59 protein-coding genes (2 of these 59 running past the window's edge) are annotated in these 53,760 nt (G+C 69.9%); 33 read left to right on the top strand and 26 right to left on the bottom strand.

Annotation, left to right across the window (positions count from 1 at the left end):
- The 12 genes from GXW79_RS06435 to GXW79_RS06380 form a co-directional block, all read right to left on the bottom strand.
- On the bottom strand, positions 1-306 hold the start of the coding sequence (locus GXW79_RS06435; protein ID WP_211873529.1) for an ABC transporter permease. 534 nt of this gene lie to the left of the window's left edge; the window shows 306 of its 840 coding nt (coding positions 1-306); it begins with the start codon at positions 304-306; the stop codon falls past the left edge of the window.
- 149 nt (positions 307-455) lie between these two features.
- Positions 456-1,406, bottom strand: coding sequence for an ABC transporter substrate-binding protein (locus GXW79_RS06430; RefSeq protein WP_211873528.1), 951 nt, complete (start codon positions 1,404-1,406; stop codon positions 456-458).
- The gene (locus GXW79_RS06425; protein WP_211873527.1) at positions 1,403-1,807 is read right to left on the bottom strand and encodes an allophanate hydrolase-related protein; all 405 of its coding nucleotides are present in this window, start codon (positions 1,805-1,807) and stop codon (positions 1,403-1,405) included. The genes GXW79_RS06430 and GXW79_RS06425 overlap by 4 nt, the downstream gene beginning before the upstream one ends.
- Entirely contained in the window at positions 1,804-3,138 is a 1,335-nt protein-coding gene (gene atzF, locus GXW79_RS06420; RefSeq protein ID WP_211873526.1) for an allophanate hydrolase, read from the bottom strand. Before atzF ends, GXW79_RS06425 begins: the two co-directional genes overlap by 4 nt.
- Positions 3,139-3,281: 143 nt before the next feature.
- Complete coding sequence (locus GXW79_RS06415) at positions 3,282-3,959, bottom strand: GntR family transcriptional regulator (RefSeq protein ID WP_211873525.1); 678 nt, start codon at positions 3,957-3,959, stop codon at positions 3,282-3,284.
- Between the two features lie 34 nt (positions 3,960-3,993).
- Positions 3,994-4,806 carry an RNA methyltransferase gene (locus tag GXW79_RS06410; protein WP_211873524.1) on the bottom strand — a complete coding sequence of 271 codons (813 nt, stop codon included), beginning with the start codon at positions 4,804-4,806 and terminating at the stop codon, positions 3,994-3,996.
- 64 nt (positions 4,807-4,870) lie between these two features.
- On the bottom strand, positions 4,871-5,299 hold the full coding sequence (locus GXW79_RS06405) for a hypothetical protein (protein WP_211873523.1): 429 nt from the start codon (positions 5,297-5,299) through the stop codon (positions 4,871-4,873).
- Positions 5,300-5,309: 10 nt separating this feature from the next.
- Positions 5,310-6,722, bottom strand: a complete 1,413-nt coding sequence (cysS, locus tag GXW79_RS06400; RefSeq protein WP_211873522.1) for a cysteine--tRNA ligase — start codon at positions 6,720-6,722, stop codon at positions 5,310-5,312.
- Position 6,723: 1 nt separating this feature from the next.
- The gene (gltX, locus tag GXW79_RS06395) at positions 6,724-8,055 is read right to left on the bottom strand and encodes a glutamate--tRNA ligase (protein ID WP_211873521.1); all 1,332 of its coding nucleotides are present in this window, start codon (positions 8,053-8,055) and stop codon (positions 6,724-6,726) included.
- The gene (locus GXW79_RS06390) at positions 8,052-8,351 is read right to left on the bottom strand and encodes a hypothetical protein (RefSeq protein ID WP_211873520.1); all 300 of its coding nucleotides are present in this window, start codon (positions 8,349-8,351) and stop codon (positions 8,052-8,054) included. Before GXW79_RS06390 ends, gltX begins: the two co-directional genes overlap by 4 nt.
- Positions 8,348-8,734 carry a hypothetical protein gene (locus GXW79_RS06385; RefSeq protein WP_211873519.1) on the bottom strand — a complete coding sequence of 129 codons (387 nt, stop codon included), beginning with the start codon at positions 8,732-8,734 and terminating at the stop codon, positions 8,348-8,350. The genes GXW79_RS06390 and GXW79_RS06385 overlap by 4 nt, the downstream gene beginning before the upstream one ends.
- A complete protein-coding gene (locus tag GXW79_RS06380; protein WP_211873518.1) occupies positions 8,731-10,398 on the bottom strand; it encodes an NAD+ synthase in 1,668 nt (555 codons plus the stop codon). The genes GXW79_RS06385 and GXW79_RS06380 overlap by 4 nt, the downstream gene beginning before the upstream one ends.
- A gap of 179 nt (positions 10,399-10,577) precedes the next feature.
- On the opposite strand from GXW79_RS06380, the gene GXW79_RS06375 reads away from it, so the two are divergent.
- A complete protein-coding gene (locus tag GXW79_RS06375; RefSeq protein WP_211873517.1) occupies positions 10,578-11,504 on the top strand; it encodes an SDR family oxidoreductase in 927 nt (308 codons plus the stop codon).
- Positions 11,505-11,650: 146 nt separating this feature from the next.
- On the opposite strand, the gene GXW79_RS06370 is transcribed toward GXW79_RS06375, so the two are convergent.
- From GXW79_RS06370 to gorA, 5 genes are all read right to left on the bottom strand, one after another.
- Positions 11,651-12,652: an LLM class flavin-dependent oxidoreductase gene (locus GXW79_RS06370; RefSeq protein ID WP_211873516.1), complete on the bottom strand. Its 1,002-nt coding sequence runs from the start codon at positions 12,650-12,652 to the stop codon at positions 11,651-11,653.
- Positions 12,653-12,693: 41 nt separating this feature from the next.
- Complete coding sequence (locus GXW79_RS06365) at positions 12,694-13,854, bottom strand: beta/alpha barrel domain-containing protein (RefSeq protein WP_211873515.1); 1,161 nt, start codon at positions 13,852-13,854, stop codon at positions 12,694-12,696.
- Positions 13,851-15,221 (bottom strand): class II 3-deoxy-7-phosphoheptulonate synthase, encoded by a 1,371-nt coding sequence (locus tag GXW79_RS06360; protein ID WP_211873514.1) that lies wholly within the window; start codon positions 15,219-15,221, stop codon positions 13,851-13,853. Before GXW79_RS06360 ends, GXW79_RS06365 begins: the two co-directional genes overlap by 4 nt.
- Before the next feature lie 118 nt (positions 15,222-15,339).
- The gene (locus tag GXW79_RS06355; RefSeq protein ID WP_211873513.1) at positions 15,340-16,965 is read right to left on the bottom strand and encodes a peroxidase family protein; all 1,626 of its coding nucleotides are present in this window, start codon (positions 16,963-16,965) and stop codon (positions 15,340-15,342) included.
- A gap of 102 nt (positions 16,966-17,067) precedes the next feature.
- Entirely contained in the window at positions 17,068-18,432 is a 1,365-nt protein-coding gene (gene gorA, locus GXW79_RS06350) for a glutathione-disulfide reductase (RefSeq protein WP_211873512.1), read from the bottom strand.
- Positions 18,433-18,534: 102 nt separating this feature from the next.
- On the opposite strand from gorA, the gene GXW79_RS06345 reads away from it, so the two are divergent.
- Entirely contained in the window at positions 18,535-19,287 is a 753-nt protein-coding gene (locus GXW79_RS06345) for a tetratricopeptide repeat protein (protein ID WP_246503775.1), read from the top strand.
- 45 nt (positions 19,288-19,332) lie between these two features.
- Entirely contained in the window at positions 19,333-19,638 is a 306-nt protein-coding gene (locus GXW79_RS06340; protein ID WP_211873511.1) for a hypothetical protein, read from the top strand.
- A gap of 1 nt (position 19,639) precedes the next feature.
- Here the strand turns inward: GXW79_RS06340 and GXW79_RS06335 are convergent, their stop codons facing one another.
- Together GXW79_RS06335 and GXW79_RS06330 are read right to left on the bottom strand one after the other, a co-directional pair.
- Positions 19,640-20,089, bottom strand: a complete 450-nt coding sequence (locus GXW79_RS06335; protein ID WP_211873510.1) for a MaoC family dehydratase — start codon at positions 20,087-20,089, stop codon at positions 19,640-19,642.
- Positions 20,089-21,567, bottom strand: a complete 1,479-nt coding sequence (locus tag GXW79_RS06330; protein WP_211873509.1) for an NAD-dependent succinate-semialdehyde dehydrogenase — start codon at positions 21,565-21,567, stop codon at positions 20,089-20,091. The genes GXW79_RS06335 and GXW79_RS06330 overlap by 1 nt, the downstream gene beginning before the upstream one ends.
- A gap of 140 nt (positions 21,568-21,707) precedes the next feature.
- Here GXW79_RS06330 and GXW79_RS06325 point away from each other — a divergent pair, with 140 nt between their 5' ends.
- From GXW79_RS06325 to GXW79_RS06310, 4 genes are all read left to right on the top strand, one after another.
- Positions 21,708-21,866 (top strand): DUF3309 family protein, encoded by a 159-nt coding sequence (locus GXW79_RS06325; protein ID WP_211873508.1) that lies wholly within the window; start codon positions 21,708-21,710, stop codon positions 21,864-21,866.
- A 63-nt stretch (positions 21,867-21,929) separates the two neighbouring features.
- The gene (gene fahA / locus GXW79_RS06320) at positions 21,930-23,213 is read left to right on the top strand and encodes a fumarylacetoacetase (protein ID WP_211873507.1); all 1,284 of its coding nucleotides are present in this window, start codon (positions 21,930-21,932) and stop codon (positions 23,211-23,213) included.
- Between the two features lie 15 nt (positions 23,214-23,228).
- Positions 23,229-24,017 carry a cyclase family protein gene (locus GXW79_RS06315; RefSeq protein WP_211873506.1) on the top strand — a complete coding sequence of 263 codons (789 nt, stop codon included), beginning with the start codon at positions 23,229-23,231 and terminating at the stop codon, positions 24,015-24,017.
- Positions 24,014-24,955 carry a Bug family tripartite tricarboxylate transporter substrate binding protein gene (locus GXW79_RS06310; RefSeq protein ID WP_211873505.1) on the top strand — a complete coding sequence of 314 codons (942 nt, stop codon included), beginning with the start codon at positions 24,014-24,016 and terminating at the stop codon, positions 24,953-24,955. The genes GXW79_RS06315 and GXW79_RS06310 overlap by 4 nt, the downstream gene beginning before the upstream one ends.
- Here the strand turns inward: GXW79_RS06310 and GXW79_RS06305 are convergent, their stop codons facing one another.
- Entirely contained in the window at positions 24,956-25,342 is a 387-nt protein-coding gene (locus GXW79_RS06305; protein ID WP_211873504.1) for a RidA family protein, read from the bottom strand.
- Between the two features lie 106 nt (positions 25,343-25,448).
- Here GXW79_RS06305 and GXW79_RS06300 point away from each other — a divergent pair, with 106 nt between their 5' ends.
- The gene (locus tag GXW79_RS06300; RefSeq protein ID WP_211873503.1) at positions 25,449-26,234 is read left to right on the top strand and encodes an aminoglycoside N(3)-acetyltransferase; all 786 of its coding nucleotides are present in this window, start codon (positions 25,449-25,451) and stop codon (positions 26,232-26,234) included.
- A 33-nt stretch (positions 26,235-26,267) separates the two neighbouring features.
- Complete coding sequence (locus GXW79_RS06295) at positions 26,268-27,254, top strand: Bug family tripartite tricarboxylate transporter substrate binding protein (RefSeq protein WP_211873502.1); 987 nt, start codon at positions 26,268-26,270, stop codon at positions 27,252-27,254.
- A 3-nt stretch (positions 27,255-27,257) separates the two neighbouring features.
- Here GXW79_RS06295 and GXW79_RS06290 read toward each other — a convergent pair whose 3' ends face one another.
- Positions 27,258-27,827 carry a PadR family transcriptional regulator gene (locus GXW79_RS06290; protein WP_211873501.1) on the bottom strand — a complete coding sequence of 190 codons (570 nt, stop codon included), beginning with the start codon at positions 27,825-27,827 and terminating at the stop codon, positions 27,258-27,260.
- Between the two features lie 166 nt (positions 27,828-27,993).
- Between GXW79_RS06290 and lepA the strand changes: the two genes are divergently transcribed.
- From lepA to GXW79_RS06260, 6 genes are all read left to right on the top strand, one after another.
- Positions 27,994-29,799 carry a translation elongation factor 4 gene (gene lepA / locus GXW79_RS06285; RefSeq protein ID WP_211873500.1) on the top strand — a complete coding sequence of 602 codons (1,806 nt, stop codon included), beginning with the start codon at positions 27,994-27,996 and terminating at the stop codon, positions 29,797-29,799.
- A 97-nt stretch (positions 29,800-29,896) separates the two neighbouring features.
- On the top strand, positions 29,897-30,142 hold the full coding sequence (locus GXW79_RS06280; protein WP_211873499.1) for an antitoxin MazE family protein: 246 nt from the start codon (positions 29,897-29,899) through the stop codon (positions 30,140-30,142).
- Positions 30,129-30,461, top strand: coding sequence for a type II toxin-antitoxin system PemK/MazF family toxin (locus GXW79_RS06275; RefSeq protein WP_211873498.1), 333 nt, complete (start codon positions 30,129-30,131; stop codon positions 30,459-30,461). Before GXW79_RS06280 ends, GXW79_RS06275 begins: the two co-directional genes overlap by 14 nt.
- A 58-nt stretch (positions 30,462-30,519) precedes the next feature.
- On the top strand, positions 30,520-31,560 hold the full coding sequence (locus tag GXW79_RS06270) for an LLM class flavin-dependent oxidoreductase (protein ID WP_211873497.1): 1,041 nt from the start codon (positions 30,520-30,522) through the stop codon (positions 31,558-31,560).
- Positions 31,561-31,657: 97 nt separating this feature from the next.
- Complete coding sequence (locus GXW79_RS06265) at positions 31,658-32,527, top strand: hypothetical protein (protein WP_211873496.1); 870 nt, start codon at positions 31,658-31,660, stop codon at positions 32,525-32,527.
- A 75-nt stretch (positions 32,528-32,602) separates the two neighbouring features.
- Positions 32,603-33,196, top strand: coding sequence for a transposase (locus GXW79_RS06260; protein WP_211873495.1), 594 nt, complete (start codon positions 32,603-32,605; stop codon positions 33,194-33,196).
- 7 nt (positions 33,197-33,203) lie between these two features.
- Here the strand turns inward: GXW79_RS06260 and GXW79_RS06255 are convergent, their stop codons facing one another.
- From GXW79_RS06255 to GXW79_RS06245, 3 genes are read right to left on the bottom strand one after another with little or no spacing between them, the layout of a single operon-like run.
- Positions 33,204-34,055: a sulfite exporter TauE/SafE family protein gene (locus GXW79_RS06255; RefSeq protein ID WP_211873494.1), complete on the bottom strand. Its 852-nt coding sequence runs from the start codon at positions 34,053-34,055 to the stop codon at positions 33,204-33,206.
- A complete protein-coding gene (locus GXW79_RS06250) occupies positions 34,055-34,303 on the bottom strand; it encodes a hypothetical protein (protein WP_211873493.1) in 249 nt (82 codons plus the stop codon). Before GXW79_RS06250 ends, GXW79_RS06255 begins: the two co-directional genes overlap by 1 nt.
- Positions 34,300-34,602 (bottom strand): hypothetical protein, encoded by a 303-nt coding sequence (locus GXW79_RS06245; protein WP_211873492.1) that lies wholly within the window; start codon positions 34,600-34,602, stop codon positions 34,300-34,302. Before GXW79_RS06245 ends, GXW79_RS06250 begins: the two co-directional genes overlap by 4 nt.
- Positions 34,603-34,933: 331 nt before the next feature.
- On the opposite strand from GXW79_RS06245, the gene GXW79_RS06240 reads away from it, so the two are divergent.
- Genes GXW79_RS06240 through GXW79_RS06230 form a run of 3 tightly spaced genes read left to right on the top strand, consistent with a single transcriptional unit; the run spans position 34,934 to position 38,922 of the window.
- On the top strand, positions 34,934-36,994 hold the full coding sequence (locus GXW79_RS06240) for a BTAD domain-containing putative transcriptional regulator (RefSeq protein WP_211873491.1): 2,061 nt from the start codon (positions 34,934-34,936) through the stop codon (positions 36,992-36,994).
- A 33-nt stretch (positions 36,995-37,027) separates the two neighbouring features.
- On the top strand, positions 37,028-37,912 hold the full coding sequence (locus GXW79_RS06235) for a phosphatase PAP2 family protein (protein ID WP_211873490.1): 885 nt from the start codon (positions 37,028-37,030) through the stop codon (positions 37,910-37,912).
- Entirely contained in the window at positions 37,909-38,922 is a 1,014-nt protein-coding gene (locus tag GXW79_RS06230) for a G1 family glutamic endopeptidase (RefSeq protein ID WP_211873489.1), read from the top strand. Before GXW79_RS06235 ends, GXW79_RS06230 begins: the two co-directional genes overlap by 4 nt.
- 6 nt (positions 38,923-38,928) lie before the next feature.
- Here GXW79_RS06230 and GXW79_RS06225 read toward each other — a convergent pair whose 3' ends face one another.
- On the bottom strand, positions 38,929-40,077 hold the full coding sequence (locus tag GXW79_RS06225; protein WP_211873488.1) for an iron-containing alcohol dehydrogenase: 1,149 nt from the start codon (positions 40,075-40,077) through the stop codon (positions 38,929-38,931).
- Positions 40,078-40,152: 75 nt separating this feature from the next.
- Positions 40,153-40,935, bottom strand: coding sequence for an enoyl-CoA hydratase (locus GXW79_RS06220; protein WP_211873487.1), 783 nt, complete (start codon positions 40,933-40,935; stop codon positions 40,153-40,155).
- Between the two features lie 130 nt (positions 40,936-41,065).
- Between GXW79_RS06220 and GXW79_RS06215 the strand changes: the two genes are divergently transcribed.
- The 15 genes from GXW79_RS06215 to GXW79_RS06145 form a co-directional block, all read left to right on the top strand.
- Positions 41,066-42,013 carry an aldo/keto reductase gene (locus GXW79_RS06215; RefSeq protein ID WP_211873486.1) on the top strand — a complete coding sequence of 316 codons (948 nt, stop codon included), beginning with the start codon at positions 41,066-41,068 and terminating at the stop codon, positions 42,011-42,013.
- Position 42,014: 1 nt separating this feature from the next.
- The gene (locus GXW79_RS06210; protein ID WP_211873485.1) at positions 42,015-42,752 is read left to right on the top strand and encodes an alpha/beta fold hydrolase; all 738 of its coding nucleotides are present in this window, start codon (positions 42,015-42,017) and stop codon (positions 42,750-42,752) included.
- A gap of 69 nt (positions 42,753-42,821) precedes the next feature.
- On the top strand, positions 42,822-44,069 hold the full coding sequence (locus GXW79_RS06205; RefSeq protein ID WP_211873484.1) for a serine hydrolase domain-containing protein: 1,248 nt from the start codon (positions 42,822-42,824) through the stop codon (positions 44,067-44,069).
- 234 nt (positions 44,070-44,303) lie between these two features.
- Entirely contained in the window at positions 44,304-45,473 is a 1,170-nt protein-coding gene (locus GXW79_RS06200) for a zinc-dependent alcohol dehydrogenase (protein WP_211873483.1), read from the top strand.
- Positions 45,442-46,290 (top strand): SDR family NAD(P)-dependent oxidoreductase, encoded by an 849-nt coding sequence (locus GXW79_RS06195; RefSeq protein WP_246503773.1) that lies wholly within the window; start codon positions 45,442-45,444, stop codon positions 46,288-46,290. The genes GXW79_RS06200 and GXW79_RS06195 overlap by 32 nt, the downstream gene beginning before the upstream one ends.
- A gap of 279 nt (positions 46,291-46,569) precedes the next feature.
- Positions 46,570-47,034 carry a (2Fe-2S)-binding protein gene (locus GXW79_RS06190; protein WP_211873482.1) on the top strand — a complete coding sequence of 155 codons (465 nt, stop codon included), beginning with the start codon at positions 46,570-46,572 and terminating at the stop codon, positions 47,032-47,034.
- Between the two features lie 14 nt (positions 47,035-47,048).
- Positions 47,049-49,244: a xanthine dehydrogenase family protein molybdopterin-binding subunit gene (locus GXW79_RS06185; protein ID WP_211873481.1), complete on the top strand. Its 2,196-nt coding sequence runs from the start codon at positions 47,049-47,051 to the stop codon at positions 49,242-49,244.
- A complete protein-coding gene (locus GXW79_RS06180) occupies positions 49,244-49,513 on the top strand; it encodes a c-type cytochrome (RefSeq protein ID WP_211873480.1) in 270 nt (89 codons plus the stop codon). Before GXW79_RS06185 ends, GXW79_RS06180 begins: the two co-directional genes overlap by 1 nt.
- Positions 49,510-50,739 (top strand): NAD(P)/FAD-dependent oxidoreductase, encoded by a 1,230-nt coding sequence (locus GXW79_RS06175; RefSeq protein ID WP_211873479.1) that lies wholly within the window; start codon positions 49,510-49,512, stop codon positions 50,737-50,739. The genes GXW79_RS06180 and GXW79_RS06175 overlap by 4 nt, the downstream gene beginning before the upstream one ends.
- Positions 50,726-51,142 (top strand): sulfur oxidation c-type cytochrome SoxX, encoded by a 417-nt coding sequence (soxX, locus tag GXW79_RS06170; protein ID WP_211873478.1) that lies wholly within the window; start codon positions 50,726-50,728, stop codon positions 51,140-51,142. The genes GXW79_RS06175 and soxX overlap by 14 nt, the downstream gene beginning before the upstream one ends.
- Positions 51,139-51,579 (top strand): SoxY-related AACIE arm protein, encoded by a 441-nt coding sequence (locus GXW79_RS06165; RefSeq protein ID WP_211873477.1) that lies wholly within the window; start codon positions 51,139-51,141, stop codon positions 51,577-51,579. Before soxX ends, GXW79_RS06165 begins: the two co-directional genes overlap by 4 nt.
- 1 nt (position 51,580) lies before the next feature.
- Positions 51,581-51,901 (top strand): thiosulfate oxidation carrier complex protein SoxZ, encoded by a 321-nt coding sequence (gene soxZ, locus GXW79_RS06160; RefSeq protein ID WP_211873476.1) that lies wholly within the window; start codon positions 51,581-51,583, stop codon positions 51,899-51,901.
- On the top strand, positions 51,898-52,647 hold the full coding sequence (gene soxA, locus GXW79_RS06155) for a sulfur oxidation c-type cytochrome SoxA (RefSeq protein ID WP_246503772.1): 750 nt from the start codon (positions 51,898-51,900) through the stop codon (positions 52,645-52,647). Before soxZ ends, soxA begins: the two co-directional genes overlap by 4 nt.
- Positions 52,648-52,787: 140 nt before the next feature.
- Positions 52,788-53,543, top strand: coding sequence for a trehalose-phosphatase (gene otsB, locus GXW79_RS06150; RefSeq protein WP_211873475.1), 756 nt, complete (start codon positions 52,788-52,790; stop codon positions 53,541-53,543).
- Positions 53,540-53,760: the beginning of a glycoside hydrolase family 15 protein gene (locus GXW79_RS06145; RefSeq protein WP_211873474.1), read on the top strand. It continues 1,576 nt past the right edge of the window; the window shows 221 of its 1,797 coding nt (coding positions 1-221); it begins with the start codon at positions 53,540-53,542; its stop codon lies off the right edge, out of view. Before otsB ends, GXW79_RS06145 begins: the two co-directional genes overlap by 4 nt.

Raw genomic sequence — 53,760 nt, 5'->3', positions numbered from 1 at the left:
CACCGCCACCAGCGCGGCGAGGATGAAGCCGCCATAGACGCGGCTCGCGGAGGCCAGCAGATGCTGGTGCAGCGTGGCGGAAAAGGCGTCGTCCCAGATGCCGCCCCAGGCGAAATCCACCATGTATTCGGCGACGGCGTAGGGCGACGGGATGAGGCGGCTCATGCCGGCCTTCACCGCCAGGTGCCAGCCGAGCAGCAGCAGCGCGGGGACGATCAGGGCGAGCCCGAATTGTCGCAGGCGGCCAAGGGCCGCGCTGGGGCGGCGCACGGTGGGGATGGGGGCGGTGAGTGTCAGGTCGGACATGGGAACTCCCTTGACAGCGTGGGGGTATGAATTCCCCGAAACCCCCTTCTTTTATTTTTATCTATTGGTGCTGGTTGTTGGGTCAGCACCAATAAATCAAAAATAAAAGAATGGGGGTCTGGGGGAAATTCATTTCCCCCAGTCTTGCTTCACGCAGACGCCAGCGCATTCGAGAAACTCGGGTTCAGGAACTTCCCAAAGTCGGGAAGCTGCCGGATCTGGCGCATCTCCAGCATCTGCTGCCCGTAGGTGCGCGCCTGCGCCATCACCGTGTCATCCAGCCGCCAGATGTATTCCACGTTGTCCGCGCCCAGCGCCTGATCCACCGCGGCGCGCTGGGCGCCGAGGATGCGCACCGTCGCTTCCGCCACTTCCGCGCGGTTCGCCATCATGTGTTCGCTCGCGCGGCGATGGATGCCGAGCATGGTGCGCACCAGCGCCGGGTCGGCCGCGATCAGCGCCTCGGAGGTGGCGAAGATCATGTTCAGGCCGCCCATCGCCGTCGCATAGGGGTACTCGACCAGCTGGCCGACGCCGGAGGAGATGGACAGGCCCGGGCCCGGCTCGGCGCCGACATAGGCGTCGATGTCGCCGCGCGAGAGCATCGCGTGCATCTCGCCGAAGGGCACGCGCACGGCGGTGATGTCGCGTACGGTCATGCCGGACTGGCGCAGGCGTTCGAGGATGAAGACCTCCTGCGTCGACCCCGGCCAGATGCCCACGCGCTTGCCGCGCAGGTCGCCGATGGCGCGGATGGTGGAGCCGGCCTTGCTGACCACGCCCATGCCGCGGTTGCAGAAGGCGCCGACCACGACGACGGGCTCGCCGGCGGCCGCGCCGAGCATGCCGGCCGCGATGCCGAAGCCGCCGAAATCGACCGAGCGCGTGACGACGGCGTTCTTGCCGTCGGTCGGGCTGTCGAAGGTGGTGATCTCGATGGTGAGGCCCGGGGGGGCGAAGCGCTGGTAGAAATGCGGCGTCATCGAATGGATGAGGCGGAGCGAGCCCATCTTCACGGTGCGCGGCGCCTGGGCATTGGCGATGTGCGGCGCGGCGAGCGTGGCGGCACCGGCCGCGAGGAGGGTACGGCGATCGATCATGGTGTGCTCTCCAGGGTGAGGGATGTGAGATAGGCGCGCCAGCCACCGTGGTGGCTGATGTCGGTGGCGCCGTGCAGGCCTTCGGGTTCGACGAGGAACCCCTTGGGTCGGCTGCCATCGGCGAGCAGCAAGGTGCCGATGCCGAGCGGCGCGGGGATGCTCGCGACGAAGGACGCGAAGCCCTCCGGCGGCAGCGCCCAGACTTCGGTGGCGATGGCGGTGCCCGTGCCAGGTGCCACGCGGATCAGCCCCGGCCGGCGCGGCGGGCCGCCGGGCAGCGCGTAGAGGCGGTAGCAGTCCTCGGTGGCAACGGCGCGCAGCAGCCGCGCGTCGCGGCTGGTGAGTTCGTGGTTGAGCGCGAGGCCCGAGAGATGCGCGCCCACGACCGCGAGTTCGATCATGCCGCCTCTCCCAGATAGCGCGCGGCGAGCCGCGCGAGCCGCGCATCCGACCCGAAGGGTCCGATGAAGGTGACGCCCGCAGGCAGGCCATCTGGGCGGCGCGGCCCGGGCACGGCGATGGCGGCAAGGCCCAGCAGGTTAACGAAATTGGTGTAGGTGCCGAGCCGCGCATTGGGCCCGATGCGGTCCGCTTCGAGCGCCGCGAGCGTGGGGAATTGCGGCACGGAGGGCAGCACCAGCGCGTCGATGTGATCCCAGACCCTTTCGCTGGCCCGGCGCAGCGCCGCGAACTGGTGCTGGGCGCGGAAAACGTCGGTCGCGGTGAAGCGGTCGGCGTTGAGGGTGATCGCACGCACCGTGGGATCGACCGCGTCGAGATTGGCGCGCAGGAATTCGCCGAAGCTCGCATCGCGCTCGGCGACAAGGGCGCTCTCGTAGAGCATGCGCGCGATGGCGAGGAAGGGTGCGATGTCGGGTGCCGAGACATCCGGCGCGAGCGCCGCAAGGCCGGGCAGCGCGGACTCCCAGGCGGCCTCGGCCTCGGGCTCGTCGAAGATCAGCTCGGACAAGGCGGGGATGCCGAGACGCTCGACCGGTGTGGCGTCATCCGCCGGAAAGGGTTTTGCGAAGGGGTCGTCGCCATCATAGCCGCGCATGACGTCAAAGACCGCCCAGGCCTCGCCGGCGCCCTGCGCGAAAACCGAGACGCAATCCAGGCTGCGGCAGGCCGGCACCACGCCGCGCGAGGACACCGCCCCCGGCGAGGGCTTCAGCCCGACGATCCCGTTCAGCGCCGCCGGCACCCGCCCCGACCCCGCCGTATCCGTGCCCAGCGCAAACGGCACCAGCCCGCGAGCCACCGCGACGGCGCTGCCCGACGAGGAGCCACCCGGCACCCGCAGCGGATCGGCGCTGTTGCGCGGCACCGGATGCGGCGTGCGGACGCCGACCAGGCCTGTCGCAAACTGGTCGAGGTTCGTCTTGGCGACCGGGATGGCGCCGGCGGCGCAAAGCCGCGCGACGGCGGGGGCATCGGCGCCAGGCGTATAGGCGAAGGCCGGGCAGGCCGCGGTGGTCGGGCGCCCCGCCACATCGATATTGTCCTTCACCGCGAAGGGCACGCCCCAGAGCGGATAGGCGACGGGATCATAGGGCGGCAGGCGCCCGGCCTCCTCCATCAGCAGCGCCAGTGGGATGACGTCGAGGAAGATGCCGGGATCGTCGCAGGCGGTTATTGCCGCATGGGTCGCGGCCAGCAGTTCGGCCGGCCGCTCGCCGTCGGCATAGGCGTCCAGGTAGCCTGCGATGGTGCGAGGGGGCGGCGCGGTCATGCACCTCCCCATGCAATGCGTGCGCCAACAACCATGCGCCCAAATCATGCGCGTTCTCAGGGGCTTATGCGACAGGCGCCCGATTGCGAAGTGCAAGATGTATGCACGGATGCCCCAGGTGCTGATTTCTGCCTAATTATCACTCAACTTGCGCGCGCCATACTGATCCACGCCGCCTCGGTAAGACCCAGGTGTCGCCGCGCGGCACTCGCGGCGGTAACCCCGTCCGCACGGGCGATCGCCGTCAGGATCTCGCCATGCTCCGCATGGGATTTCTGCAGCCGCTCCGGCGCCTCCAGCTGCGAGGCCCGGAATGGCGCCAGGCGCTGCCGCGTCGCACCCGCCAGCTCCGCCAGGTAGTCATTGCCCGCCCCGGCGTAGAGCCGGCGATGGAACTCCACATTCGCCGCACGGTATTCGGCGAGGTGCGAGTGCCGCACCATCTCCGCCATGCCCGCATGCAGCTGGTCCAGCGCGCGCCGGTCGCGCGCCGACATCGAGCCGGCACACAGCGTGGCGGCCAGCGCCTCGAGCTCCGCCATCACACGGAACATCCCGTGCAGCCGCTCCACATCGGGGCGCGCCACCACAGCGCCGCGGCGGGGGCGATGCTCGACCAACCCGGTGGCACCCAGCTGGCGCAGCGCCTCGCGTACCGGGGTGCGGGAGACCGAGAATTCGGCCGCGAGCTGCACCTCCTCCAGCGCGGTGCCGGGCAGGCGCTCACCCGCCACGATCTGCTCGGCCAGCGTGGCCGCCAGCGTTTCGGCAAGCGTGGGGCGCGGAATGCGCGGCCGGCGCGGCATCAGGGTCACGGTCATGGCGCGAGCCTAGCGAATCCCGGGCCGCCCGGCCTCACTCATCCGCCCAGGGCGGCGTCGGGTCCGGCTTGCGGCCGCGCACCATCCGCCCGCGCGCGAGCTCCGTCACCACGCCGTGCAGCGTGCGCAGCTCCTGCTCCGTCACCTGGCCGCGCAGGAACCAGTGCCGCAGGTTGCGCACCATCAAGGGTCGCTTGTGCGCGGTCTCCAGGAAGCCGCAAGCATCGAGCTCGCTCACCAGCCGGTCGAGAAACGCCTCCAGCGAGCCCTTGGTCGCGACATGCGTCTCGTTGGTCACGAACACCCGCGCGGGCGTGGGCTCCTCAGCCGTCCACCATTCATAGGCGAGGATCATCACCGCCTGGGCCAGGTTGAGCGACATGTGCGCAGGGTTGAGCGGATAGCGGATCAGCGTGTCACAGCAGGCGAGGTCATCGGCGGTGAGCCCTGCCCGCTCCGGCCCGAACAGGATCGCCGCGCGCTGGCCCTCGGCGTTGATGGCGCGAAGATCACCGGCGGCGGCGCGCGCGGTCAGCGTCTCGATGATCACATGGCGTGGCCGCGGACAGGTGCCCATCACGCGGTGGCAATCGGCGACGGCAGAGGGGATGTCGGGGAAGACCTCGGCCGCGTCGAGGATACGATCGGCGCCCGAGGCCATGCGCCAGGCGACCGCTTGCGGCCAGCCATCGCGCGGTGCCACCAGGCGCAGGTGGAACAGCCCGCCATTGGCCATGGCCCGAGCCGCGGCGCCGATGTTCTCGGCCATCTGCGGGCGCACCAGCACCACCACCGGGCTTTCGCCCGGCGGAGCGGCAAGGTCGGCGCCGCCCTCGCGGCCGGTCAAGGAAGCAAGGCTGGGGAAAGGAATTTCCCCAGACCCCATTCTTTTACTTTTGGCTCCTGGGGACTCATGCGCGGAGGTCGTTGCGGCACGCTGTGGTGAAGTCGGTCAGGAAGTCGTTCTTTCGCGACTTGAAGTCGGGGCGCTGGGCGAAATCCTCGTTGGGGTCGTAGTAGGTCTCGATGATCCTCCGGATCACCGCCTCGGCGGCCTCGATCACCGACGGCGGCGCGAAGAGTCGGATCTTGCTGAACACGGCCGTGAGATGGACGATCTTCGTCGGATCCTCCATCGCATGCGTCATGGCATCGACGTAGAGCTTCGCAGCCTCGTCGATGAACTCGCCATACAGCCGCTCCTGCCGCGTCGCCTCCTGCGCACGCCGCTGCGCGCGGTCCTGGTGCCGCTGGGTGAGCCAAGTGGTGGCGAGCGACGCCAAGGCGCCGATCGCGGAGCCCAACAGCGCGGAAAGGGCAGACAGGTAGGCGGCGTTCATGCCTGCCGCTTCAGCTTCGCCGCCATGTCGTCCCCTGCGGGCCGTCTTCCAAGGTGATGCCCTGCGCGAGCAGCCCGGCGCGGATGCGATCCGCTTCGGCAAAGTCCCGCGCCTTCCGCGCCGCGAGCCGTGCCGCGATGGCGGCCTCGATGGCGCCGGCATCCACCCCACCCTGCAACCAATCCGACGGCGCCGCCTGGAACAGCCCCAGCGTGCCCGCCGCGATGCGGAAGGCCGCCGCCGCCTCGCCCGGCGCCGGCGCCCAGTTCTGGCCGATACGCGTGGTCACCGCGGTCGCGCTGCCGCCGATGGTCGCGGTGTTCTCCAGCGTGCGCAGGTCGCGCAGGCGCGTCAGCATGCCCGCGGTGTTGAGGTCGTCCTGCAAAGGCGCCATCGCCCATTCGGCCATTGTCTCGATCAGTGCGCCATCGGCAGCCGGTGCGCGCGCCAACATGGCGTAACCATCATCGAGCTCCGCCTTGGCTTCGTCCAACCCGCCCTGGGTGAAGTCCAACGCCTGGCGGTAGTGCGTCTTGAGCAGCAGCAGCCGAAAGGCCTCGCCGGCCCAGGGACCGCGCGCCAAAATGTCGCGCACGGTGAGGAAATTGCCCAGCGACTTCGACATCTTCTCGCCGTCCACGAGCAGCATGCCGTTGTGCATCCAGAAGCGCGCGAAGCGGCTGCCGGGAAAGGCGCAGGCCGACTGCGCCAGCTCGTTCTCGTGGTGCGGGAACAGCAGGTCGGCACCGCCGCCATGGATGTCGAACTCCTCGCCCAGATAGCGCCAGGACATCGCCGAGCATTCGATATGCCAGCCCGGTCGCCCACGCCCCCAGGGGCTGTCCCAGCCCGGCGTCTCCACATCGGAGGGCTTCCACAGCACGAAATCCCCCTGGTCGCGCTTGTAGGGCGCGGGGTCGATGCGCGCGCCGGCCAGCAGCTCATCGGGCGCGCGGCCGGACAGCGCGCCATAGGCGGCAAACGAGGGCACGGAGAACAGCACATGGCCTTCCGCCGCATAGGCGTGGCCGTTGGCGATCAGCTTCTCGATGATTGCGATCATCTGCGCGATGTTGTCGGTGGCGCGCGGTTCCTCATCAGGCGGCAGCGAACCGAGTGCGGCCATGTCGCGATGGAAATCCGCGGTCGTGCGCGCGGTGATCGCGGCGATCGGCTCGCCGGATTCACGCGCGCGGGCGTTGATCTTGTCCTCCACGTCGGTGATGTTCCGCACATAGGTCACGCGCGGATACAGCCGCCGCAGCAGCCGCACCAGCACGTCGAACACCACCACCGGGCGCGCATTGCCCAGATGTGCCAGGTCATAGACGGTGGGCCCGCAGACATAGAGGCGGACGTGATCGGGATCGATCGGGATGAAGTCCTGGCGCTCGCGCGCCGCGGAATTGTGAATCTGGAGCATCTCAATTCGCCGACAGGGTCAGCCGCCGCACGGCGCGTTCGCGGCCGATCAGGGGCAACAGGGTTTTCAGGTCCGGGCCGTGCTCCTCGCCGGTCAACGCGACGCGCAGCGGCAGGAACAGCGCCTTGCCCTTGCGGCCGGTGATGGGCTTCAGCGCCTCCACCCAGCCGGCCCAGGTGTATTCGTTCCACGGCTCGGCGGGCAGGTTGTCCAGCGCGGCGCGGAGGAATTCGCGCTCATTCTCCTGCACCGGCGGGATGATGGTGCCGCGTATGACGTCGATCCAGGCCGGCGCCTCGCGCATCAGGTCGAGGTTGCCGCGGATCGCGTCCCAGGCCTCGCCATCGGCGTTCTCGGGCAGGCGGTCGCGCACGCTCTCAAACGACGCCTCGTGCAGCACGCGCCGGTTCAGCGCGAGCAGCTGGCGCATATCGAAGCGCGCCGAGGAATGCGACACGCGCGACAGGTCGTAATCCTTGGCCAAGGCGCGCGGCGTGCCGGGGACCGGGTCCACGCTGGTCCCGAGTGCGGCGAGATAGCCCACCAGCGCGGCGGGCTCGATCCCGTCGCGCCGCAGATGTCGCAGCGAAATCGCACCGAGGCGCTTGGAGAGCGGGCCGCCATCCATGTCGGTCAGCAGCGGCAAGTGGCCGAAGGTGAGCCTGCTCGCATTGCCGCCCAGCGCCTCGTAGAGGTCGATCTGGATCCCCGTATTCGTCACATGGTCCTCGCCGCGCACCACATGCGTCACACCCGTCTCCAGGTCATCGACGACCGAGGTGAAGGTGTAGAGCGGCGAGCCATCGGCGCGGATCAGCACCGGGTCGGAGATCGCCTGCAGCTTCACCTGGCGCTTGCCAAGTACGGCGTCCTGCCACTGCACGGCGCGGGGGGAGAGCATGAAGCGCCAGTATGGCTGCTTGCCGTTCGCCAAAGCGCGCTCAAGCTGCTCCGGCGTCATGCGCAGCGCCTCGCGGTCATAGACCGGCGCCTTGCCTTCGCGGCGGCGGCGTTCGCGCTTCGCCGTCAGCTCCTCCTCGCTCTCGAAGCACGGGTAGAGGCGCTTGGACGCCTTCAGCCGATCGGCGGCGGAGGCATACAGGTCCAGCCGCGAGGACTGCGCGAAGCGTTCATCCCAATCCAGACCCAGCCAGCTCAGGTCCTCGTCGATGGCGGCGATGAATTCCGGCTTCGTCCGCTCGGTGTCGGTGTCGTCCAGGCGCAGCACGAAGGTGCCGCCATGCCGTCGCGCCAGCAGCCAGTTGGCCACCGCGAGGCGCGCATTCCCGGCATGCAGCAGGCCGGTGGGGGATGGGGCAAAGCGCAGTTTCATGGGGTAAGCGATTCATAATTCGTGTCGCGCGGCGAGGCTGCCGGGTGCGCGATGCAATGCGCGACCCAGGCCTGGGTGTCGAGGCCCTCCGTGGTCGCGTATTCCCCGAAGGTGAAATAGGCATCGCGCAGCGCCACCGGGTCCGGCGTGTCGGCGCGCAGATGCTCGACCTGGGCGCGGATGAAGCGGCGCGCATATTCCTGCGCGGCCTCGGCGGTCGCAAAGCCGGGCACGAGCCATTCCTCATCGGGGTCCTGGTAGGCGCCGAAATCGCCGCAGAGGACGGAATGGCTCATGCCTCGTCTTCTTCGTCTTCATCCTCGTCGTCATCATCATCGGCGCGCGGGTCGAGGATGCGCCAGTTGCGCTCCTCCGCATCGCGCGCCGGGTTCTGCGCGAAATCGGCGAGCTCGTTCGCGCTGCGCCAGGCCTGATCGGCGGCGGGGGTGATCTCCGCATCCTCGCCGAACATGTGCCAGGCGGCGAGCACCGCATCCGGCGCGGCACCGCCCGCGCGGCAGCGCTCGATGCTGTCGCGCACGTAGCGCCGCGCGAAGGCATTGGCGTGCTCCAGGGACGGGAAGCCGGTGATGGTCTCGACCGGCTCGGACCCGTTGGCGCCGGAGAGATCGAGGATGCGGACGGCGTACCCACCCTCGGGGGCGAACAGGTCGCTCACTTGATCAGCGCCGTGAAGCCGTTGGTGATGGGGTAGCGGCGGTCGCGGCCAAAGGCGCGGGGCGTGATCTTCACCCCCGGCGGCGCCTGGCGGCGCTTGTATTCGGCGCGGTCCAGCATGCGCCAGACGCGCAGGATGGTGTCGCGTGGAAAACCCTCGGCGACGAGCGCATCGACGGATTTCTCGCCCTCGATCAGCCCTTCGAGGATGGCGTCCAGCTCCTCATAGGGCGGCAGCGTGTCCTGGTCCTTCTGGTCGGGCTTGAGCTCGGCGCTCGGCGGCTTGGTGATCACCCGCTCCGGCATCACCGGCCCGCGCGGCCCCAGCACGCCGTCGGGGATGTTCGCATTGCGCCAGCGGCACAGCGAGAACACCGTGGTCTTGTAGATGTCCTTCAGCACGGAATAGCCACCGCACATGTCGCCGTACAGCGTCGCGTAGCCGGTGCTCATCTCCGACTTGTTGCCGGTGGTCAGCAGCATCGCGCCGAACTTGTTCGACAGCGCCATCAGCGTCACGCCGCGGATGCGCGACTGCAGGTTCTCCTCGGTGGTGTCGGGCGGCGAGTTGCCGAAGGCGGGCGCCAGCATGCCCGCGAAGGCCTCCATCGCCGGCCCGATCGGGATGGTCTCGTAGCGGATGCCGAGCAAATCCGCGCAGGACGCCGCATCCTCGAGGCTCTCGGGGCTGGTATAGGGCGAGGGCATCATCACCGCGTGCACCCGGTCCGCGCCCAGCGCATCCGCCGCGACAGCCGCCGAGATGGCGCTGTCGATGCCGCCGGAGAGCCCCAGCACGATGCCCGGAAACCGGTTCTTCTCCACATAATCGCGCAGGCCGAGGACCATCGCGCCGTAGATCTGCGCGTCGCGCGTCAACGGCGGCGCCAGCGCGCCCGGCGCGCAATCCAGCCGCGCCCCCGCCCGCTTCCAGGTCGTCAGGCGGATATCCTCGGCGAACATCGGCAGGATGTGGGTCAGCGCGCGGTCCGCGTTCATCACGAAGGACGCGCCCTCGAAGACCAGCTCGTCCTGGCCGCAGACCTGGTTGAGGAAGACGAAGGGCAGACCGGTCTCCACCACGCGGGCGACGGCGAGGTCCACGCGCGCCTCGTGCTTCTCCACCTCGAAGGGCGAGCCGTTGATCGAGAGCAGGATCTCCGCGCCCGATTCCGCCAGCGTCTCGGACACGGCCGGGAACCACCAATCCTCGCAGACCATCAGCCCGATGCGGAAGCCGCGGAACGGCACCGGGCCGGGCGCGGGCCCGGCATCGAAGACGCGCTTGTCGTCGAACACGCCGTAGTTCGGCAGCTCGTGCTTCGCCCGCCGCGCGACGATGCGGCCGGCATCGAGCACGAAGGCCGCGTTGTACAGCCGCTCCCCATCCTGCCACGGTCCGCCCACGATGAGACCCGGCCCGCCATCGGCCGTCTCGGCGGCGAGTTCCGCAATCGCCGCCTCACAGGCCGCGACGAAGGCGGGCTTGCGCACCAGGTCCTCGGGCGGATAGCCGGCGATGGAGAATTCCGGCGTGACCAGCAGGTCCGCGCCCAGGCGCGCGGCCTCGGCGCGCGCGGCGCGGATGCGCGCGGCGTTGGTGGCGATGGCACCCTCATGCGGATTGATCTGGGCGAGGGCGATGGCAAGCGTGTCGGTGGGCATCGCCCATAAATAGGAGGGATTGCGCGGTGCGTCACGCGCCGAGCGGGCGGAACCCGGGCCGGCATGCACCGCAATGTGAGGCAACGGCGCCGCGGCGGCGCGCTTTACCGACCATCACGGTGCGCCGAAGGCGCGCTGGCCCGCCGCCGGCCGCGGCGCGCGCAAACCCGGAGACCTCCATGCCCGACCATGACAGCCATTCGAACCCCGCGCCCACGCACGCCCACCCGCTCGAGAACCCGGCGGACAAGTACCCCAAGCCGCCCTTCGCGCGGCAGACCCAGCCCTGGCCCGGCCTCGCGGGCCGGATGGACCCGCGCCCGGACCATGGTGAGCACAGCTACAAGGGGTCGGGCCGGCTGCAGGGCCGCCGCGCGCTGATCACCGGCGGCGATTCCGGCATGGGCCGGGCGGCCGCCATCGCCTTCGCCCGCGAGGGTGCCGACGTCGCCATCAACTACCTGCCGGATGAGGAGGAGGATGCGCGCGAGGTGATCGACCTCATCCGCGCGGCCGGGCGCAACGGCGTCGCCATCCCCGGCGACCTGCGCGACGCGGCGTTCTGCCGGCAGATGGTGGACCAGGCGGTCGCGGCACTCGGCGGCCTCGACATCCTGGTCAACAATGCCGCGCGCCAGCAGACGCGCGCCTCGATCCTCGACGTCACCGACGAGGATTTCGACGCCACGATGAAGACCAACATCTACGCGCCGTTCTGGACCATCAAGGCGGCACTGCCGCACCTCAAACCGGGCTCGTCCATCATCGGGACGACGTCCGAGCAGGCCTACGACCCGTCGGCCGAGCTCTACGACTACGCGCAGACCAAGGCAGCGACGATGAACTACGTGAAGTCGCTGGCCAAGCAGCTGGCCGAGCGCGGCATCCGGGTGAACGGCGTGGCACCCGGTCCGATCTGGACGCCGATCCAGGTCTCCGGCGGGGCGACGATGGAGAAGCTCGAGAAATTCGGCAGCGCGACCCCGATGGGCCGCCCGGGGCAGCCGGCGGAGCTGGCCTCGATCAACGTCCAGCTCGCCGCGGCCGATGCGAGCTATGCAACGGGCCAGGTCTACGGCGCGGCGGGCGGCAGCGGGCAACCCTAGAGGGCTGGCGGCGCCAGCGGCGCGGCGCCGTCGATCTTCTGCAAGGTCATCAGGAGCCTGATGACACCTGGCTGCGGCCTCGGAGCCTTGGTCACACCAAAGGCGGAGGCCGGGACGGCGCCTGCCCCCTGAGCGGTGCGGCGAAGCTACGCGACCAACCGCGCGCCCACCTGCACCTCGGCCAGGATCTCGAAGGATCGGAGCCGTGCGGCGTGGTCATGGATCTGCGCCGTCACCATCAGCTCGTCCGCGCCGGTCCGCGCGACGAACTCCGCAAGGCCCCGGCGCACCGTCTCCGGCCCGCCCACGACCGAACAGGACAGCGCGTTGCGCAGCATCGCGCGCGCCTGCGGGTCGAGCCGGGCCTCGTAGCCCTCGACCGGCGGGGGCAGCTTGCCCGGCCGGCCGGAGCGGAGATTGACGAAGGCCTGCTGGAGCGAGCTGAACAGCAGCTGCGCCTCGGCATCGCTCGCTGCGGCGAAGACGTTCACGCCGAGCATGACATGGGGCCTGGCGAGCCGCGCCGAAGGGCGGAACAGCTCGCGGTACACCGCAGCGGCCTCCATCATCAGATCGGGGGCGAAATGCGAGGCGAAGGCATAGGGCAGCCCCAGCATCGCGGCGAGCTGGGCCCCATAGGTGCTGGAGCCGAGGATCCAGACATCCACGGCGAGGCCCGCGCCTGGCACGGCCTGCAGCGCCTGCCCGGGTTCGGCGGGTTCGAAATAGCCGAGCAACTCAACGACGTCGCGGGGGAAGGCGTCCACATCATTGGCGAGGGTCCGGCGCATGGCGCGCGCGGCCAGCTGATCGGACCCAGGCGCCCGGCCAAGCCCGAGGTCGATGCGCCCGGGGTGCAGCGCGGCCAGGGTGCCGAACTGCTCGGCCACCATCAGCGGCGCGTGGTTGGGCAGCATGATGCCGCCCGCACCGATGCGGATGGAGCGGGTGGCGGCGGCGGCATGGGCGAGGGCGACAGCGGTCGCGGCGCTGGCGATGCCGGGCATGTTGTGATGCTCCGCCATCCAGTAGCGGTGGAAGCCCAGCGCCTCGGCATGCCGCGCGAGATCGATGGAGTTGCGCAGCGCCTGCCCGGTATCGCTGCCTTCGGGGACGGGGGAGAGATCGAGGACGGAGAGTGGGGTCATGCACCCCATATGGGAACATGGAGGGGCCTTACGAAGGACCCCTACCCCTGCTTCTTCCGCGCCCCATTCCTGCGCAGCAGGAATTCGCGGCCGATCTTCACCCGCGGCGCGCCGTCATACTCCACGATATCAGCCGTCGCGTAGGTCTCGCTCCAGGCGTCTGGGATGAAGCTGCCGGTGCCGACCACGTCGATCGGTGCGCGGGCCTCGGCCATCACCCGGCACTTGCCCACCCCGAAGCCGGAAGAGGCGACGATGCGCACATGCGGGTAGCCGGCCTCGTCCAGCGCCTCGCGCATGCGCCAGACGGCGGCGGCCGAGACGCCGGTGCCGACCAGGTGGCGCAACTCGGTATCGCTGCGATAGCGGCGGATGGCCGAGGGTGCGTGGCGTTCCAGCACCGCATAGCTCTCCGCCGGATCGAGCCCCTCGAGAAAGCGGCCGCCATGCGTGTCCAGCCGCACGGCCATGCGGCCGGAGGCGGCGATCTCGGGGAAGCGCGCACAGACCGCGAGGCCATCGGTCACTTCGCGTCCGAAATAATCGACCAGCACGGTCAGCGCCTCGTCGGGGAAGGTCGCGTGGAACATCTCCGCCGCGCGCACGGTGGACCCGGCATAGCCGATCAGCGCATGCGGCATGGTGCCGCGCCCGGCCGGCTCGCCGAACCAGTGCGCGGTCGCGTCATTGGCGTTGCCCAGAAACCCCTTGGCCCCTTCCCGCTTCGCCGCGGCGGAGCCGACGGCCGCGGCATAGGCCATCATCTCCTGCATCTCGGCCCCGGCGCAGTGCCGCGCCTCCATGGCGAGGAAGGCGACGTTGGGGAGCTCGAGGCACATCTGGTAGGCGTTGTGCGCCGCGACGCAGGCCGGCCCCAGTTTCTGGAGCACGATGGTCTCGAGCTCACTCAGCAGCGCAAACGAACCGCCGATGTAGAGCAAGGGATCACCGGCACCCACCCAGGTGCCTTCCTCATGCGGCAATTCGATGGAGAACTCGGTGCCCCGGTTCTCCGCGACCGTGCGCAGGAAATCGAGTGCCAGGCGCGGCGCGGAGATCACTGGCCGGCGCAGGAACACCGCATAGGTGACATGGCAGTCGCCGAATTTTTCGACGACCGATCGCGTGCGCTTGAAGTAGCTGTCCGTGCGCGCCGCGATCGCGGCGTCGGAGGTCTCCGGCGCCGCGTTCGGGATGGTCATTGCGCGGCGACCGCGTGAACCGGGACGCGACGGTGCTTCAGTTCCTCGGCGATGAGGAAGGCGAGCTCCAGCGACTGCTCGGCGTTCAGCCGCGGGTCGCAGAAGGTGGCGTAGTTCTCCGACAGGTTCACCTCGGAGAGGTTGTGCGCCCCGCCCAGGCATTCGGTGACGTCGGCGCCCGTCATCTCGACATGGACACCGCCGGCGATGGTGCCCTCGGCCGCGTGCACGTCGAAAAAGCCGCGCACCTCGCCCAGGATGGAATCGAAGTTGCGCGTCTTGTAGCCGCCCACGGTCGTGGTGTTGCCGTGCATCGGGTCGCACAGCCAGGTGACGTTGCGCCCGGCGCGCTTGAGCGCGCGGACCAGCGGCGGCAGCTTGGCCTCCACCTTGTCCGCGCCCATGCGCGCGATCAGCGTGAGGCGCCCGGCCTCATTCCCCGGATTGAGGATGTCGGTCAGGCGCACCAGCTCATCGGCGTCCATCGACGGGCCGGTCTTCATGCCGATGGGGTTCTTCACCCCGCGCAGGAATTCGACATGCGCGCCATCGGGCTGCCGCGTGCGGTCGCCGATCCAGAGGAAATGCGCCGAGCAGGCGTAGGTGTCGCCGGAGGTGCTGTCGACGCGCGCGAGCGCCTGCTCATAGGGCAGCAGCAGGCTTTCGTGCGACGTATAAAAGTCCGTCTCGCGCAACTGCGGCGCGTCCGCCATCCCGCACGCCTGCATGAAGCGTAGAGTCTCGTCGATGCGGATGGTGAGGTCCGCATAGCGCGAGGCGAGCGGCGAACGCTCGACGAAGCCGAGGTTCCACCGGTGCACCTGGTGCAGGTCGGCATACCCACCCGTCGCAAACGCGCGCAGCAGGTTCAGCGTGCCGGCCGATTGCATGTAGGCGAATTCCATCCGCGACGGATCGGGGATGCGCGCCGCGGGCGTGAAATCCGGCCCGTTGATGATGTCGCCGCGATAGGACGGCAGCGTGATGCCGTCCTTGGTCTCCGTGTCCGAAGAGCGTGGCTTGGCGAACTGCCCCGCCATGCGCCCGAGCTTCACCACCGGCAGCGAGGCCCCGAAGGTCAGCACCACCGCCATCTGCAGCAGCACGCGGAAGGTGTCGCGGATGGTGTTCGCGGTGAAATCCGGGAAACCCTCGGCACAATCGCCGCCCTGGAGAACGAAGGCCTGACCCTCGCCGGCCCTGGCCAGCGCAGCTTTCAACCGCCGCGCTTCGCCTGCAAAAACCAGCGGCGGAAATCGCGCGATCTTGGCTTCCATCGCGGCGAGCGCCGCCATGTCGGGGTAATCCGGCACCTGCCGGATCGGCATCTGCCGCCAGCTCTCCGGGCTCCAGCCACGCGCAGTCATCGAACATCCTCACCGTTGAACCGCGCGACCATAGTCTGAGCGGCGCGCGGGCGGCAAGAAAGGCGGGCCCCGACCCGCCACGCGCCGCATCCACCGGAAAGCCGGCAAGCCCTCTCGGCTACGGGTTCAGGTTCGCCGCCTGGTTGATCGGGTTCAGGAATCCCGGCTCCTTCGAGTTCACGTAGCGCAGCAGGTCGGGCATCGTGAAGGTGCCCGGGAACGCCGAAGGCAAGGTCGGCTTCCAGTCAGGCTCCTGCTCCGGGTGCAGGAAGGCCTCGGGGTCGGTCTGCAACAGCCCGACGAAGACCTCGGCGAGGATGCGGCTGCCGGCCGGGCCAAGACGGTTGCCGCCATCACCCAGCACCTGCGCCTCCTTGAGGATGTAGTACCAAAGCGGCGTCGCCCGGTGCAGGTCGATCTCCTTGAGGATCCTGCCGTCGGCACCCTGGGTGATCTCCGCCTCGGTCATGGCGCGGACACCCATGTGCCGGGCGACGGCCTGGCCGCTCGGCAGTTCGAGCCGGTAGCCGCGCTGCAGGTTGCGCAACGGCAGCGATCCGCCGCCGCCGGGAAGCGTGTGCAGCGAGGGGACCAGGAACGGGTCGAACAGGCGGGCGTGGTTGAGGGCGAAGCCATTGTCCGGCGGCGTCGCTCCGGCGGGCGGGGCGCCGGGCTGGCCGAGGTCATGGAAGCGGTGCCAGTCGATGATCCAGTCGCCCGGAAGTTCGGGGAAGACGAAGGGCAGGCCGAGCTTCAGCTGCTGCGCGAGCGCCGTCCCGCCAGCCTGGTCGAGCCCTTCGGCGAGCTTGCCGACGATGCCGCCCGACTTGCCGGTGAAATGGAACAGGAAGGCGAAGTTCGACGGTCCGGCGCCGGGACGGAATGCCCGGTTGTGACTGTACACCTCGCGCACCATCGAGTGGCCGAGGCGGTAGGCGGCGCCGGAGAACTCCACCGGGATATAGGCCTCGGCATAGTCGCTCTGGATTTCCGGCAGGTAGAAACGCCGGCCGTTGGTGAGCACGTCCTGCAGGTCGTTGTTGTCGATCAGCTTGGTGAGGAAATCGTGCAGCACGATCCACTGGTAGTGCCGGCGGACGAGCTTGCGCGTCGCGTCGAAGTCGCGCCCGCCCTCATTGTCGAAGACGGCGTTGTGGAACTTCAGGAAGGCGAGATGGGTCTGCGAGACCAGCAGGTTCTCGTCATTGCGCGCATCGCCGATGAGCGCGAGGCCCTGGGTGTTGCGCGGCAGGTCGAAGGGCAGGCCGGGCTTCACATGCGGATCGCCGCCCCCGCCCGCCCCGTTCCTGCCAATCAGGAACTTGCCGGGATTGAGCCGGTCGAACAACTGCGGCGAGGCGTCACCGTTCGGCCCTGACGCATAGAGGTTGTCGAGCTCGAGCTGCGGCGTGCGGAAATTGTTCTCGCCGACCAGGTCGCGATCGCGCTCCGTCAGCGAGCTGAGATCGAGCGTGATGTCGTGGTCGACGAACTGGCCGAGATAGGTGTAGCCGGCCGGAATGTTGAGGTTGTTGACCTCGCTCTCCGGCCGCGTGTCCTTCATGCTGCCGGCGAGCTTCTCCAGCGCCGCCGTGGGCACCTCGGGCGGTCGCGTCAGGGTCGATGGGAACATGTGGCCGAAGCGGCCGACCTTGAAGCGCGGGTCGCGGCTTCGAAGGTTGCCGGTTCGGACGGTCTTGTCCGCCGGTGGGATGATGCCGTGACCTGAACTGGTGAGCTTCATGACCGTGCCTCCCGATGCAGGCGGAGGTTAAGTGATCGTGATCGTAGACACGGTGAAAAGAACGTGAGCGTGCCGCCCCCGCGCGTTCGCGCGCGCCACGCGTCAGACCCCCACTTCGCGCGTGCGGGAACGCAGCGTGACGAACTCCTCGGCCGCGGTGGGATGGATGCCGATGGTGCGGTCGAAATCCTCCTTGGTCGCGCCCATGGCCACCGCAATGGCGATGCCCTGCAGGATCTCCCCGGCATCCTCGCCGAGCATGTGGACGCCCAGCACCTTCCGCGTGCGCTGGCAGACCACCAGCTTCATCAGCGACTTGCGCCCCTGCCGCCCGGAGATCGTGTGGCGCATCGGCGTGAAGCGGGTGACGTAGATATCGGCCGGGCCCCGCTCGGCGGCCTCCGCCTCGGTCAGGCCCAGGGTCGCGATGGGGGGCGTGGTGAAGACGGCCGTCGCGACGTTCTCGTAGCTCGCGCGCCGCGGCTTGTTGCCGAACAGGGTGTCGGCCAGCGCATGGCCAGTGGCGGTGGCCATGGGCGTGAGGTTCAGCCGGTCGATCACGTCGCCCAGCGCGTAGATGTTCGCCTGGCTGGTGCGGTGGTCGTCATCGACGATGACCGCACCCTGGTCGTTGACCGCAACACCCGCTTCCTCCAGCCCCAGCCCCTTGGTGTTCGGCGAGCGCCCGGTGCAGAGGAACACCGCATCCGCCTCGCGCATGAAATTGTTGGACAGGCTGAGCACGACGCCATCGCCGGCCTGGCCGATGCGGACCGGCGCGGCATCGGGGTTCATGGTGATCCCCTGCGCGGTCATCGCCTCCACGATGGCACCGCGAATATCGACGTCGAAGCCGCGCAGCGGCAGGGCCGCGCGATAGACCACGTCCACCTCCGCCCCGAGGCCGCGCAGGATGCAGGCGAATTCCAGCGCGATGTAGCCCGCGCCCACCACGACCACCTTCTTCGGCAGCGCCTTGAGCGTGAACAGGTCATCGGAGATCAGCGCCAGTTCGGCGCCGGGAATGTCGAGCCGCGACGCGGTGCCGCCGGTGGCGATGAGGATGCGGTCGGCGGTGACGCGCTGGTCGCCCATCGCAATGGTGTGGGCGTCGAGCAGGGTGGCCCGCGCGTCGAAGCTGGTGACACCCGCGCCCTTGAGCAGGGTGGCGTAGATGCCCGACAGGCGTGCGACCTCGCGGTCCCGCCCCTCGGCGAGTTTTTGCCAATCATGGCCCTTCACCTCGATGTCCCAGCCGAAGCCGCGCGCATCCTCGGCCCAGGCGCCGTATTCGGAGGCGTTTACCATCAGCTTCTTTGGCACGCAGCCGACATTGACGCAGGTGCCGCCCCAGAACCGCTCTTCGGCGATACCGACCCGCGCCCCGTGCTGGGCCGCGATGCGGGCGCTGCGCACGCCGGCGGAGCCGCCGCCGATGACGAAATAGTCGAAATCATGGTCCGGCATCGGCACGCTCCTCATCCAAGGCTGGGGAGAATGGTGCGCGGGCGCGGGTGCGCCAAGCCGTCACCCGTTGCGAGAGGTTCGCAACTGCCCTAGTCGATGCGCATGGCCAAGCAACGCCGCCCTGCCCCTGCCCCGCCGCCGCTGCCGCTCGACGCCCTCACCGGGCTTTCCGCCGAGGATCTGGCGGCGCGATTTTCCGGCCCTGAGGGCGGACGCTGGATGGCGGCCGCCGCGCGCCTGGGGCATGCGGAGGCGATGGTGATGCACGGTCAGGCGCTGCTCGATGCCGGGGACGCGCCGGGCGCGCTGGGCTGGTTCCAGGCGGCAGCGAGGGCCGGCGACGCGATGGCACAGAACATGGTGGGCCGCTGCCACGAGATGGGCTGGGGCACGCCGGCCGACGCAGCCGCCGCGCTGGGCTGGTACGCGCGTGCGGCGGCGGCCGGGCTCGACTGGGGCCAGTACAACCTGGCCGGGCTGCTGTGGCGCGGCGCCGGCGTCGTGGCCGACCGGCCCCAGGCGCTGGATTGGTACAAGCGCGCCGCGGCGCAGGGCCACGCCAAGGCGCTGAACATCCTCGGCCGTTTTCTCGAGGAAGGCTGGGCCGGCCCGCCCGACCCGCGCGCGGCGGCCGAACTCTACGCCCGGGCGGCGGAGGGCGGCGATTTCCGCGGCCAGTTCAACCTGGCCACGCTGCTGCTGGCCGAAGGCCGCGTCGCGGAGGCCGCACAGTGGTTCACGCGCGCGGCAGCGGGCGGCACGCCGGGGTTCCTCGCCAGCATGAAGGCGCGCCTGGCCGAGCGCGAGGAGCCGGAGCTGCGGGCGATCGCGGCGGGCATCGGCGCGGTGCCGTGACGCTCCGCTCGCCAGCCGCCGTTCCGCTGGCCTAGGCTGCGATCCATGCCCGGATTCCTGTTGATCATCGCCATGGCCCTGGGCGTCACCGCCCCCGCCTTCGCCTGCGCGGTTCCGACCAGCGTCGCGGTGGAGAATCGCTCCGGCCGCCCGCTGCGCGCGGTGTTCGTGGAATCCGGTGCCGTGCACAACCAGCTGCCGCGCGAGGGGCTGCTGCCCGGCGGCACCGCCACCATCACCCTGCCCTCCTGCATGGGCACCTACACCGTGGTCGCGGAATACGCCGACGGAACGCGCATCCGCCACACTGGGCTCGACGCCGCTACCATCCGCGGGCTGACGATCCGCTGAGCTAGCCGGCCGGTCGGCGGAGGATGACGCCGCGCACGGTGAACACCTGCACCTCCTCGCCGTGCTGGTTCAGGGTGCGGTGGCGCACCAGGTAGCTGCCGCGTTCGGGCCGCGAGCGCGAGGGTGTCACCTCCAGCACCTCGCATTCCAAGCGCAGCGTGTCGCCCGGCCGCGTCGGGCGCGGCCATTGCAGCTCGCCGCCGCCGCCGACCACGCCGCCGGCGATCTCGCTCATCGCCTCGGTGATCATGCGCATGCTGAGCGCGGCGGTGTGCCAGCCGCTCGCGGCGAGGCCCTGGAACAGCGGGTGGGCCTTCGCCGCGACCGGGTCGGTGTGGAAGGGCTGCGGGTCGTACTGCGTGGCGAAGGCGATGATCGCTTCCTCGCTCAGCGTCACCGGGCCGCCGTGGAAGATGCGGCCCGGTTCGAGGTCTTCGAGGTAGAGCGGCATCAGGTGCCGATGCCGCCGATCGCGAGGTACTTCACCTCCAGATATTCCTCGATGCCGTAGAGGCTGCCCTCGCGTCCGAGCCCGCTTTCCTTGACGCCGCCGAAGGGGGCGACCTCGGTCGAGATGATGCCTTCGTTGATGCCGATCATCCCGCTCTCGATCGCCTCGGCCACGCGGAAGATCCGGCCCACGTCGCGGGCGTAGAAATACGCGGCCAAACCGAAGGGCGAATCATTGGCGAGGCTGATCGCCTCCGCCTCGTCCTTGAAGCGGAACAGCGGTGCGACGGGGCCGAAGGTCTCCTCGGAGAAGATCTGCGCGTCGTGCGGGACTTCGGAGAGGATCGTCGGCTCGAAGAAATTGCCGCCATTGCCGTGGCGCTTGCCGCCGGTGACGATATGGGCGCCTCGCTTCACCGCATCCGCGATGTGCTCCTCCACCTTCTTCACCGCATCGGCATTGATCAGCGGGCCCTGGGTCACGCCCTCCTCCATCCCGTTGCCGACCTTGAGCGCCTCGACGGCCGTCTTGAGCTTGGCCGCGAACGCGTCATAGACGCCGTCCTGCACCAGCAGTCGGTTGGCGCAGACGCAGGTCTGCCCGGTGTTGCGGTACTTCGACGCCATCGCGCCCTTCACCGCCTCGTCGAGATCGGCATCGTCGAACACGATGAAGGGGGCGTTGCCGCCGAGCTCCATCGAGGTCTTCTTGATCGTCTCGGCGCATTGCGCGAGCAGGATGCGCCCGACTTCGGTCGAGCCCGTGAAGGTCAGCTTGCGCACCAGGGGGTTGGACGTCAGCTCCTTGCCGGTCTCGCCCGAGGGGCCGGTGATGACGTTGCACACGCCCTTGGGCATCCCCGCGCGCTCCGCCAGCACCGCGATGGCGAGTGCGGAGAACGGCGTCTGCGAGGCCGGGCGGATCACGCCGGTGCATCCCGCGGCCCAGCCTGGGCCGGCCTTGCGCGTGATCATGGCCGCCGGAAAATTCCACGGCGTGATCGCCGCGAAAACGCCCACCGGCTCCTTCGTGACGATGATGCGGCGGCCCTTCATGTTCTGCGGGATGGTCTCGCCATAGACGCGCTTGGCTTCCTCGGCGAACCACTCGAAGAAGCTCGCGGCATAGGCGATCTCGCCCTTGCTCTCGGCCAGCGGCTTGCCCTGCTCGGCGGTCATGATGGCGGCCAGGTCGTCGGTGTTCGCGATCATCAGGTCGAACAGGCGCCGCAGGATGGCGCTGCGGTCCTTGGCCAGCATCGCCCGCCAGCCAGCGAAGGCCGCGTGCGCGGCCTCGATCGCGCGGCGCGTCTCGGCGGCACCGAGCGCGGGCACCACGCCCACCAGCTCGCCGTTGGCGGGGTTGCGCACCTCGATGGTCTTGCCGCTATCGGCCTGGATCCAGGCGCCGTCGACGAAGTTTGCCTGGCGGAACAGCTCGGGGTCGCGCAGCGGCAGTTTGGCGGTGGCGTCGAGCATGGCAGGTCTCCCTTGTTTTCCCCACAATAGGCACGCGGAGGCCCCTTGTCAGGAGGTGCCACCGCAACCGTGCGTGGCACGCCGCGTTACGGTTCGGCACCGACAATGGGTCGGCGCACCCCTCGCGCGGAGCGATCCCCATGCCCCTCGGTACAATCCTGATCATCATCCTGGTTCTGCTGCTGGTCGGCGCGCTGCCGAACTGGGGCTACAGCCGCAGCTGGGGCGCCTACCCCTCGGGCGGCATCGGCATCATCCTGCTCGTGGTCATCGTGCTGCTGCTGATGGGCCGCATCTGAGCCCATTCGACAGACGTCGCGTGATGGTTTCTCCTGGGCGGAACGCCGCCCAGGGGAAACGCCATGACCACCGATGCCACGCATGATCCGCAGCTGCGATCGCGCGTCGACGCCGCCAATGCCGAGGGCGCGGATTTCCCGATCCAGAACCTGCCGCTGGGCATATTCTCGACGCCGGGAACCAGGCCGCGCGGCGGCATCGCCATCGGCGACCAGATTTTCGACATTGCCGCCGCCCGCGCCGCGGGGCTGCTGACCGGACCCGCCGCCCATGCCGCCGAGGGCGAGACGCTCAATCCGCTGATGGCGATGGGCAACGACAGCGCGGCCGCCTTGCGCGCCCAGGCTCAGGCGCTCCTCGCCGAGGGTGCCACCGAGGCACTGCCGCTGGTGCCCATGTCAGCGGCGACGATGCAGGTGCCGGCGGCGATCGGCGCGTTTTCCGACTTCTTCTGCTCCTACGACCACACGCTGCGCGGCGGCCGCGTCTCGCGCCCCGACAGCCCGGTGCCGGCGGCGTTCAAATGGTTGCCCATCGCGTACAACAGTCGCGCCTCCTCGGTGCGTCCCAGCGGCGCGGATGTGGTGCGGCCCAACGGTATCCGCGGCGTGAGCGGCGGCGGCGCCACCTTCGGCCCCTGCACCGCGCTGGATTTCGAGCTGGAATTCGCCGCCTTCATCGGCCCCGGCAATGCGCTCGGCACGCCCATCCCGCTGTCGCGGGCGCGCGACCACCTGTTCGGCTTCTGCCTGCTCAACGACTGGTCCGCGCGCGACGTGCAGCGCTTCGAGAGCACCCCGCTCGGCCCCTTCCTGTCGAAGTCGCTGCACACCACCATCTCGCCCTGGGTGGTCACCGCCGCCGCGCTGGAACCCTTCCGCGCCGCCGCGCCCAAGCGGCACGAGGGCGACCCGCCGCTGCTGCCGCATCTCGACGACCCCGGAGACCGCAGCCTCGGCCACTACGACATATCACTCGACTGCGAATACACCCCGCGCGGTGCCGCGCGCGGCGAGCGCATCGTGGCGACGCATCTGCGCAACCTCTACTGGACGCTGGGCCAGATGCTGACGCACCACGCCAGCAATGGCTGCAACCTTGGCCCCGGCGACCTGATCGCCACCGGCACCATCTCCGGCCCCGAGGATCACGAGCGCGCCTGCATGAACGAGATGACGCTGGGCAAGCAGCCCATCCGCTTCGCCGACGGCACCGAGCGGATGTACATCGAGGATGGCGACCGCGTCACCTTCCGCGCCCGCGCCCAGCGCGAGGGCTACGTCCCCATCGGCTTCGGCGAATGCACGGGCGTGGTGCTGCCCGCCCCCGCCTGGCCCACCGCTTAAAGGGAGAACCACACCATGGCCCGCCGCTTCATCGACATCTCGGTGGCACTCAAATCCGGCATTGCGAGCGACCCGCCGCGCATGCTGCCGCAGATCGAGTACCACGATCACCACATGACCGCGCCCGCGATGGCCGCCGAATTCGGCATCCCCATCGACGCGCTGCCGGAGGGCGAATACGCCGCGGTCGAGCGGGTGAGCATCAGCACCCACAACGGCACGCATCTCGACGCGCCCTACCACTTCTTCTCCCGCATGAACGAGCGCCTGGTGCCTGGCGGGGAGCCTTCGTGGCGCATCGACGAGGTGCCGCTGGAATGGTGCTTCCAGCCCGGCGTGAAGCTCGATTTCCGCCACTTCGCGGATGGCTACGTCGCCACCCCCGAAGACGTCCAGGCCGAGCTCGCGCGCATCGGCCACACGCTGTCGCCGCTCGAAATCGTGGTGATGAACACGCGGGCCGGCAGCCGCTACGGCGAGGATGACTACATCCATTCGGGTTGCGGCATGGGCAAGGATGCGACGCTGTGGCTGCTCGACCAGGGCGTGCGCGTCACCGGCACCGATGGCTGGTCCTGGGACGCGCCCTTTTCGCTGACGAAGCAGCGCGTCGAGGCGACCGGCGATGTCGGCCTGATCTGGGAAGGCCACCGCGCCGGACGCGAGATCGGCTACTGCCACATGGAGAAGCTGTCCAAGCTGGAGACCCTGCCCGCGACCGGCTTCACCATCGCCTGCTTCCCCGTGAAGGTCCATCGCGGGTCAGCGGGTTGGACGCGCGCCGTCGCGATCATCGAGGAATGAGGCGCGCGCTCCTCCTCGCCGCGCTGCTCGCGGCGACGCCGGCCGGGGCCTTTCCCGACCGGCCCATCACCATGGTGCTGCCCTACGCGCCGGGCAGCGCGTCCGACAGCTATGGCCGCGCGCTCGGCGAGCATTTCTTGCGCGTGCTCGGCCAGCCGGTGGTGGTGGTGAACCGCGACGGCGGCTCCGGCGTGGTGGGCATGCGCTTCACCGCACTCAGCGCGCCCGATGGCCACACCATCGCGCTCACACCCATGACGGCCGTGGTGGTGCAGCCGCATCTGGTGCGCAACACCGGCACGTCGCCCGAGAATTTCGCGCCGATCTGCGGCACCAACGAGAACATCCTGGGCCTGCTGGTGCGCAGCGAGAGCCCGATCCGCGACCTCGCCGGCGTGGTCGCCGAGGCGCGTCGCCGGCCGCTGACCTTCGGCAGCCCCGGGCCGAATTCCCTGCCCCAGCTTGCCATCTGGCGCGTCCAGCGCGCGGCGGGGGTGGAGTTTACCCACGTGCCCTTCCGCGGCGATCCGCCGCATCTGAACGAGACGGTGGCGGGGCGGCTGGATTTCTCCGCCGCAGTGGTCGCCTCCGCGACGGGGCTGATCGAGGGCGGGCGGCTGCGCCTGGTCGCGGTGTTCTCCGCGCGCCGCCACCCGGACTACCCCGACGTGCCGACCGCGCGCGAACAGGGGGTGGATGCGGAGCAGCTCAGCCAGGTGGGCCTCTACGCGCCGCGCGGCACGCCCGAGGCGGTGCTGAACCAGCTCGAGGCCGCCTGCCGCACGGGCACCGAGGACCCGGCCTTCCGCCGCGTGGCGGCCGCCAGCCGCGTGCCGGTGAACTTCCTCTCGCGCGCCGATTTCACCGCGATGGTGGCGCGGGAATTCGAAAGCTACCGCGTCATCCTGCGATCGCTGGGCGTGGAGCCGGAAGGCTGATCAGTCCTTGCCGAGATAGGCCGTCGCGTCGATCTCCACCAGGCAATCTGGCGAGCCCAGCCCGGTGACGATGCAGGAGACGCGGTGCGGCGGGTCCTCGGCGAAATTGGCGAAATACACCTCGTTCATCGGCGCCCAGTTCGTCCGGTCCGTCACGTAGACGGTGCATTTGACGATGTCGCGCATGGTGCCGCCCGCCTCCTCCACCAGCGCGCGGATGTTGTCGAGCGCCTGCTGCGTCTGCGCGCGCACGTCGCCGATCGCGAACTGCCCCTGCAGGTTCCGTCCCGTCGAGCAGGCGAACAGGAACCCGCCGGCCAATGTGGCCTGCGCAAAGGGCAGCGACGGTTTCTGGACCTTGTCGGAATAGATGGCGCGCTTGGGCACGGGGGATCCTTTCACAGGCGGGACCCGAGGCTAGGCGCCGCGCTCGGCCCGGGTCCAGCCTCGGGCGCGATGGCGGCGGCGGCGGCCTGCGTGGTAAACGTCTCCGGTGACCCGCCCCGCCTTCGTGACCACGGACGATCTCGCCGCCGACCTCCGCCCCCTGGGCGTACCCGCGGGTGGCGTGCTGATGGTGCATTCCTCGCTCGCCAGCCTCGGGCGCGTGCTCGGCGGCGCGCCGGCCGTCGTGCGCGCGCTGCTGGCAGCGCTCGGCCCGGCGGGCACCCTGGTCATGCCGGCCTTCTCGCCCGAGGTGTCGGACCCCGCGCGCTGGGCGGATTGGACGGGCGAGGCGCTGGAGCGCGCCCGCGCCGCGCTGCCCGCCTTCGATCCGGACACCACGCCCACCACCATGGGCGCGATCCCCGAGACCTTCCGCCGCTGGCCGGGCGCCCGGCGCAGCGCGCATCCACAGGTCTCGGTCTGCGCCCTTGGCCCGCGCGCGGTAGAGATCGTCGCCCCGCACGCGCTCGCCTGGGGCCAGGGGGAGGGATCGCCCTTTGCGCGGCTGGCCGCGATGGACGCCGCGCTGCTGCTGCTCGGCGTCGGGTTCAACAGGGCCACGCTGCTGCATTATGCCGAGAGTCGCGTCCCGCACGGGCGGCGCAAGACGCGCCGCATCCCCTTCGGCGAGGGCGCCCGCCGGGAATGGGTCGAGGTGCCCTGCATCGGCGATGATCTCGACACGCATTTCCCGCCGCTCGGGGCGACCTATGTCGCGGCGGGGCGGGCGCGGACGGGCATGGTCGGCGCGGCGGATGCAGTGCTCGCTTCCTCCGCCGATCTCGTCGCCTTCGCCACGGCGTTTCTCGGCAGCGCGCTGGCGGTCGATTGACACGGGCTGCGATGTTCGGGCGCAGTCCCGCCCATGATCACACGCCGCCCCCTGCTCCTCGCCGCCGCGACGTTGCCGCTCGCGGCCCCCGCCATCGCGCAGGCGCCGCGCCCGGCGCGCTGGGTCATCCCCTTCCCGCCCGGCGGTGCCGCCGATGCGATCGGGCGGCTCTGGGCGGATGCGGTGACCAGCACCACGGGACAGCCGGTGGTGATCGAGAATCGCGGCGGGGCGAATGGCGTGCTGGGCGTGCAGCAGGTGGTCCAGGCGCCGCCGGACGGCTTCACCCTCGGCGTCTTCTCCATCGCCTTCTTCACCGCGCTGCCGATCATGATGGCGCGGCCGCCCTATGACCCCGTGCGCGACCTGGCCCCGGTGGTGCAGCTGGTGACCTCCACGGTCATGTGCTGCGTCACCGCCGAGCGCGCGCGCGAGAGGGGCTGGGCGGATTTCGCCTCGCTCATCGCCTGGGCCAAGCGCCCCGGCAACCGGCTGACCAAAGGCTCCGCCGGCAATGGCAGTGCGGCGCATCTGCTGATCGCGACCATCGCGCGGCGCACGGGTGCGGAGATCGAGCACGTGCCCTATCGCGGCGGCGCGCCGGCGCTGAACGACCTCATCTCCGGCAATATCGACATGGTGTTCGACTTCATGCCCGCGCTCATGCCGCATGTGGCGTCGGGACGCCTGGTGGCCCTCGCGGTCGGCTCCAACGCGCGTTCGCCGCTGATGCCGGAGGTCCCGGGCCTGGGCGAATTCGCCTCCCTCGGGATCGGGGATCTCGACATGCAGTCCTGGAACGCGCTGACCGCGCCGGGTGCGACGCCCGCCCCCGTCCAGGCCGAGATCGCCGCCGCCATCCGGCGCAGCCTGGCGGCACCGGAGCTGGACCGCCGCCTGCGCGCCGCCGGCCTCATCCCGGTCATCACCGAGGGCCCGGCCGAGACGCGGGCCAAGATCGCCGCCGATGCGCCGCGCTGGCGCGAGATGGTGGAGACCTCCGGCGCGCGGATCGAGTGAGGCTCACGCCCGCTCCACATCCCGCGCCGCGGTGTCGATCAGCGTGACAATCGCGGCCAGTTGCTCCTCGCTCAGCCCGCCGCGCATCATCCGGAAGCGCAGCGCTGTCTTGAGGTTGTGCATCGCGCGGATCACCTGCATCGCCGACCCGGCCGGCCGGCCCGAGCGCATGCCCTCGATGCGCGCGAAGATGGCCTCGACCTGCGCCGCGGCGGCCTCCAGCACCCGCTCGCCCTCCTCCGTGATGGTGTGCAGCTTCTTGCCCCCCTCCTCGGGCGTGACGGCGACCTGGCCGAGATCCTCGAGCAGCGTCAGCGTCGGGTAGATGGTGCCAGGGCTTGGCGAATAGGCGCCGGCGAGCCGCTCCTCGATCTCCTTGATGATCTCGTAGCCGTGCCGCGGCTTGATCTGGATCAGCTTCAGCACGACCAGGCGCAGCTCGCCCTGGTCGAAGAAGCGCGCGCCGCCGCGGCCGCCTTCGCGGCCCGGATGGCCTTCGCCGAAGACGCGGTCGCGGAAGCCGCGGCCGGCGAAGCGGCGTCCTTCGCCGCGATGGTGACAATGTCCGAACATGGTTTGGTTCCTCGGTTGCTCCGATAGGGTTTCGATATATCGGTGACTTCGATATAACGAAACTCAGTCGGACTTCAACCCCTTTCACCCAACATCCTTTGACGCGGAGGCAATCTGCCCTATCTGCACGCCAGCACAGGCGACCGGGCCTGCGCCCAGGATTCCCATGACCGACACGCCACTTTCCCTGATCCGCAATTTCTCGATCATCGCCCATATCGACCACGGCAAATCCACGCTCGCCGACCGCCTCATCCAGCACACCGGTGGCCTCACCGCGCGCGAGATGACCGAGCAGGTGCTCGACAACATGGACATCGAGAAGGAGCGTGGCATCACCATCAAGGCGCAGACCGTGCGCCTCACCTACCCGGCCAAGGACGGCAAGACCTACGTCCTGAACCTGATGGACACTCCCGGCCACGTGGACTTCGCCTACGAGGTCTCCCGCTCCCTCGCCGCCTGCGAAGGCTCGCTCCTCGTCGTCGATGCCTCGCAAGGCGTCGAGGCGCAGACGCTCGCCAACGTCTACCAGGCCATCGACGCGCATCACGAAATCGTCCCCATCCTCAACAAGATCGACCTCCCCGCCGCCGAGCCCGAGCGCGTGCGCCAGCAGATCGAGGATGTCGTCGGCATCGACGCTTCCGAAGCCGTCGAGATCAGCGCCAAGACCGGCCTGAACATCGAGGGCGTGCTGGAAGCGATCGTAACCCGCCTGCCCCCGCCCACCGGCGATGCGTCCAAGACGCTGACCGCGCTGCTGGTCGACAGCTGGTACGACGCCTACCTCGGCGTCATCGTGCTGGTGCGCGTGCGCGACGGGCACCTCAAGCGCGGCATGAAGATCCGCATGATGGCCAAGGGCCAGACCCACATCGTCGAGCAGGTCGGCGTCTTCACGCCCAAGATGATCGCCGTCGACACGCTCGGGCCGGGCGAGATGGGCTACGTCACCGCCGCCATCAAGACGGTCGCCGACACCAACGTCGGCGACACGCTCACCGACGACCGCAACCCCGCCACCGTCGCGCTGCCCGGCTTCAAGCCCTCCATCCCCGTGGTCTGGTGCGGCCTGTATCCCGTCGATTCCGACGATTTCGAAAAGCTGCGCGAGTCACTGGGCAAGCTTCGCCTCAACGACGCCAGCTTCCACTTCGAGGCGGAGTCCTCGGCCGCGCTGGGTTTCGGCTTCCGCTGCGGCTTCCTCGGCCTGCTCCACCTCGAGATCATCCAGGAACGCCTGTCGCGCGAATTCGACCTGGACCTGATCGCCACCGCCCCCTCCGTCGTCTACCGCCTGCGCGACAACAAGGGCGTGGTGTCCGACCTGCACAACCCCGCCGACATGCCCGACCCGACGCTGATCGCGGCCATCGAAGAACCCTGGATCAAGGCCACCATCCTGGTGCCCGACGAATACCTGGGCTCGGTCCTCACCCTCTGCTCCGAACGCCGCGGGCAGCAGGTGGAACTCACCTATGTCGGCAGCCGCGCGATGGCCGTCTATCGCCTGCCGCTCAACGAAGTGGTCTTCGACTTCTACGACCGCCTCAAATCCGTCTCCCGCGGCTACGCGAGCTTCGACTACACCATCGACAGCTACCAGGAAGGCGACCTGGTCAAGATCTCCATCCTGGTGAACGCCGAACCCGTCGACGCCCTGTCCTTCATGGCGCACCGCAGCCAGGCCGACCGGCGCGGACGCTCCATCTGCGAGAAGCTCAAGGAACTCATCCCCCGCCAGCTCTTCAAGATCCCCATCCAGGCCGCCATCGGCGGGCGCGTGATCGCGCGCGAGACCATCTCCGCCATGTCCAAGGACGTCACCGCGAAGTGCTACGGCGGCGACATCTCGCGCAAGCGCAAGCTGCTGGACAAGCAGAAGGAAGGGAAGAAGCGCATGCGGCAGTTCGGGAAGGTGGAGATCCCGCAGAGCGCGTTCATCGCTGCCCTGAAAATGGACGCCTGAAGCAAGCAAGGCGAGGGGCTTCGCCCCCTCGACCCCGACCAGGGGCAGCGCCCCTGGACCGCTTGAAATACCGCTCGATCAACGTTACATGTAACGGATGAGCGGCTCCAACACCTCCAGGCGCGTCGCCGCGCACCGCGCCGAGCTGCGCAAGCGCGGCCTCCGGCCCATCCAGATCTGGGTGCCCGACACGCGCGCGCCCGGCTTCGCAGAAGAAGCCCGCCGCCAATCCCGCATTGTCGCGGCCGAGCCGGACCACGACGAGGTCATGGACTTTCTCGAGCGCGTCTCCATCGCAGACGAAGACATCGACGACATTCCCGATACCCGTGCGCCGCGGTGACATCGTCCTGATCGCCGATCGCGGCGGCGGCGACTATGCCGGCAAGCCGAGGCCAGCGGTCATCGTGCAATCGGAGCTTTTCCCCGAGACCAACTCAATCACGCTCTGCCTCCTGACCACGCACATGAGCGGCGCACCACTTTTGCGCGTGGCGGTCGAACCCGGCGAGCGGAGCGGCTTGCGCAACACCAGCCATATCCAGATCGAGAAGCTGACCACCATCCGCCGCGATCGCGTCGCCGCCACCATCGGTCGCATCTCGACTGAGGAGAGCCTGGCCCTCAACCGCAGCCTCGCGGTCTTCCTGGGTTTTGGGTGAGGCGCGCGCCGCCTGTTCACCCTTTCCAGCCGCGAACGCCGCCCGCACACTCCCCCTCATGACCCACCCCCTCCGCATCGGCATCTGGGCCCTCGTCCACGGCAACCGCGCCGCCCTCAACGACCCCGAGGAACCCTACGACGCCTCCTGGCCGCGCAACCAAGCCCTCGTCCAGGAAGCCGAATCCCTCGGCTACGACTGCGTCCTCGTCGCCCAGCATACCGCCAACCCGCACAAGGAATCCCTCGACCAGCTCGAAGCCTGGACCGCCGCCGCCGCCATGGCCGCCACCACCTCCCGCATCGAAATCATCGCCGCGATAAAACCCATGCTCTACCACCCGGTCGTGTTGGCGAAGATGGCGCTGCAGATCGAGCACATCAGCCAGGGCCGCTTCGCCATCAACCTGGTCAACGCCTGGAACCAGCGCGAGATCGTCAACGCCGGCATCCACTTCCTCGAACACGACGCCCGCTACGCCTACGGCGCCGAATGGCTCGAATGCGTCACCTGCCTGATGCAGGGCGAACGCCTCTCCCACCACGGCGCGCATTTCCAAATCGAGGACTACATGCTCCGCCCCGCCGGCACCTTCCGCCCGCGCCCGCGCATCTATGTCGGCGGCGAATCCGAACCCGCCCGCGCACTCTCCGCCGCCCAGGCCGATGTCTGGTTCATCAACGGCCAGCCGCTGCCCGACGTGCAGGCCCTCATCGCCGACGTCGCCCGCCGCCCCCGCCCCGGCGAACCACTGCGCTACGGCCTCTCCGCCTTCGTCATCGCGCGCGAGACCGAGGCCGAGGCGCAGGCCGCCTATGAACGCCTGCTCGCGCTGGCCGCCCAGGACACCGACATCAAGGCCTATGTGAAGGCCAACACGGACCCCGCCGTGGTCATGCGCCAGACCATGGCGAAATCCATCCGCGTCGGCACCAATGGCGGCACTGCCGCGGGCCTGGTCGGCAGCTACGACCAGGTGGCGCAGCGCATCGCTGCCTTCCACGCCGCCGGCATCGAGACCCTGCTGCTGCAGTTCCAGCCCTTCGAGGCCGAGATGCGCCGCTTCGCCCGTCACGTGCGCCCGCGTATCGCTGGCTGAGACATATCCACACTTTTAATTGTTGCAAGGCCGGCGCGATCCGCGCTCTAGCTTCACCAAGCCTACCAGCATCTCCCTCGTGCCCGACGAGAGATCCATGCCCGCGCGCTTCCTCGCCTACCTCGCCACCGCCGGGGCCGAGACGCTCAGCGCCGCCACGCTCTGTGCCCAGGCGCGCGCGATGTGGCCCGGCGCGCCCACCATGGACCTCAAGCCGCTGCTCGCCATCACCGCGCCCGAGGAGATGGGCGGCGGGCCCGGCTTCGTCGTCGAGGCCGCGAGCCAGCGCTACACCATCCTCTTCGTCGCAACCCCGCTGCCGCAGGACGCCTACGCTTCCCCGGTCGAGATCACCCGCATTTGGCCCGGCGCGCGCATCGCGATGGCGAGCCACAGCGCGCATGTCGTCATCGCCACCTCCTCCACGCTCGCGACCCATCCCCAGGCGCTCTACGGCGCCTCCGCGCTCAGCCTCATCATTGCCGCGCTGACCACGCTGCTGCCCGCGGTCGCCGTCGTCTGGAGCACCGGGGAGACGATCACCCCGCCCGAGACCTTCCGCGAGGCCACACTCGCGCTGCAGCGCAGCCGCATCCCCGTCGCCGAATGGGTCGGGTTCCGCTGGATCCAGGCGGAGCCGAACCTGCAGGGCGAGCGGCCTTTGGTGGTGCTGACCACCGGCCTCGAACCCTTCATCGGCCGCGAGATCGAGCTGGTGCCGAGCCCGCTGCCGCCGGCGCTGCTGCTCGATCGCCTCACCGGCGCATGCCAGTCCCTGATCGTGTCGGGCGACGGGGTCGCCAACAACGACACGCTCGGGGTCTCGCATGCCGAGCGCATCCGCGTGCGCCATCGTCGCGAGGGCCTGCGCCCAGGTGTTCCGGTGCTGGAACTCACCGTGGAGGCGCCCGACGCCGGGCCGGAGGAGGAGGCGCCGCGCCGCTTCGGGCGCAAGCGGCCGGGGTGAGCGCCCGAAGACACCAATCTTGAACTAGGATTTTTATCCTGTCATGCTGCGGGTTCTTCGACCAGAAGGCGCCGCATGCAACCCGCCCCGCGCTACACCCCCCGCCGCCCGGCCGCCGCCTTGACGGACGCGGAATGGGCCATCCTCGCCCCGCATTTCACCCGCGCCGACCACGCCCCTGGCCGCCCGCTTTCGGCCGATGCGCGCACCCGCATGGATGCCTTCCTCCATCTCGCCGTCACCGGCGCGCCGTGGCGCGCGGCCCCCGCCGCGGCCGGCAAGCCCAACACCGTCGCGCGGCACTTCGTGCGCCTGGCCGAGGCCGGCCTGTGGTCGCGGCTGCTCGAAGCCGTGGCCAAGCCCAATGCGCCGCCCGGGCTTCGCGCGATGGATTACTGGATCTGCCGGCTCGCGCGGCGGGCGATGCGCGTGCTGGGCATGCGCGGCCTGGCCCTCGCGCGCCGGCTCGGCCGGCTCACGGCGCTGCCGATGCTGCCCTGGTTCCTGCCCGACCCGGATTTGTCCCAAACCATCCAGGCCGTGATTTTATCCGAGCTGAGAAAGCTGCCCGACCAGCGTCCGCCACCCGGGCTGCTGGCCGGGCTCGGCCGTTGCCTGCGCAATGCGGCCGGGCGCGCCACCTGGTCACGCCAGTTCGCACCACCCTGAGCGCGGATCAGGCGGCCAGCAGGCCGCTCACCAGCATGGCGATGCCGCTCAGCAGCAGCAGCGCCTGCACCGCGCGCACGAAGTGGCGCTCGCCGAGCGCGCGGCACACGCGCAGCCCCATCGCGGTGCCCAGGATGGCAGGCAGCGCATACGCCATCACCGTGGCGTCGAACGGCGGATGCCCGGTCGCCGGCGCCATCAGCGTGATGGTGGCGAGGATCGCGACCTGCATCACCAGGATGAAGGGCTGCATCACGCCGCGCTGGCGCTCCTTGGGCCAGCGCTGCAACCCGATCCAGACGGTGAGCGCGGCCGAGGGGAAGGCCGCGATGCCGCCGGTGATACCGCCCAGCCCGGCCGCCAGCAGATCCAGCCAGAGGTTGGGCGCGTGCGCCTGCGCCTTGGCCGGGCGCAGGATCGACCACAGCGCGGAGGCGCAGATCACCGTGCCGATCGCGGTGAGGCTCGCGGCCTTGGGCAGCACCAGCAGCAGGTGCACCCCGATCGGCACCGTCGCGAGCCCGGCCAGCAGCAGCGGCGCGATCGCGCCCAACGCGATGTGGCGGCGGAACTCCCACACGTTGAGCACCTGCATCACGATGCTGCACACCAGGATGATGCGCACCGCCGCAACCGGCTCGACCGCGAGAAACGCGAGCGCGGGCGCGCAGAAGGCCGACATCGCGAAGCCGCCGATCGAGGCGATGCCCACCGCGGCGAACACCGCGACCGCCACCAGCCCCGACAGCCCGCTGCCCGGCATCGCCTGCCCGCCGAGCCCGAAGCTCAGGCAGGTGAGGCCGGCGAGCAGCGGCAGCAGCATCAGCCGCGGGCGCATCGCCATGACCGCGGCCGCCATCAGAGTGCCGCCGGCGGCGCCGGGGCGGACCCGCCGTGGCGGAGCGAGCGGGTGCGCAGCGGCTCGGCACCGGCGGCGGGCCGCTCCGTCGCGCCGGGCGCCGCGCGCTCGTGGTGCCGGGTCGGCCCGGTCAGCAGCATGACCAGGCCGAGCAGCGCGAACCAGGCCAGCGCGATGGCGACCATGCGCCACAGCATCGGCGCCATGCCGTCGCCGTCGGCGGGTGGGCCGAGCCGGTCGGCGCTCATGGTGCCGTCTCCGGCACGGTAGCGATCGCCACGTCCAGCGCGGTCGGCGCCGGCGCGAGAGACTGCCGGCCCGTGTAGTCCTCGGAATAGAAATCCGAGTGCGCGTCGAGCCGGTCGGCATCGCCGGGCCCGACGTAGTCGCGGATGGCGGGGTCGCGCTGCCACGTCCGGCGCAGCGCGTCGCGCCGCTCGATGGTGAACTCCGGCGTCGCGGCGGGCGCTGGCTGCGCCCATCCCTGGCCCGCCGCGGTCATCAGGATCACCGCCGCGAGGACGGCCTTGAGAGGCGAAGGCTGCATGACACCGATCTCCCGCGGGTCCCGCCACGGCGCGCGCGACCCCGCGCAACCCCCTGCCGCACGAAGACCGGGCGCCCCGCCCCGCCTGGACGGGGGGATGGGGCCGGACCCGGCGCCGCATCGGCCGCCGTGGAGAGCAGTTTCGGGGTCGGCGCACAGCCCTTCGCTTGCGCTGCGTTATTGCAGCGCAAAATCGTTCGCAGGGGGAGGCGAAGGATGCTTGCTCCTGACGCCGTGAGTGGTGAGAGTGATTGTATCAGGCGCCGAAGGGATGCCGCGGGGCACAGCGCCCGGCGGCAAGAGGAAGGTGCCGTGACAGGAGGGGTCGCCGATGATGTCATCGATCGCTCTCCCGGCGCGTGAGCAACGCGCGCCCGTGGTGCAGTTCTCCCTGTTCGGTCGCTTCCGGGTCTGGAGCGACGCGGCGCCCGATCTGTTGCCGCGCACGCGCAAAAGCCGCGCCGTCCTGGCCATCCTGGCACTCGAGGGCGGCCGCCCGGTGCGCCGGACCCGCATCGCCGGCCTGCTGTGGGACCGCGTGCCGGAGGAGCAGGCGCGCAACAGCCTCCGCCAGGCCGTCTCCGAGCTGACCAACGCGCTGCGTGGCGCCGGCGTCGCGGTGCTCGACGCGCGCCGCGACGACCTCCGCCTGCACGCCGATGCCTGCGTCATCGACCTCGCCGCGTTCGAGAACGCGGCGCCGGGCGAGCGTGTCGCCTGGCCGCAGGCAGCGCTGCTGGAGGATCTGGGCGAGCTCGCCCCCGCCTTCGACCAGTGGCTGCATGGCGAGCGCGCCCGCATCGACCGCCGCCTGCGCGAACGCATGGAGGCGGAGATCGAGCGTCTCTGCCGCGCCGACTCCCCGCCCGAGCAGCGCATCGCCGCCGCGCGCGACCTGCTCGCGCGCGATGCCACGCATGAGCGCGCCTGGCGGCTGATCATCCGCTCGCTCGCCGACATGGGCGACACCGGCCAGGCTCTGCGCGAATACATCGCCTGCGAGACGGCGCTGCGCCGGCTTCTCGACGCCGCGCCCTCGGCCGAGACCCGCGCGCTGCGCGACCTGCTGCGCGGCACCTCCCCGGCGCGCCCGGCACTGGCGCCGGCGCCCATCCCGCAGCAACGCGCCCGTGCCCTGGCCATGACCGTGCCGGCGCGGGCGCCGGTCGCACCTGCGCTCGCCCCCATCGACCACAACCAGCGCCAGGCCTCGATCGCGGTGCTGCCCTTCGCCGCGCCGGCCGGCCAGGCGGATGCGATCCTGCTCGCCAACGGCCTGGTCGAGGGCGTGATCCACGAGCTGTCGGGCCTGGGCGACCTGTTCGTGATCGGGCGCGGCACCTCGCTCGCCTACACGCAGCAGCCGCTCGACCCGCGCGTGGTCGGCGCCGAGCTCGGCGTGCGCTACATCCTCAGCGGTTCGGTCAGCAGCTCGGGCCCGCGTCTGCGCATCTTCAACGAGCTGATCGAGACCGTCGGCGGTTCCGTCGTGCGCGCCGACCGGCGCAACGTGGCGCTCGACGACCTGTTCGACCTGCAGGACACGCTCACCGCGGAGATCGTGAGCGCCATCGCGCCGTCGGTGCGCGAGAACGAGCTGGCCCGCGCCCGGCGCAAGCCACCCTCGAGCCTCACCGCCTACGACCTGCTGCTGCGCGGCCTCGACCGGATGAGCTGGCTCGAGCCCACCGCCTTCGCCGAGGCCGGGCGGCTGCTGCGGCGGGGCATGGAGCTCGACCCCGGCTTCGCCGCCGTGCGCAGCCACGCCGCCACCTGGCACAACTACAACCTCGCCCAGGGCTGGAGCTCGGACCCGGCGGCCGACACCGCCGCCGCCGCGCGCCTCGCCGGCGAGGCGCTGGAGCGCGACCACAACGACGCGGTCGCACTCGCCATCCAGGGCCAGACGCTGTCCTTCACCCGGCGCGACTACAGCGCGGCGCGGCACTTCCTCGACCGCGCGATCTCCGTCGGGCCTTCCGCGTCGCTCGCCTGGACGCTGAGCAGCACCACCCATGGCTGGACCGGTGACGGCGAGAGCGCGGTGGCGCACGCGATGCGCGGGCTGCGCCTGTCGCCGCGCGATCCCTTCGCCTTCTTCACCGAGCACATGGTGAGCCAGGGCCACTACGTGGCCGGCGACTTCGACGAGGCGGTGCGCTGGGGCCGCAAGGCCTTCGCGAGCAACCCGATGCTGACCTCGAACCTGCGCACGCTCGCCGCCGCGCTCGTGATGCAGGGCGAGATCGATGCCGCGCGCGAGATGGCCGCGCAGGTCGTGAAACTGCAGCCGGACTTCTCGCTGCGGCGCTTCCTCGCGCGAACGCCGTTCTCGCAATCCATCCGCGACGCACATGGCGAGAGGCTGCGCCTCGCCGGGCTGCCGAGCTGAAAGCAACACGTCTCCACCGGGAAAGGTGATCCGATGTCGAACATGGGTGACATGGGTGATATGGGCGACATGGGCGACATGGGGGACATGGGCGGCGGCGCCGGCGTGCCCCTGCCCTTCCGCTCCGACCTGCCCTTCGACAAGGAGGATGCGCAGACCTGGCGCAAGGGCCCGGCCGGCTGGGCGTGGGTGAAGAGCACGCCCGCCTCCGACCTCGAGGCGCTGCCGGCACTGTCGAGCATCACCTGGACCCCGCGCGACTGGAGCGGCAAGTGGTCCGCCTGGCTGATCCTGAGCGAATTCGCGACCACCAAGCCGTGGAAGACGATTGCCCTGTCGCCGTTCCCGACCGGCGGCAAGGCGCTGGCGGACGAGAAGGACGCGCTGTTTGCCGCGGCCCAGGACGAACGCGCCGACGCCATCGGCGAGATCGTGGCGCAGAACGAGACCTACGAGGACTGCATCTCCTACTTCGCGGGCCTGCTGCGCTTTTCCAGCCGCACCCATGGCAAGACCTTCCGGCTGATGCATGTGGCGGGGATCGTGGGCATCCTCACCTCCATGCATTTCAAGAACGTGTACCTACGGCCGCGCCCCTCCCAGCTGTGGCCGGCGCTGCTGCCGCCCATCGAGGTGCCGGGCCACCCCGCCTTTCCCTCCGGCCACGCCACGCAGTCGATGCTGATGGCGCAAATCCTGGACGCCATTCTGGCCGGCTCACCGCGCGCGGCGGCCACACCCATGCTGCACGCCATGGCCCATCGCATCGCGCGCAACCGCGAGATCGCCGGGCTGCACTACGCGTCCGACAGCCGCGGTGGCTTCGAACTGGCCGGCGAGGCCTATGCGCTGCTGGCCACCTGCCCGCTCTTCATCGCCGCCCTGGCCGATGCGCGCGCCGAATGGGGTGCGCCATGACCGAGCCCGACGCGGGCGGGGGCAACGGACCGACGCTGCCGCCGGCGGGGTTCGACCCGGTGAACATCGCGACCGACCGCGACCGCCTGGCCGAGTTCGGGCTGCCGCCGGCACCCGATGCCGCGAAGGACCCGGCGCTGTTCGCGCATTGGTCGAGCCTGTTCGGGCCGGACACGGCGTTCGTGCCCGCCGACACGCGACCAGCCTCGCCGGCCGAACGCCTGTTCCGCGCCATGAAGTCGATGGCGCTGCGCCGCGTGGGCGCGCGCCCGGCGAGCCGGCTCTCGTTGAGCGGCAACTGGTCCGGCGGGTGGATCGCCGCCAATCGCAGCGAGCGTTTCCGTGCCGTCGCCGCGCGATGGCAGGTGCCCAGCGTCGCCATCGGCGCACCCGAGGATGCGAATGGCGAGCCCTACCGGTGCAGCATCTGGGTCGGGCTCGACGGCAAGCATCGGTGGGCCGCGTCCATGCCGCAGCTCGGCACCGAGCACACCGCCGGCCCCGATGGCGGGCACCGGTTCTGGTGGCAATGGTGGGTGCGGGGCAGCACCGATCTGCAGCACTACGTGGACGGCCTGCCGCTGGCGGCGGGCGACCAGGTGCTCTGCTACCTCGCGATGCTTTCCACCACGCGGGTGGTGTTCTGCTTCGCCAATCTCTCGCAGGGGAAGACTGCCTTCGCGACGGTGGCCAAATCCGCCGCGCCGATGCGCGGCAGCACCGCGGAATGGATCCTGGAGCGGCCCGCGAACGGAGAGGTCGTGGGCAATGAGGTGATCACCGGCAACCTCTTCCCGATGCCGGATTTCGGGCTCGTCACCTCGGCGGACTTTGCCGCGAGCTGCGTGCGGCTCAATGACCCCTCCGTGGCGCGGCCACGTTTCTTGCGGCCTTGCCGGATGATCCAGAACGGGACGGTGCGCGCGGCCCCGGTACGGATCGCCGTCACCGCGCGGACCGAGCGCTACCGGGAGCGCGACCTTCGGATCCGGTACCAGCGACCCAAGTGATCTGTGTCAGGCCGCGAGGCGCAGGATCGCCTCGACGTCGGCCGCGTCGCGCACCGGGCGCGGGTTGGTGGCGATCGGCGCGTCGCCGGTCCAGCGCGCGGCGAGGCCGGGAATATCCGCCGCGCCGATCCCCTGCTCCGACAGCCGTGTGGGCAGGCCGAGCGCGCGCACGAAGCGCTCAATGCCGGGTCCCGCTGCCTCCGCCCGGAGGATCTGCGCGACGCGGGCTTGCCGCGCTTCGTTCACCGGCGCGTTCCAGCGCATCACGGCGTGCAGCATGAGGCAGGAGGTGATCCCATGCGGCACCCCCTTCGCGCCACCCAGGATGTAGCCGATGCCGTGGCTCGCCCCGACGGGCACGCCCGACCAGCCACCCATCACCGAAAGCCACGCCGCCTGCTGGCAGGCCGCGCGGGCGATGAGGTCGTCCGGTGCGCGATGCACGCGCGGCAGGTGCTCGGCCAGCATCTCCATCGCCTGCAGCGACACCGCGTCGGAGAAGGGCTGCGGCGCCGTCGAGCACCAGCGCTCCGCCGCGTGGTCAAGCGCGCGGATGCCCGAGGAGAGCAGCAGCGCTGCCGGCGTCTCCAGCGTCGCAGCCGGGTCCAGGATGACCGCGCGCGGCACCATCCACGGATCGAGCGCGCGGTACTTCCGCCCCGCGACGAGATCGGTGTAGCCGGCATGCGGCGCGAACTCGGCGGCGGACAGGGTCGTGGGCACGGCGATAATGCGCGGTGTCGGCGTTGCGCCGTCCCAGAAGGCAGGCTCGCTGCCGCGTGACGTCGCCGCGCCGATCAGCGACGCGTGGTCGACAAGCGCTTGCCAGGCTGCAAGGCAGGCCACCTTGCTGCCGTCGATGACCGAGCCGCCGCCCACCGCCACGACCAGGTCCGCCCGCTCGGCGCGCAGCAGCGCGGCAAGGGCCAGGACATCCTCCACCGGGCTGTGGGCGCGCATGGTTGCGAAGACGCCTGCGAGCCGGGCGCCGATGGCGGCTTTCGCGGCCTGCACCAGCGCGCCGCCCGCCAGCGACCGCGTGGTGACCAGGATGACGCGCTCCGCGCCGGCAACCTCGCGCGGCAGCGCCTCGGCGAGCGGGACGCCGTGATGGACGCGGCCCTGCGCGGGCCATTGATGGAGATGCGCGCTCATCGCTCGTCCTTTGCAAGGCGGCGAGGATGCGGCGCCGATCGCATCCGGGCAAGCGGGCCCGCGGTGGCGCGCCCGCTACTCCGCGGCATTGAAGCGGCTGAAGTCGGGCTTGCGCTTCTCCTGGAACGCCGCCACGGCCTCCGCCGCCTCGGGCCCGCGCAGCAGCGCCGCGAAGCGGGCGAACTCCGCCTCCATGTGCTCGGAGAGCGGCGCGGCGCCCGATTGCCGAAGCAGGCGCTTGGTCGCGGCGATCGCCGAGGGCGGCTTCGCGGCCAAGCGCCGCGCGACCGTCTCCGCGGTCGCCATCAGCTCGCCGATTGGGACCACGGCATTGACGATGCCCGCACGCAGCGCTGTCGCCGGCGTGAAGGCGTCGCCAAGCATGAGCAGCTCGTTGGCCAGCAGCTGCCCGGCACGTTGCGGGACCAGCAGGGAGGAGCCGCCCTCCGGACAAAGGCCGAGATCGACGAAGGGCATGCGGAAGACGGCATTCTCCCCGGCGTAGACCAGGTCGCAGTGGAGCAGCAGCGTGGTGCCGATGCCGATGGCGTAGCCCGCCACCGCGGCGACCACCGGCTTCGGGCAGGCGCGCAGCACGGCGAGGAAGGCCTGCGCCGGGGACGCCGCATCCGACATGGCATCGCCGCGCGCCTTGAAGTCGCCGACGTCATTGCCGGAGGTGAAGCATTCGGTGCCGCCGGTGATCATCACCGCGCGGACGGACGGCCTCGTCGCCGCTTCGTCGAGTGCTTCCGCCATCGCCGCATACATCGCGCGCGTCAGGGCGTTCTTCTTCTCGGGCCGGGCGATGCGGATGCTGCGCAGCCCGTCATCATCGGTGACTTCGATCTCGCTCATGGCATGCTCCCGTTCGCTCCCGCCATGATCGGCCGAACCGCGCCGCCGATCCAGCCCGGATGCCCCCGGGCTAGGCCGCGCCGCCGGCATCTGCTGGGATGCGCCCGGCGGCGACAGACAGGAGAGACAGATGGACAAGGTCAAGCTGGGCGGCTCGGGCATCACGGTTCCGCCGGTGATCTTCGGGTGCAACGTCTTCGGCTGGACGGTGGACAAGGCGCAGTCCTTCCGGCTTCTCGATGCGCTGGTGGAGAGCGGCCTGAACGCGCTCGATACCGCCGACGTCTATTCGTACTGGGTGCCCGGCAACACCGGCGGCGAGTCCGAGACGATCATGGGCGAGTGGCTGAAGGCGCGCGGCCGCCGGCATGACGTGCTGATCCTGACCAAGGCGGGCATGGAGATGCCGGGCAAGGGCAAGGGCCTCTCGCCGGCCTGGCTCGCAACGGCGGTCGAGGATTCGCTCCGCAGACTCGGCACCGACGTGATCGACCTCTACCAGGCGCATCGCGACGACGAGGTCACGCCACACGCCGACGTGCTCGGCGCCTTCGATATGATGATCAAGGCAGGCAAGGTCCGCGCGATCGGCGCCTCCAACTATTCGGCCGCGCGGTTCAAGGAAGCGCTGGCGACGAGCACCGCGCAGGGCCTGCCGCGGTTCGAGACCATGCAGCCGCACTACAACCTGCTGGAGCGCGGGATCGAGGCGGACCTGCTGCCGCTCTGCGCCGCCGAGGGGGTGGGCGTGATCCCGTACTACTCGCTCGCTTCGGGCTTTCTCAGCGGCAAGTACCGGAGCGAGGCCGATTTCGGCAAGAGCCCCCGCGGCGCACGCGGTGCCGGCAAATACCTCGACGCCAAGGGCCTGCGCGTGCTCGCCGCGCTGGACGAGACGGCCGCGCGCTATAATGCCACGCCGGCGCAGGTGGCACTCGCCTGGTTCAAGGGACGGCCGGGTCTCGCGGCACCCATCGCCAGCGCGACGACACTCGACCAGCTCGCGGATCTCGCCAAGGCAGCCGCACTCACGCTCGATGCCGAGGCGATCGCGATGCTCGACGCGGCGAGCGCCTGAGATGGCATTCCTCGAGCGCCCCGATGGCCGCATCCACTACGAGGTGCATGGCGAGGGCTTCCCGGTGCTGCTCTTCGCGCCGGGCGGGCTGCGCTCGCGCATGGAGATGTGGCCCGGCACGCGCCCCTGGGTCGACTGGACGCGCGCCCTCCCGGCGGCGGGCTTCTGCGCCGTCGCGATGGACCAGCGCAATGCCGGGCAGTCACGCGCGGCGATCGAGGCCGACCATGGCTGGCACACCTACACGGCCGACCACCTGGCGCTGATGGACGCGCTGGGCTTCGCGCGCTTCCATGTGCTCGGCGGCTGCATCGGCGGCAGCTTCTGCCTCAACGCCGTGGCCACTGCACCGACGCGCGTCACGGCCGCGGTCCTGCAGAACCCGATCGGCTGGAACCCCGACCATCCGACCTACTTTCCCGACAGCCACCGCGAATGGAGCCGCGAGCAGCGCGAGGCGCGGCCGGAACTGGACGAAGAGGCCCTCGCGTCCTTCGGCGCGAACATGTGGGGAGGCGATTTCGTGTTCTGCGTCGGCCGCGACGTGGCCCGCCATTGCCCGGTGCCCACGATGCTGCTGCCAGGCACCGACGTCCCCCACCCCGCGGTGACCAGTACGGAACTCGCGGCCCTGCTGCCGGGCGTGGAGGTGCTGACGCCGTGGCGCGGGCCGGAGCACCTTGCCGCGCAGGAAGCCGGCGTGGTGGCGTTCCTCCGCCGGCACAAGCCGGAGGGCTAGCGGCCCCCGCCCCGTGGGCTAGGATCGGCGCAAGGGCCGCGCTCAAGCGGCTCGCAGAGGAACCGGTCCATGAGAATGCTGGTACTGGCCGCGATCGGCCTGCTCGCCCTGCCTGCCCTGGCGGCCGACCCGCTGCCGCGCGGGACACCCGAGAGCCTCGGCTTCTCACCCGAGCGTCTCGGGCGCATCCGCACCACGCTCGAGGCCGATATCGCGCGCGGGCAATTGCCCGGCGCGGTCGTCGCGATCGCGCGGCGGGGCCGCCTCGCCTATTACGAGGCGTTCGGCCATCTCGACGGCGCACGCACGCGCCCGATGCCGATCGACGCCATCTTCCCCATCGCGAGCATGACCAAGCCGCTCACCGGCGTGGCCATGCTGACGCTGCTCGAGGAGGGCCGCCTGTCGATCGGTGACCCGATCACGCGCTTCTTCCCGCAGCTCGGCAATCGCCAGGTCGCGGTCGATGGCAATCCGGAACGCCTGGTGCCTGCGACGCGCCCGATCACGCTCATCGATCTCGCGCGCCACACCTCCGGCATCACCTATGGCGCGCGCGGCACCACGGCGCTGCACCGGCTCTATCCGCCATCGTCAAGCGGCGCGGCGCGGGAGTTCGACGCCGCGGGGCTGATCACGAAGCTTGCTTCCCTCCCGCTGCTGTATCAGCCCGGCAGCACTTGGGACTACAGCCTCTCGATCGATGTGCTCGGGCTCGTCGTCGAGCAGGTGACGGAGCAACGGCTTGGCGAGGTGCTGGAGGCCCGCGTGTTCCGCCCGCTCGGCATGGTCGATACCGGCTTCCTCGTGCCCGAGGCCAGCCGCGCGCGCTATGCCACGCCATTGCCGACGGACCCCGCGACGCGCCAGCCGCAGCAGGTGGAGATGGGCCTGGTCCAGCCGCGCTTCGACTGCGGCGGCGGCTGCGCCGTCTCCACCGCGCATGACTACCTCCGCTTCGCGCAGATGCTGCTCGCGGGCGGCAGGCTCGGCGAGGCGCGCATCCTCTCCCGCTCCAGCGTGGCCGAGATGACGCGCGACCACATGCATGCCGGCATCGCGAACAACCTCACCGGCACCGAAGGCAACATGGTGAACTGGGGCTTCGGCCTGACCGTCGCGGTGCGGCGCGAGGGCGGCAGCGCGCTGCTCGGCAATCCCGGCATGTTCAGCTGGAACGGCGCCTATGGCACGGCGATGTTCGTGGATCCGCACGAGGATCTGGCGGTGGTGTTCATGGCCGCGACGCCGGGGCTGCTGCGGCAGTACTACCGTCGCGTGATCAATGCGCTTGTGTACCAGGCGCTGGATGACTGAGCGTCAGACGGCGCTCCCGGAGCGCCGCCTCATCTTCGCGACATCGTAACGCGCCAATTGGGCGCGTGATCATGCGCCGGCGCTGCCGGTCCCGTGCGTCATCAAGTCCAGCGCAATATAGCTTCTTGGCTGCATGGCGTTGCCGGTTATCGTGATCTCGACGCCTCTCCCAGTGATGCAACGCGGCGCAAGGCCAGGCTTTAGCCCGCAACGCCACTCGTACGGGAATGCGTCATGAAAGCGATCACTTGGCACGGCAAAGGGGACATGCGCTGCGAGACAGTGCCAGACCCCAAAATCGAGGATGGTCGCGACGCGATCATCAAGGTCTCCGCCTGCGCCATCTGCGGCTCCGACCTTCACCTCATGAACGGCATCATCCCGAGCATGGAGAGCGGCGACATCGTCGGCCATGAATGCATGGGCGAGGTCGTCGAGGTCGGCCGCGACAACAAGGCGCTGAAGGTGGGTGATCGGGTCGTCGTGCCGTTCACCATCGCTTGCGGCGAATGCTTCTTCTGCGCCAAGGGCTTCTTCTCCGGCTGCGAACGCTCCAACCCAAACGCGAAGCTGGCTGCGAAGCTCTGGGGTCATTCCCCGGCGGGGCTGTTCGGCTACTCGCATTTGCTCGGCGGCTACAGCGGCGGCCAGGCGGAGTACGTGCGCGTGCCTTTCGCCGATGTCGGACCGATCAAGGTCCCCGACGGCATGAGCGACGAGCAGGCGCTGTTCCTCTCGGACATCTTCCCGACCGGCTACATGGGCGCGGAGTTCTGCGACATTCAGCGCGGCGACACGATTGCCGTCTGGGGCTGCGGCCCGGTCGGCCAGATGGCGATCCGCAGTGCGTTCCTGCTCGGTGCGGAACGCGTCATCGCGATCGACACCGTGCCCGAGCGCCTGGCGATGGCCCGCGACGGTGGCGCCGAGACGCTCGATTTCCACGAGGTCGATGTCTACGACGAGATCCAGTCGCGCACGCATGGCCGCGGCGCCGATGCCTGCATCGATGCCGTGGGCACCGAAGCCGATGCGACGGCCAGCTTCGATTCCGTTCTGGATCGCATCAAGACCGCGACTTTCATGGGCACCGACCGCCCGCATGTGCTGCGCCAGGCGATCAACTGCTGCCGCAACTTCGGCACGGTCTCGATCATCGGTGTCTATGGCGGCTTCCTCGACAAGATCCCGTTTGGCTCCGCGATCAACCGTGGGCTGACGTTCCGCATGGCGCAGACGCCAGTGCAGCGATACCTGCCGATGCTGATGGAGCGCATCCAGAAGGGTGAGATCGATCCCTCCTTCGTCATCACCCATCGCGCCGGGCTCGAGGATGCACCCGACCTCTACAAGACTTTCCGCGACAAGAAGGATGGCTGCATCAAGGTGGTTCTCAAGCCCTGATCGGTCGGTGATGAAAGAAGGAATGGCACTCATGTCTGAAGGCAAACGGCCCCTGGCCATCGTCACCGGTGCTTCGACCGGCATCGGTCTGGAACTGGCCAAGAAGTGCGTCGAAGGTGGCTATGACCTGGTCATCGCTGCCGACGAGGCAGAAATTGAAACTGCGGCCGTGGAGTTGCGCGCGCCCGGCGTGATGATCGAGACGGTGCAGGCCGATCTCGCGACGATTGAGGGCGTGGACACCCTGCTCAGTGCCATCGGCGGGCGCCCCGTTGATGCGCTGTTGGCAAACGCAGGGCGCGGCCTCGGCCACGGCTTCCTCGACCAGGATTTTGGAGAGGTGCGCAGGGTCGTCGATACGAACATCACCGGCACCATCTACCTGGTGCAGAAGATCGGCCAGGCGATGCGCGCGCGCAACGCCGGGCGGATCCTGATCACGGGCTCCATCGCGGGCTTCATGCCGGGCAGTTTTCAGGCGGTCTACAACGGCACCAAGGCCTTCCTGAACTCCTTCTCCTGGGCCATCCGCAACGAGCTGAAGGAGACCGAGGTGACCGTGACGTGCCTGATGCCCGGGGCCACCGAGACGGAATTCTTCGAACGCGCCGGGATGCTCAACACCAAGGTCGGCGAAGCGAAGAAGGACGATCCCGCCATGGTCGCGAAGGTCGGCTACGATGCGATGATGCGCGGCGATGGCGACGTCGTGGCCGGCCTGAAGAACAAGATCCAATCGGCGGTCGCCAACGTGTTGCCGGCCGCGGTGACGGCCGAGATGCATCGCGGGATGTCAAAGCCCAAAGATGGGGAATGACGCGCCGCGATAGCGCGGCATGCGAAGATTGTGCACGGTGGCGAGGCCTAGGAAGGGCGTCGTGTATCAGAGGGGTGGCATCGATGAAGTAGCCGCGGCCACCCATCAGCGGCGCGAGGCCACACCGGCTGAGGGGTTCGGAGTTCAACTCACTTAGGACCTCGCATTGCGTCCAAGCTCGGCCGCGAGAGGCGTTGCAGTCGCCCGTTGCCCGATGTTAGCGTCCGCAGCCGATCACCAAGACGGTGTGCGCCGGGCGCGCAGTGACGGAGGGACAGAATGGCCAAGCTCAACGTCAACGGACGCACAATCGAAGTCGAGGTCGAAGGCGATACGCCTTTGCTGTGGGTGCTGCGGGAGCAGCTCAACCTCACCGGGACAAAGTATGGTTGCGGCATCGCCCAATGCGGCGCCTGCACGGTGCATGTGGATGGCGCAGCGACGCGGTCTTGCTCCATGCCCGTCTCCGCCTTCGATGAGAACCAGAAGATCGTGACCATTGAGGGCCTTTCGCCCGACAGCAGCCATCCGATCCAACAAGCCTGGTTGGCGCTGGACGTGCCGCAATGCGGATTTTGCCAGCCCGGCATGATCATGGCCGCAGCCGCGCTCGTGGCCGCGACGCCGCGCCCGACCGAGGCGCAGATCCGCGAGGAGATCACAAATATCTGTCGCTGCGGCACCTATAATCGGGTGATCGCCGGCATTCAGCGCGCGACGACCGGCCCCGGCGCGGCCGGCTGAGGGGGGGCAGAGACATGAACGCCATCACCAAGCCACGCCGCCGCGCGGTTCTCGGCGCCACGCTGGGCGCCTTCACCTTCGGCTTCCACATCCCCAAAGCCAGCGCGCAGACCGCCGCCGCGGCCGCGCCGACCTCGCCCGAGGTGAATGCATGGGTCGTGGTGAAGCCCGACGACACGGTCGTCATCCGCATCGCACGCTCCGAGATGGGCCAGGGCACGCTCACCGGCCTCGCCCAGCTCGTCGCCGAGGAGTTGGAATGCGACTGGGCGAAGGTCACCACCGAGTACCCGACGCCCGGGCAGAACCTCGCGCGCGGTCGCGTCTGGGGCAACATGTCCACCGGCGGCAGCCGCGGCATCCGCGAGAGCCATGAATACGTGCGCAAGGGCGGTGCGGCGGCCCGCATGATGCTGGTGCAGGCGGCGGCTAATGCCTGGCGCGTTCCGGCCGGCGAGTGCACCGCCGCCGCGAGCGTCATCACCCACATGCCGACGCGGCGCACCGTGACCTACGGCCAGGTGGCGGAAGCCGCGGGCCGCCTGTCCGCCCCGGCGCTGGCCGAGGTGCCGCTGAAGGCCTCGACGGATTGGAAGATCGCCGGCCAGCCCGTCCCGCGCCTCGACACGCGCGCCAAGCTCAACGGCAGCCAAGTCTATGGCATGGACCTGAAGCTGCCAGGCATGGTGAACGCGGCCATTCGCGCCTGCCCGGTGTTCGGCGGCAAGGTGCGCGCCGTGGACAGCACGGCCGCCGAGCGCATGCCCGGCGTGAAGCGCGTGTTGCGCGTGGGTGACTACGCCGTCGCCGTCGTGGCCGACACCTGGTGGCGCGCCAAGACCGCGCTCGACGCGGTGACCATCACCTGGGATGAGGGCGAGCACGCCACCGCCTCCTCGGCGAGCTTTGCCGAGGTGATGCGCGCGGGCCTCGATGCCCCGCAGGCCGCCGTCGGCAATCAGGCCGGCGATGCCCGCGCCGCCATCGCCGCGGCGCCACGCAAGGTCGAGGCCATCTACGGCGTCCCGCACCAGAACCACGCCTGCATGGAGGTGATGAACGCCACTGCCGTCTGGACGCCGGAGCGCTGCGAAGTCTGGACGCCGACCCAGAATGGCGAGGCCGCGCACGCCGCCGCTGCGGAGGCCGCCGGCCTGCCGCCGGCGCGGTGCGAGGTGCACAAGATCCATCTCGGCGGCGGCTTCGGCCGGCGCGGCGCGGTGCATGACTGGGTGCGCCAGGTGGTCGATCTCGCCAAGCAGATGCCCGGCACGCCGGTGAAGCTGCTGTGGACCCGTGAGGAGGACATGGGCCAGGGCCGCTACCACCCCGTCACCATGTGCAAGCTCACCGCCGGGCTCGACGCGCAGGGCAACCTCTCTGGCCTGCACATGCGCATCTCCGGCCAATCGATCGTGGCCGGCATCTTCCCGCAGAACATCCGCGACGGGCGCGACCCGGTGGTCTTCCAGGGCCTCAACAATGCCGGCGGCGAGGCCGATATCGGCTACGGCATCCCCAACCTGCTGATCGACCACGCCATGCGCAACCCGCATGTGCCGCCGGGCTTCTGGCGTGGGGTCAACCTGAACCAGAACGCCATCTACCTCGAATGCTTCATGGATGAGCTGGCGCATGCCGCCGGCAAGGATCCGCTCGAATTCCGCCGCGCGCTGATGGCCAATTACCCCAAGCACCTGGCCGTGCTGAACGCGGTTGCAGCGCGCGCCGGCTGGGGCACGCCGGCGCCGGATGTCGGCGGGCAGCGCGTGTTCCGCGGGCTTTGTCAGACGCATGGCTTCGGCAGCTATGTCGCGGCCTGCGCCGAGGTCTCGGTCAGCGATGCGGGTGCGCTCAAGATCCACCGCATCGTCGCCGCCACCGACCCCGGCTACGCGGTCAACCCGCAGCAGATCACGGCGCAGGTCGAGGGTAGCTTCGTCTATGGCCTCTCGGCCGCGCTCTACGGGTCCTGCACCGTGAAGGATGGGCGCATCGAGCAGACCAATTTCGACAGCTACCCGGTGATGCGGATGGACGCGATGCCGAAGGTGGAAGCGATTCTGATGCCTTCCGGCGGCTTCTGGGGCGGCGTCGGCGAACCGACCATCGCGGTCGCCGCGCCGGCCGTGCTCAACGCCATCTTCGCGGCGACCGGCAAGCGGATCCGTCAGTTGCCGTTGCAGGACGCGGATCTGCGGCGCACCTGATGCGCTGGCGCCTGCTGGCGCTGCTGGCATGGCCCGCCATGGCCATGGCGCAGGAGGCACCGCCGGGTGCCTCGACCTGCCTCGGGTGCCATGCGTCGACGCGCACCGATGCCGCGATCCCTTCGCTGCGCGGACGCGACCCGGCTGACGTGGCCGAGGCGATGCGCGCATTCCGCGAGGGGCGCCGCCCGGCGACGCTGATGGACCGCCTCGCAAAGGGCTTCTCCGAGGAGGAGAGCCAGGCGATCGCCGCCTGGATCGTGCGATGAAGCTCACCCGGCGCGCCCTGCCGATGCTGCTGGCCGCACCTGCCCTGGCGCAGGCTGTGCCCAAGGTCGTGGTCATCGGCGGGGGTTTCGGCGGCACCAGCTGTGCCCGCGCGCTTCAAGGCCACGGCATTGCCGTGACCCTGGTCGAGGCGCGCGAGACCTACACCTCCTGCCCGTTCAGCAATGCCGTCATCGCCGGGCTGCGCCCGATCTCGACGCTGCGCTTCGGCTATGAGGGTCTTCGCCGCGCCGGCATCACCGTGGTCCATGGCACGGCGACAGGCGTCGCGGGGCGCGAGGTCGTGCTCGGCGACGGAACGCGGCTGCCGTTCGACCGCCTGGTGGTCTCGCCCGGCATCACCCTGCGCTTCGATGCGCTGCCCGGCTATTCCGAGGCGGCGAGCGAGACGCTTCCGCATGCCTGGCAGGCGGGCGCCCAGACCGAGCTGCTGGCGCGTCAGCTGAACGCGATGGAGGATGGTGGCACCGTCATCATGACGGTTCCCGAAAACCCCTATCGCTGCCCACCCGGGCCCTATGAACGCGCCAGCCTGATCGCGTATTTTCTAAAGACGCGGAAGCCCAGGTCCAAGCTGCTGGTCCTGGATGCGAAGGATGCATTCTCGAAGCAGCGGCTGTTCGAGGCCGCCTGGGCCGCGCTCTATCCCGGCATCCTCGAATACGTGCCGCTCTCCGGCGGTGGCAAGGTCACCGGCGTGGATGTCGGCGCGCGCCGCGTCACGACCGATTTCGGCGACCACGACGGTGCGGTCATCAACGTCATCCCGCCGCAGCGCGCCGGCGACCTGGCACGCGTGCTCGCCGTTGCCGATCGCAGCCTGTGGTGCCCGATCGATCCGGAGAGCTTCGAGTCGCGCCTCGTGCCTGGGGTGCACGTGATCGGCGATGCCGCCATTGCGGGTGCGATGCCGAAATCCGCCTTCGCGGCAAATGCCCAGGGGCGCGTCTGCGCCGCCGCGGTTGCCGCGCTCCTGCGCGGCACGCCGGTGCAGACACCGCGATTGCTGAACACTTGCTACAGCCTGGTCGCACCCGGCTATGGCATCTCGATCGCCGGCGTCTACCGGCCGGCGAATGGGCTGCTGACCGACGTCCCTGGCGCCGGCGGAACCTCCCCGCTCAACGCGCCGCCCACCACGCGCGAGGCGGAGGCGCACTACGCCGAGGACTGGTTCCAGACCATCACCACCGATGCGTTCGGCTAGCCTCCTGGTCGCGCTGCTGCTGGCGCTTCCGGCCATGGCGCAGGGGCTGCCCGAACCCCTCACCGACATGCCGGGCGATGCGGCGCGAGGTCGCGCCATCATCACCGACCGCATGCGCGGGCTGTGCCTGCTGTGCCATGCCGGGCCGTTCCCCGAGGAGCGCTTCCAGGGCAACCTGGCACCGAGCCTCGCCGGCGCCGGGGCGCGATGGGATGCGGCGGAGCTCCGGCTGCGGCTGATGGATTCGCGGCGCTTGAATCCGGCCAGCATCATGCCCTCCTACTACCGCACCGAAGGGCTGAACCGCGTGGCCCCTGCGCTGCAAGGCCGCACCATCCTGGCGGCCCAGGACATCGAGGACGTGGTTGCCTTCCTGGTCACGCTGCGTGAGGAGAGCCCATGAACACGCCCCGCCGCCTTTTGCTCCTTGCCGCACCCACCCTGCTGCTGCCGCCGGCCACCGCCCGGGCTTCTCCCGAGGCCATGGCGGCCGCGCTGCGCGAGTTCACCGGTGGCGCCGCGGTAACGCCCGGCCGCGTCGCGATGGACATCTCCCCGCTGGTCGAGAACGGCAACACCGTGCCGCTCTCCGTCATCGTCGACAGCCCGATGAGCGAGGCCGACCATGTGAGCGCCATCGCCATCTTCAACGAGCGAAATCCGCAGCCGCACGTCATCACGGCGCACTACTCGCCGCGATCGGGTCAGGCGCTGCTCGCCACGCATATCCGGCTCGCGACCTCACAGCGTCTGCTTGCGGTGGCGGCCCTCTCGGATGGCACGTTCTGGTCCGACAGCGCGCAGGTCATCGTGACGCTCGCCGCCTGCCTGGAGGGTTGAGATGGCCCGCGTCCTGATCAACATCCCGCGCGAGATCCACGCTGGCGAGACCATCACCATCCGCACCCTCATCCAGCATGGGATGGAGAGCGGCTATCGCCCCGGCGCCGACGGCAACGTCGTTCCGCGCGATATCCTGCGACGCTTCACCGCGCGGTTCGACGACGAGCCCGTCTTCGCCGCCGAGTTCTCGCCGGCCATCGCCGCCAACCCCTTCCTGTCATTCACCATGGTTGTCGCCGCCAGCGGCACGCTCACGCTGCGCTGGGAAGGCGATAATGGCTTCGACCAGACCGAGACGCGGCGAATCGCGGTCGCATGAAGCGCTGCCTGCTGATGCTCCTGTGCTGCCTCCCTGCCGCGGCCCAGCAGCGTCGCTCCAGCTTCGAGGACATGGCGCGCGAGACCCAGGCGCTGCAGCGCGACGACGCCACCAACCCCGCCATGCTGTGGGTGCAGGAGGGCGAGGCGCTGTGGTCCGGCGCCGCCGGCGCGGCCGGGTTCTCCTGCGCATCCTGTCACAGCGCTGCGGAGACCTCGATGCCGGGTGTCGCGGCGCGCTACCCCGCCTGGGACGATGCGCGTGGCGCACCGATCGACCTGGCCGGACGTATCGCGCAGTGCCGCGCGGAGCGTCAGGGCGCGCCGCCGCTGGACCGGGAATCGCCCGGGCTCCTCGCGCTGTCCGCCTATGTCGGCCTGCAGTCTCGGGGGCTGCCGATCGCCCCGCCGGATGATCCCCGCCTGGCGCCCGCGGTGGCGGAAGGTGCGGCGCTCTATGCCGAGCGCCGCGGGCAGCTCGATCTGTCCTGCGCACAGTGCCACGACGACAATGCCGGCCGACGCCTGGGCAGCAGCACCATCCCGCAGGCGCATCCCACGGGCTATCCGCTCTATCGCCTGGAGTGGCAAGGCCTCGGCTCGCTGCAACGACGCCTGCGTGGCTGCATGACGGGCGTGCGCGCGGAGCCGTTCCGCTACGGCGCGCCCGAATACATCGCGATCGAAGCCTTCCTCATGCGAAGGGCCGCGGGCATGGCGATGGAAACGCCCGCCGTGCGGCCATGAGCCCTGCGTAGCGGGCGCTGGAGCCTCGCCGCAGCTGGAACGGTTCTCCCCATCAACGAATTATCAGCACCGACCGGTCCCGTGCGCTGTTTGAAACACGGCATCGCGCGCCTAATGTCCGCGCATTCTCCGGAGCGACAATGTCTCTCACCCGTCTTCCGCCCGAATTGCCGCCGCCGCCCGAAGCGCTCCTGCAATCCTCCAGCCTGTTTCTCGATTTCGATGGAACGCTCGTGGAGATCGCCGCGACGCCGGACGCCGTCCTTGTCGATGCCGGGCTGCGTGACCTGCTAGCAGCGCTCGCGCGGCACTACGGCCCTCGCGTGGCCATCGTCAGCGGTCGCTCTATCGCGCAACTCGACGCCCTGATCGGCCCCGTCGCGCGCATGCTCGCGATCTCCGGCAGCCATGGCAGCGAACACCGTTTCGACGGTGGCGAGGAGAAGCCCCTTCGTCCGCGCAGCCTCGACGCCGTCGAGGCGCGCATGCGCGACGCGGCGGCGCGCCATCCCGGGGCGCTCGTCGAGCCGAAGAGCTTCGGCGTCGCGCTGCATTACCGCCTCGCCCCCGGCTTCGAAGGCGAGGCGCGGACCCTCGTCGAAGCGCTGGCCGCCGCGTCCGGGCTTGCCGTTCAGGCCGGCAAGATGATGGTCGAGGCGCGCATCCCGGGAAGCGACAAGGGCGTCGCCGTCACCCGTCTGATGCAGCGTGCCGGCATGGCCGGAACGAAGCCGGTCTTCCTGGGCGACGACCTGACCGATGAGGCCGGCTTCGAAGCCGCACGCGCACTCGGCGGCACCGGCATCCTCGTCGGGAACCCGCGTCCGACGGCCGCGGCCTATCGCCTGGACAACCCCGCGGCGGTGCGATCCTGGCTCGCGGGGGGCATGGCTTGACCGCCTCGCTCGATCTCTGGCCGATCGGCAACTGCCAGGTCTCCGCCCTTGTCGATCGCGCCGGCCGCTTCTCCTGGGCCTGCGTCCCGCGGGTGGATGGCGATCCCGCCTTCTGCTCCCTGCTCGATGACCAGCCCCGCGCGGGCGATGGCGCGCGCGGCTTCTGGGAGATCGACCTCGACGGGGTGACATCCACCAAGCAGCGCTACGTGCGCAA

This window comes from Plastoroseomonas arctica, assembly GCF_018128965.1.
Classification (GTDB): Bacteria; Pseudomonadota; Alphaproteobacteria; order Acetobacterales; family Acetobacteraceae; genus Plastoroseomonas; species Plastoroseomonas arctica.
Note: the sequence above shows the minus strand (reverse complement) of the source record. Positions and strands in the feature narration are given on the sequence as shown.

Excerpts from the sequence above, each read along its gene's own strand:
- GXW79_RS06235 (WP_211873490.1), top strand. The coding sequence starts at position 37,028 with ATGTCGAACATGGGTGACATGGGTGATATGGGCGACATGGGCGACATG.
- gorA (WP_211873512.1), bottom strand. The coding sequence starts at position 18,432 with ATGCCGGACCATGATTTCGACTATTTCGTCATCGGCGGCGGCTCCGCC.
- GXW79_RS06220 (WP_211873487.1), bottom strand. The coding sequence starts at position 40,935 with ATGAGCGAGATCGAAGTCACCGATGATGACGGGCTGCGCAGCATCCGC.
- GXW79_RS06265 (WP_211873496.1), top strand. The coding sequence starts at position 31,658 with ATGCCCGCGCGCTTCCTCGCCTACCTCGCCACCGCCGGGGCCGAGACG.
- soxA (WP_246503772.1), top strand. The coding sequence starts at position 51,898 with ATGAAGCGCTGCCTGCTGATGCTCCTGTGCTGCCTCCCTGCCGCGGCC.
- GXW79_RS06355 (WP_211873513.1), bottom strand. The coding sequence starts at position 16,965 with ATGAAGCTCACCAGTTCAGGTCACGGCATCATCCCACCGGCGGACAAG.
- GXW79_RS06280 (WP_211873499.1), top strand. The coding sequence starts at position 29,897 with ATGAGCGGCTCCAACACCTCCAGGCGCGTCGCCGCGCACCGCGCCGAG.
- GXW79_RS06330 (WP_211873509.1), bottom strand. The coding sequence starts at position 21,567 with ATGCTCGACGCCACCGCCAAACTGCCGCTGCGCGACCCCGAGCTGTTC.
- GXW79_RS06260 (WP_211873495.1), top strand. The coding sequence starts at position 32,603 with ATGCAACCCGCCCCGCGCTACACCCCCCGCCGCCCGGCCGCCGCCTTG.
- GXW79_RS06185 (WP_211873481.1), top strand. The coding sequence starts at position 47,049 with ATGAACGCCATCACCAAGCCACGCCGCCGCGCGGTTCTCGGCGCCACG.
- GXW79_RS06295 (WP_211873502.1), top strand. The coding sequence starts at position 26,268 with ATGATCACACGCCGCCCCCTGCTCCTCGCCGCCGCGACGTTGCCGCTC.
- GXW79_RS06180 (WP_211873480.1), top strand. The coding sequence starts at position 49,244 with ATGCGCTGGCGCCTGCTGGCGCTGCTGGCATGGCCCGCCATGGCCATG.
- soxX (WP_211873478.1), top strand. The coding sequence starts at position 50,726 with ATGCGTTCGGCTAGCCTCCTGGTCGCGCTGCTGCTGGCGCTTCCGGCC.
- GXW79_RS06200 (WP_211873483.1), top strand. The coding sequence starts at position 44,304 with ATGAAAGCGATCACTTGGCACGGCAAAGGGGACATGCGCTGCGAGACA.
- GXW79_RS06245 (WP_211873492.1), bottom strand. The coding sequence starts at position 34,602 with ATGCAGCCTTCGCCTCTCAAGGCCGTCCTCGCGGCGGTGATCCTGATG.
- GXW79_RS06205 (WP_211873484.1), top strand. The coding sequence starts at position 42,822 with ATGAGAATGCTGGTACTGGCCGCGATCGGCCTGCTCGCCCTGCCTGCC.
- GXW79_RS06225 (WP_211873488.1), bottom strand. The coding sequence starts at position 40,077 with ATGAGCGCGCATCTCCATCAATGGCCCGCGCAGGGCCGCGTCCATCAC.
- GXW79_RS06195 (WP_246503773.1), top strand. The coding sequence starts at position 45,442 with ATGGCTGCATCAAGGTGGTTCTCAAGCCCTGATCGGTCGGTGATGAAA.
- cysS (WP_211873522.1), bottom strand. The coding sequence starts at position 6,722 with ATGCTCCAGATTCACAATTCCGCGGCGCGCGAGCGCCAGGACTTCATC.
- lepA (WP_211873500.1), top strand. The coding sequence starts at position 27,994 with ATGACCGACACGCCACTTTCCCTGATCCGCAATTTCTCGATCATCGCC.
- GXW79_RS06230 (WP_211873489.1), top strand. The coding sequence starts at position 37,909 with ATGACCGAGCCCGACGCGGGCGGGGGCAACGGACCGACGCTGCCGCCG.
- GXW79_RS06430 (WP_211873528.1), bottom strand. The coding sequence starts at position 1,406 with ATGATCGATCGCCGTACCCTCCTCGCGGCCGGTGCCGCCACGCTCGCC.
- soxZ (WP_211873476.1), top strand. The coding sequence starts at position 51,581 with ATGGCCCGCGTCCTGATCAACATCCCGCGCGAGATCCACGCTGGCGAG.
- GXW79_RS06190 (WP_211873482.1), top strand. The coding sequence starts at position 46,570 with ATGGCCAAGCTCAACGTCAACGGACGCACAATCGAAGTCGAGGTCGAA.
- GXW79_RS06340 (WP_211873511.1), top strand. The coding sequence starts at position 19,333 with ATGCCCGGATTCCTGTTGATCATCGCCATGGCCCTGGGCGTCACCGCC.
- GXW79_RS06370 (WP_211873516.1), bottom strand. The coding sequence starts at position 12,652 with ATGACCCCACTCTCCGTCCTCGATCTCTCCCCCGTCCCCGAAGGCAGC.
- GXW79_RS06345 (WP_246503775.1), top strand. The coding sequence starts at position 18,535 with ATGGCCAAGCAACGCCGCCCTGCCCCTGCCCCGCCGCCGCTGCCGCTC.
- otsB (WP_211873475.1), top strand. The coding sequence starts at position 52,788 with ATGTCTCTCACCCGTCTTCCGCCCGAATTGCCGCCGCCGCCCGAAGCG.
- GXW79_RS06270 (WP_211873497.1), top strand. The coding sequence starts at position 30,520 with ATGACCCACCCCCTCCGCATCGGCATCTGGGCCCTCGTCCACGGCAAC.
- GXW79_RS06310 (WP_211873505.1), top strand. The coding sequence starts at position 24,014 with ATGAGGCGCGCGCTCCTCCTCGCCGCGCTGCTCGCGGCGACGCCGGCC.
- GXW79_RS06365 (WP_211873515.1), bottom strand. The coding sequence starts at position 13,854 with ATGACCATCCCGAACGCGGCGCCGGAGACCTCCGACGCCGCGATCGCG.
- GXW79_RS06175 (WP_211873479.1), top strand. The coding sequence starts at position 49,510 with ATGAAGCTCACCCGGCGCGCCCTGCCGATGCTGCTGGCCGCACCTGCC.
- GXW79_RS06390 (WP_211873520.1), bottom strand. The coding sequence starts at position 8,351 with ATGAGCCATTCCGTCCTCTGCGGCGATTTCGGCGCCTACCAGGACCCC.
- GXW79_RS06315 (WP_211873506.1), top strand. The coding sequence starts at position 23,229 with ATGGCCCGCCGCTTCATCGACATCTCGGTGGCACTCAAATCCGGCATT.
- GXW79_RS06415 (WP_211873525.1), bottom strand. The coding sequence starts at position 3,959 with ATGACCGTGACCCTGATGCCGCGCCGGCCGCGCATTCCGCGCCCCACG.
- GXW79_RS06255 (WP_211873494.1), bottom strand. The coding sequence starts at position 34,055 with ATGGCGGCCGCGGTCATGGCGATGCGCCCGCGGCTGATGCTGCTGCCG.
- GXW79_RS06405 (WP_211873523.1), bottom strand. The coding sequence starts at position 5,299 with ATGAACGCCGCCTACCTGTCTGCCCTTTCCGCGCTGTTGGGCTCCGCG.
- GXW79_RS06360 (WP_211873514.1), bottom strand. The coding sequence starts at position 15,221 with ATGACTGCGCGTGGCTGGAGCCCGGAGAGCTGGCGGCAGATGCCGATC.
- atzF (WP_211873526.1), bottom strand. The coding sequence starts at position 3,138 with ATGACCGCGCCGCCCCCTCGCACCATCGCAGGCTACCTGGACGCCTAT.
- GXW79_RS06380 (WP_211873518.1), bottom strand. The coding sequence starts at position 10,398 with ATGCCCACCGACACGCTTGCCATCGCCCTCGCCCAGATCAATCCGCAT.
- GXW79_RS06215 (WP_211873486.1), top strand. The coding sequence starts at position 41,066 with ATGGACAAGGTCAAGCTGGGCGGCTCGGGCATCACGGTTCCGCCGGTG.
- GXW79_RS06250 (WP_211873493.1), bottom strand. The coding sequence starts at position 34,303 with ATGAGCGCCGACCGGCTCGGCCCACCCGCCGACGGCGACGGCATGGCG.
- GXW79_RS06210 (WP_211873485.1), top strand. The coding sequence starts at position 42,015 with ATGGCATTCCTCGAGCGCCCCGATGGCCGCATCCACTACGAGGTGCAT.
- GXW79_RS06425 (WP_211873527.1), bottom strand. The coding sequence starts at position 1,807 with ATGATCGAACTCGCGGTCGTGGGCGCGCATCTCTCGGGCCTCGCGCTC.
- fahA (WP_211873507.1), top strand. The coding sequence starts at position 21,930 with ATGACCACCGATGCCACGCATGATCCGCAGCTGCGATCGCGCGTCGAC.
- GXW79_RS06325 (WP_211873508.1), top strand. The coding sequence starts at position 21,708 with ATGCCCCTCGGTACAATCCTGATCATCATCCTGGTTCTGCTGCTGGTC.
- GXW79_RS06290 (WP_211873501.1), bottom strand. The coding sequence starts at position 27,827 with ATGTTCGGACATTGTCACCATCGCGGCGAAGGACGCCGCTTCGCCGGC.
- GXW79_RS06240 (WP_211873491.1), top strand. The coding sequence starts at position 34,934 with ATGATGTCATCGATCGCTCTCCCGGCGCGTGAGCAACGCGCGCCCGTG.
- GXW79_RS06335 (WP_211873510.1), bottom strand. The coding sequence starts at position 20,089 with ATGCCGCTCTACCTCGAAGACCTCGAACCGGGCCGCATCTTCCACGGC.
- GXW79_RS06375 (WP_211873517.1), top strand. The coding sequence starts at position 10,578 with ATGCCCGACCATGACAGCCATTCGAACCCCGCGCCCACGCACGCCCAC.
- GXW79_RS06165 (WP_211873477.1), top strand. The coding sequence starts at position 51,139 with ATGAACACGCCCCGCCGCCTTTTGCTCCTTGCCGCACCCACCCTGCTG.
- gltX (WP_211873521.1), bottom strand. The coding sequence starts at position 8,055 with ATGAAACTGCGCTTTGCCCCATCCCCCACCGGCCTGCTGCATGCCGGG.